We start from the raw sequence: 57,671 nt of genomic DNA, 5'->3' as shown, positions 1-57,671 counted from the left end.
ACCTCAAGCGCATTCTCGCCTTCGGCACGGTCAGCCAGCTCGGCTTCTTCGCGATCGTCGTCGGCTACGGCACGCAGGCGGCGGCGCTCGCCGGTCTCGCCCTGGTCATCGGGCACGCGCTGTTCAAGTCGGCGCTCTTCCTGATCGTCGGCGTCATCGACCGTCAGCTGTCCACCCGAGACATCAACGAGCTCTCCGGCGTCGGTCGGCAGGCGCCCGTCATGGCGACCGCGGCATTCATCTCCGTGGCATCGATGGCGGGCATAGCGCCGACCATCGGCTTCGTCGCCAAGGAATCCACGCTCACCGCCCTCCTCGACGACGCACAAGGCGGATCCCCGTGGGGACTCGTCGCCCTCATCGGTATCGTCCTCGGATCCATGCTGACTGCGGCATATGGGGTGCGTTTCCTCTGGGGCGCGTTCTGGAAGAAGCGCGATGAGCAGGGGCAGCAACTCCCCGACACAGCCTGGCCCGATCCGCCGGTCGGCTTCCTGTCGGCCCCGATCATCCTCGCCGGCGTCACGCTCGCCGCGGGTATCGGCGCACCCGCTCTCGACACGGCTCTGCAGGGGTACGCCCTCACCGCGACCCCGGGGCTCGACCATGCGGGCGAGGCCGTCGAGGGCCCCGGCCATCTCGCGCTGTGGCACGGCTTCGAGCCCGCACTGGGCATCTCGATCCTGTCGATCCTGCTCGGCATCGGGCTGTTCCTGGTCACCCGCAGGACCGGATGGGATCGCAAGCCGCGTATCCTGCGATTCACCGCGGCCGACATCTACTACTTCGTCATGCGCGGCGTCGACCGGCTCTCGGTGCTCAGCACCACGCTCACCCAGCGGGGCTCGCTGCCGGTGTACGTCGGCACCATCTTCGTGGTGTTCGTCGCCGCCGAGGTCACGGCCCTCATCGCGAGCGACATCGATCGGTACAACCTGTCCCTCTGGCACACCCCGGCGCAGATCGTGGTCGCGCCGATCATGGCGATCGCCGGCATCTTCGCCGTCCGTGCGCAGAAGCGCTACACCGGCGTGGTGCTCGTCTCGGTCACCGGACTCGGCATGGTCGTGCTGTTCGCGACGAGCGGTGCACCCGACCTCGCGCTGACGCAGATCCTGGTCGAGACGGTCACGATGGTCACGTTCGCGCTGGTGCTCCGTCGCCTCCCCGCGCGGATGGGCGAGCACAACGCCTCGGTCGGACGCATCCCCCGCGCGCTGCTGGCGATCGGCGTGGGCGTCACGATGGCCTTCGTCGCCGTCGTCGCCACCCAGTCGCGCATCGCCGACCCGATCTCGGAGGCGTTCCCGAAGCTCGCCTACGAGATCGGACACGGCAAGAACGTCGTCAATGTGGCGCTGGTCGACCTGCGCGGCTGGGACACCATGGGCGAGCTCTCGGTGCTCGTGCTCGCCGCGACAGGTGTGGCCTCCCTGGTGTTCGTCACGCACCGCGCCGACCTGCTCGCCGCCACCAAGAATCTCCCCCGGGCGACGCGGAAGGCCGCACGCAGCCGCCCGCTCGTCGAGACCACCGAGGGCATCCGATTCCAGACCTCCGAGAACGAGAGCAGCCCGCGGGCGTGGCTCGTCGGCGGTCAGAAGATGAAGCCCGAGAACAGGTCGATCCTGCTCGAGGTGATCGTCCGCATCCTGTTCCACACCATCATCGTGGTGTCGATCTTCCTGCTGTTCTCCGGCCACAATCTGCCGGGCGGCGGCTTCGCCGGCGGTCTCGTCGCGGGCATGGCACTCGTGATGCGCTACATCGCCGGCGGACGCTGGGAGCTGGGCGCCGCGGCCCCCACGGATGCGGGACGACTGCTCGGCACCGGCCTGATCCTCGCCGTCGGCACGGCGGTCGTTCCCCTGTTCTTCGGTCTCGCGCCCCTGACCAGCACCTTCTGGGAGTGGGAGATCCCCGGCATCGGACACATGGAGTTCGTCACCTCGACCATCTTCGACATCGGCGTGTACCTCGTCGTGATCGGGCTCGTCCTCGACGTGCTGCGCAGCCTGGGCGCCGAGGTCGACCGTCAGGCGGCGCTGCGCACCACACCGGGTCCTGAAGGATTCCTCTCCCGTGGCGGGAGGAGCAGCTGATGGACGTCTCCCTCACCCTGATCGTCATCATGGCCATCCTCTTCGCGTGCGGCGTGTACGCGATGCTGGAGCGCAGCCTGACCCGTGTGCTGATCGGCTTCCTGCTGCTCGGCAACGCCACGAACCTGCTGCTCCTGATCGTGATGGGCGTTCCCGGCAACGCGCCGTTCTTCGGGACGGAAGGGGAGATGAGCGACCCGCTCCCGCAGGCGCTCACCCTCACCGCCATCGTCATCACGTTCGCGGTCTCGGCTTTCCTGCTCGCCCTGATCTACCGCTCCTGGCAACTGGGTCAGGCCGACACGGTCGAGGACGACGAGGCCGACATCGCGCTCCGCGAGCGCACAGATGCCGACGAAGACCTCATGGACGACGAGTCCGAGACCGACGACGACGAGGCGACCACCGACTTCGTCGGCGTGCAGACCGCGCCGATCACGGTGCTGCACATGCGCGATCATCCCTCGATCCACGACGATGCTCCGTTCGACGCCCCGACCGGGTGGGGGAGCGAGCCCTCCGAACCGTCAGAACCCTCCGACGAGGGCCGTGAACCGCGCCCCGACCAACCCCATGACCGCGACGAGAACGAGGAGGGCAAGCCATGACCGCCCTCGTCCCGCTCCTCGTCGCACTGCCTCTGCTGGGCGCCGCGGTCACCCTCGTCTTCGGTCGCAATGCGCGCCTGCAGGTCGTCGTCACGGTCGCCACTCTCGCCGCCGTCTCGGTCATCGCCGCCGTGCTCCTGGTCGTGGTCGATTCCGGTGCTCCGCTGGCGGTGTCGGTCGGCGGCTGGCCCGTGCCGTTCGGCATCGTGCTCTACGTCGACAGGCTCGCCGCCCTCCTCGTGCTCATCTCCAGCATCGTGCTGCTCGCGGTCCTGCTCTTCTCGATCGGCCAGGGTGCCGCAGACGGCACCGACGAGACGCCGATCTCGATCTTCAACCCGTCGTACCTGATCCTCGCGGCCGGCATCTTCAACGCCTTCATCGCGGGCGACCTGTTCAACCTCTACGTCGGCTTCGAGATCCTGCTCGTCGCGTCGTACGTGTTGATCACCCTCGGCAGCACCGAGTCCCGCATCCGTACCGGCGCGGTCTACATCGTGGTCTCGCTGGTCTCGTCGATCCTGTTCCTCGCGTCGATCGCGATGATCTACGGCGCACTCGGCACGGTCAACATGGCCCAGATCGCCGAGCGCATGTCGGAGCTCCCGCAGGAGACGCAGCTGGTGCTGCACCTGATGCTCGTGGTCGCCTTCGGCATCAAGGCCGCCATCTTCCCGGTGTCGTTCTGGCTGCCGGACTCGTACCCGACCGCACCGGCCCCGGTCACCGCCGTGTTCGCCGGCCTGCTGACGAAGGTCGGCGTGTACGCGCTGATCCGCACCGAGACCCAGCTCTTCGCCTCGAACAGCATCGACACGCTGCTCTTGATCATCGCGCTCGCGACCATGATCGTCGGAGTGCTCGGTGCCGTCGCACAGGCCGAGCTCAAGCGAATCCTGTCGTTCACACTGGTCAGCCACGTCGGCTACATGATCTTCGGCCTCGCGATAGCGACCCCCGCCGCGATCGGCGCCACGGTGTACTACATCGTGCACCACATCGTCGTGCAGACCACCCTGTTCCTCGCCGTCGGGCTCGTGGAACGTCGAGCCGGAAGCACCTCGATCCTGCGGGTCAAGGGGCTGCTGAAGGTCGCCCCCCTGATCGCCGTCCTCTACTTCGTCCCCGCGATCAACCTCGGCGGACTGCCGCCCTTCTCCGGCTTCATCGGCAAGTTCGCCCTCTTCGAGGCGGCGGCTTCGGTCGGTACACCGATCATGATCGTGCTGATCTTCGGCGGCATCGTCACGTCGCTGCTGACCCTCTACGCCCTGATGCGCGCCTGGAACCTCGCCTTCTGGCGCGAAGAGGAGGACTCCACCGAGACCGAGGGACGCATCTCGTACCTCGGCAACGCGCCGGCGGCCGATGAGCAGCAGGAGCGCCGTCGCATCCCGAAGATCATGACCGTGGCGACCGGCGGCATGGTCGCGGTCACGCTCGCGTTGACGATCTTCGCTGGTCCTCTCTACGCCCTCTGCGACCGCATCGGCGCCGCACTGCTGCAGCCGGTGAGCCTCGTGCAACTGGAAGAGGAGGTGGGCTGATGGCGCGCGACACCCGACGTCACCTCTGGCGCGACATTCGCGTGCAGCTGCCCTTCCTCGCCTGGCTCGTGGTGCTCTGGATGCTGCTGTGGGCGCAGTTCACGGTGCTGTCGTTCCTCACCGGACTCGTCGTCGCGATCTTCGTCACCCGCGTGTTCCGCCTGCCGACCGTCGCGCTCTCCGGCCGCGTCAACCTCTGGTACGCCGCACTGTTCGTGGTGCAATTCCTGTTCGCGGTGCTGAGCGGTGCTCTCTCGGTCACGGTGCAGGTGTTCGACTTCCGTCGCCAGCCCGGCACGGCCATCATCGCGGTGCCGCTGCGGTACGCCGACGACCTGGTGATGACGCACGTCGCCGTCGTGTCGTCGCTGATCCCCGGGTCTCTCGTCGTGGAGACCGACCGCGACCGGCGGATCCTGTACCTGCACGTGATCGGGGTCCGAAATCTCGACGACGTGGAGAAGCAGCGCGCCGGCGTGCTCCGGTGGGAGCGACGCGTGGTGCGTGCGCTCGGCGACCCCGATCAGTATCGTGCCCTCAAGGCCGACGAGCGCGCGGGCCTCGGAACGATGAAGGGCGGTGCCCGATGAACATCCTCCTGCTGCTGATCATGGTGGTGTTCGGCATCGCCGCTGTGCTCGCGCTGATCCGCATCGTGCGCGGACCGTCGATCCTCGACCGCGCCGTCGCCTCCGACGTGCTGCTCACCGAGGTGATGTGCGTGATCGGCGCCGAGATGGCGATCAACGGTCACACTCGAAACATCCCCGTGCTCTTGATCATCGCGGCGATCGGAGTGTTCGGATCGATCGCCGTCGCCCGGTTCGTCGCGAGAAGGGACAACACGACACCATGAACGTGTTCGGTCTCATGATCCCGGATGCCGTCATCGACGTGGCGGTCCTGGTGCTCATCCTGCTCGGAGCGCTGCTGTGCCTGTCGGCGGCGGTCGGACTGCTGCACTTCCGCGATGTGCCGTCGCGTCTGCACGCGGCGACCAAGCCTCAGGTGCTCGGACTGCTGCTCATCTGCATCGCGATCGCGCTGTCGCAGCGGTCGGTCGGCGGCATCCTGATCGGGTTCGTGCTGGTCGCCCCGGTCGTGCTCATGCAGTTCGCCACCGCTCCGCTCTCGGCGCACATGGTCGGACGGCAGGCGTATCGCAACGGCACCATCGAGCAGCGCGGCCTCGTCGTCGACGAGCTCTCCGAGTCGAAGCAGACCCCGCCCGCTGCGGGCTGACATCGAGGCTGATCCTGCCCGGCTGCGCCGGGCGCTCCATGCCGGCACGCCGCGTCGCGCGGGCCGCTCATGAGGAGGGCCCGGGGCGTCAGAGGCGAGCAGTGAACTCGTGGATCAGGCGCGCCGCGGGTTCGGAGTCGCTGATCAGCGTGCCGTGACCGTGGTCGGGGATGACTTCGAGGTCGGCGCCGGGGATGGCGTCGATGATCTCGCGGCACCAGCTCATCGGCGCCAGCGGATCGCTTTCCCCGCGCAGCACGAGCACGGGGCACTGGATGCGCACGAAGGCGTCTTCGGGCTCGTGCACGATGGTCGCACGCATCTTCCGGAACAGGTGGGGGCCGCCGCGGAGGTACTCCCGGGCACCGCGCCAGATGACCAGGGGGCGTTCGCCGATGAGGTCTGTGAGCAGATACCGCGCCTGCGCGCCGATGTTGCGCGCGGCCTTGTTCACGGTGGGGCCGGCGAGCACCACTCCCTCGACGAGGGACGGATGCCGCGCGGCGAGCTCGGCGGCGATCTGACTGCCCATCGAGTGCCCGATCACGACGACGGGGCCCGAGTCGACGTGCTGCAGGTAGGCCGCGACGAGGTCGGCATGCCGTTCCATGGTGAGTGTGCGGGTGGGCTCGGGCGCCTCGCCGAATCCGGGCAGATCGAGGGCGATGACCCTTCCCTCGAGACGTTGCACGATATCGAGATAGACGCTCCGCCCCATGCCGATGCCGTGCAGGAGCAGATACGTGTGCGGGCCCTCACCGAACGTCTCGGCGATGAGGGTCGCACCTGCGTGCTCGAACTCCAGAAGCGTGACGGGGGTGCCCTTGGGGGCGAGATAGGCGGATGGCACCCGTCAACGCTAGCCGAGCATCCTGGGGCGCTGCTTCAGATGCCCCGAGAGCCGTCGTTCAGCCGGCCGGCGTGAGCACCAGGGTGTTGACCGCCGCTGCCTTCACGGCCTTCGCCGAGTACGTCCACGGCTTCTGGATGCCCGCTGCCCAGTCCGCCGTCTGATCCGTGTAGTGCTCGCTGTACGCGTGACCCGAGGCGCCGGTGAGATGATTCCAGGTCGAGGCGTCGAAGTCGGAGAGGTCGACGACCATGCGCATCGACGGCACGGTCGTGGTGGCGTACGAGACCCCGAGCTCCCATCCGGTCGCGTTCACCACCGAGGCCCCTCCGCTGACCGGGAAAGGTCCACGGTTGAAGAGTGCTTCGATCGGCGCGATGCCCGAGGAGCCGAGTGTCTCACTGGTGAGGGTGATCGCGTGCAGGTCGCCCCAGTTCCAGCGTGAGACGGTCGTGCCCTGCAGAGCCGCGAGCTCGTCGTAGGCCTCTTCCGCCGACAGCGCCAGCATCTGCTCCATCCCGTCGACGTCGATCTGCGCGTTGACCCAGAGCGGGTCGGAAGGATCGGCCAGCATGTCGGAGACGACGGTGAAGAGCCGAGCTTGGCCGTCGATGGGGAGCGGCTGAGCGCGCTCGGCGAAGATGTTCTGCACCAGGTTCGACCACAGAACGTTCGCGTACGCCGCAGCCGCCGACGATGCGGAGTTCTGCCCGTCCCACCCCTGCAGCAGTTCGACGGCCGCGGTCGGGCCTGCACCGGACACGTCGACGTCGGCCATGGCGGTCGCCAGCTGGGTGCCGATCCACATCTCGTTGTCCATCTGGATCTCGCGCATGTCGTCGGCGGTCAGGGGTGCGACGGCCGCGCGTCGCTCGATGAGGTGTGCGATCCGGGCGGCGCGGTAGCCGTAGTCCCAGTCGCGGGAGAGGAAGTAGGCGTAGTCGTCGGTGACGATCGCGTTGTTCGCGGTCACGATGTATCCCGAGGTGGGGTTGTACGAGACCGGCAGCTCCTCGAACGGGATGAACCCCGTCCAGTCGTAGCTGCTGTCCCACCCGGGCTGCGGCATCCATCCGTCGCCCGCGCCGCGGATCGGAAGGCGGCCCGGGGTCTGGTAGCCGATGTTGCCCTCGGTGTCGGCGTAGATGAGGTTCTGTGCCGGCACGTCGAAGAGCGAGGCCGCGTAGCGGAAGTCGTCGAAGTCCTGCGCGGTGGAGAGCGCGAAGATGGCCGTCGCCGCCGTGCCGGGATCGAGCGCGGTCCACCGCAGACTCACGGCGTACTCGGCATCGTCGGAACCGGGGGGTGCGGACGCCGGGGCGGTGGCTTCGGCGCCGAGGGCGGGTTCCGGAGCCCCCGCGATCGCCGTGAAGTCGTCCGTGAGTCCGGAGATGAGGGGCCCGTGGACGGTCGAGCGGATGGTCAGCTCGATGTCGTCGCCGCCCGCGACCTTGATCGTCTCGGTGCTCTCCTCGAGAGGCACCAGTGCTCCGTCGCGCCAGTACTGGTCGCCCTCGACGCGCTCGATGTAGAGGTCGGTGACATCGGTGGTGAGGTTCGTGAACCCCCAGGCGACCTTCTGGTTGTGGCCGATGACGATGCCGGGAAGGCCGGAGAACGAGAAGCCTCCCACGTCGAACGGGCACTCCTCGCTCACCGTCGAGCACTTCAACTGCACCTGGTACCAGACCGAGGGCAGCGAGGCCCCGAGGTGCGGATCGTTCGCGAGCAGGGGCATCCCGGTTTCGGTGAGGTCTCCGGAGACGACCCAGGAGTTCGAGCCGATGCCCTCGCCGACATCGCCGACCAGCACACTCGCCGCTTCGATCACGCTCGAGGTCTCCTCCCACTCGACGGTCGTCGATGCCTGCTGCGCCTCGCCGTCGGTCTCGGAGGTGGTGTAGGCCGCAGGCTCCGCATCGGTGCCGAGTGCGGGAACGGTCGAGATCTTGGGCACGATCACGGGGTTCTCGTCGAACGGGTAGTCGGGGTAGAGCTTCGCCAGCAGGTCACCGGTGGCCGCGTCCTCTGCCCCGTCCGCGCCTGTGCTCAGCTCTGCGGCCAGCAGCGAGCGCTCGGTCTCGTCCTCGATGTTGCCGCGCAGGTCCCAGGCCATGGCCTTGAGCCAGGCGACGGAATCCGCGGGTTCCCACGGCTCGGGAGCGTAGTCGGGGTTCTGCAGTCCGATCACGGCGTACTCGAGCGACAGTTCGGCGCCGGAGCGCGAAGCCAGGTAGGCGTTCACGCCATCCGCATAGGCCTCGTAGTAGCCGCGCGTGGTGTCGTCCATCGCCTCGACCTCGGCCTCCGCGACCGTGCGCCATCCGAGCGTGCGGAGGAAGGCGTCGGTGCCGGCCTGCGACTCCCCGAACATCTCGGCGACGCGGCCGGCGGTCACATGGCGGCGGAAGTCCATCTCGAAGAACCGGTCCTGCGCGTGCACGAAGCCCTGCGCGTAGAACAGGTCGTCGGTCGAGTCGGCGGTGATCGTCGGGATACCGCGGTCGTCTCGCTGCACGGTCACTGCTGCCGCGAGCCCGTCGAGCTCGATCGATCCCTCGGTCTGCGGGAAGGAACGCTGGATGGTCCAGGTCACGAAGAACGCCGCAGCCACGGCGATCACCACGACGGCGGCCACGACGAGGAACGCGATGCGCCCGATGCGAACGCCCAGCGGGAGGCGGGAAGGGGCAGCGGACTCCTGCGAATCGGTCATCATCGTCGAGAACACTTTCGGGTAGAAAGGTGGAACTCAGTTCCACCGAGCCCCAGCGCGCGTTTCAGGGCCGCGCCTTCGCATCATATCCGCACCGGCGCTCGCCACGAGGCGTTCCGCGACGAGCACCGGGTCGATCATCCGATCAGGCTCGGCTGCAGATCGCGCAGGGTGCGCCGATGTGTCATCCGCGTCACCCCGATCATCGCGAACAGCAGCGCGCCGACGAGCCACACGCCGAGCACGGCCAGATCCCCGCCGGCACGCGCGAAGTCGCCGCCGTACATCAGCTGTCGCATCGCATCGACGACGTAACCCAGCGGCAGCACGTGATGCAGGGCGGCGAGGGGAGCGGGCAGCGTCTGCCACGGGAACGTGCCGCCCGCGGTGACCAGTTGCAGCACCATCAGAACCAGGCCGAGGAACTGCCCGACCGATCCGAGCCAGACGTTCAGGGCGAGGATGATCGCCGCGAAGGTCGCCGACGCGAAGACCATGATGCCGAGCGTGCCGAGCGGATGGTCGAAGGTGAAGCCGAGCGTGATGGCGAGGATGCCCATCAACCCGAGCATCTGCACGGCACCGAGCATCGCCGGGGTCAGCCAGCCGGCCAGCGTGATGCGGATGGGGGAGTGCAGTGCGGTGATGGCGCGCCGGGAGATGGGCTTCACGATCAGGAAGAGGGCGTAGATGCCGATCCAGGCGGAGAGCGCGGCGAAGAAGGGGGCGAGTCCGGCACCGTAGTCCTCGGCGGAGGCGACCTTGTCGCTCGACACCTTGACCGGGTCGGCGATCGTGTCGGCCTGAAGCGAGCGCAGGTCGGGGGTGGAGGCGGGAATCGCGTCGACGCCCTGGGACAGTCCGTCGCGCAGCTCGGCCGTGCCGGAGGCGAGCGTGGCGAGTCCGTCGCGCAACTGAGAGGCACCGTCGTTCGCGGCGGAGGCACCCGTGGCGACCGCGCCGGCACCGGTGGCGAGTTCCGAGGCGCCCGAGGCGAGGGAGGCGGCACCGGCGGCGAGCTGGTCGACCTTGCCGACCGCGGCCTGCACCTGAGTGTTCCCCTCCTGCAGGCGAGCGCCGAGCGGATCGAGCGTGGCGAGCACCTGGTCGATCTCGTCGGGCGTGAGGCCCTGCTGCGTCAGGGCGTTCGCGATGTCGGTGCGCACCTGCGGCAGGGCGTTCGCGGCCTGCTGCACCGCGGATCCTGCACGGTCGGCGACGTCGGCGAGCTGACGGTTGCCCGCGCTCACCTGCTGCGCGCCGTTCGCGAGGCTCTGCGCCCCCGTGGCCAGTTGTGCCGTTCCGTCGGCGAGCTTCGCGGTGCCTTCGGCGAGCGTGGAGCTGCCGGAAGCGGCGGTGCCGGCGCCGTCGGTGAGCTGCGTGGCGCCGTCCGTCGCCGTGATCAGCTTGTCGCGCACGTCGCTGAGGCCGGTGAGCAGGCGCTCTGCGGCCTGGCTGCCGACCATCTGGGCGACCGAGCTGCGGATCTTCTCCACGGCCTGCGTGCCCATCGATGAAGCGAGGTAGTTGTTCGCGTCGTTGGTCTCGAGGTCGATGCGCGCCTGGTGCGGGTCGCTTCCCGCGGCTGAGGTGAGGGCGGAGGAGAAGTCGGCCGGGATCGTCACGGTGAAGTCCACAGTGCCGTGTTTCAGGGCTTCGGAGGCTTCGTCGGCCGACATCAGCTGCCAGTCGAAGGCGTTGCCCTTGATGAGGTTCTCGGCCACGTCCTCGCCGTAGTTCACGGTCTCACCGGTCGCGGGTTCGGTGCCGGTGGTGGGCGCGGGGGCGCCTTCGTCGTCGACCACGAGCGCGACAGGGACCTCGGGGAACTTCGCGTACGGATCCTGGTTCGCCCAGAGGTAGAGACCGCCGTAGAGGATCGGGACGCAGATCAACGCGACCAGGGCGATGATGCCCATCCGGCTCGCGGTGAGTCGCCGCAGCTCGGCGGCGATCATGGCGGGAACCTTCATAGCGCATCTCCGTTCTCACTCGTGGCGGGTGTCTCGTCGGCGGCGGGAGACGCGGGCTCGTCGATCGCGAGCGGTTCGACAGGCCCGGAGGCGTTGATCGCGTCGAACTCCTGCATCCGCTCCAGGGCGATGGCTGCCGAGCCTCCGATGATCACGAGCATCGCGTAGCCGCGGTCCGCGAATTCGCTCGCGATGCGCCACCAGCCGTCGGGGCTTCCTCCGTGGCGGTCGGGCGACACGAGCACGATGCCCTCGACCCCGGATCGGAGCACCGCGAGTTCACACAGGATGCGCACGCGTGCGGCGGGATCGATGGAGCCGAACGGCACGCCGGCCAGCTCGGTGTAGCCGAGCCGCGCGAGCCAGCGTCGTGCGTGCAGCGGAGTGGCGCCGAGTCCGGCGAACATGAGCTCTTCCTCCACGACGCCGACGAGGGCGACGTCGGGGTGCGGGTCGCTGACGGCGGGGGCGTCGACCAGAGCCACGCGACGACGCAATGCCTTCGGATCGTCGGCGGCGTCGATGCTCACGCGGCCGGTGTCGGGGCGCATGCGACCGCTCGCGATGAGTCCGAGCACCGTCGGTCGCTGCTCCGTCTCGGCCAGGGCGAAGCGCACCGAGCCGGTGTGGAACTCGAGCGAGATCGCCGGGAGTGCTTGGCCGTTGCGGCCTTTGCTCACGTCGTGCAGAGAGATCTTCATGCCCGGTCCTCCGGGGTGTTCGGGGGTTCCGTCGGGGCTGCCGCGGATGCGGCGAGGTCGGGGTGCGATGCGAGCAGCTCGTCCGCTTCGCGCCAGGAGAGTCCGGCGATGCTCAGCACCGTCCGCACGGCGAGGTCAGCGGCCCCCGTGCTGGCCGCATCCGTGCGGGAGATGACCGTGCGCGCCATCTCTTCGATGAGGCGCGCAAGGGTGGGGGCGGCGAGGTCGGTGCGGAAGCTGCCGTCGTCCTGTCCCCGGCGCACGAGCGCTGCCACAGTGCGGCGCAGGGGAGCGAGCGCGGTGGCGGTGTGTTCGACGTGCGTCTCATCGAGAGCGAGGGCGGCGGCCACCTGCACGTGCGCGGCTTCGTGCCAGAGGTGGGCGGCGAGACGGGCGAGGGCGAGGCGGGCGTCGGTGTCGTCGATCGAGGCGGCGATGGCGTTGAACCGCTGCGCGCCGCTGGAGATGAGTTCGCGGATGAGGGCGTCGCGATCGTCGAAGTGTCCGTACAGGGTGCGTCGCGAGAGCCCGGCGCTGCGCGCGATGACGTCGACGGAGGCGTGCGGGTGCAGCGCCAGGGTCGCGCGGGCGGCGGAGAGGATGCCGGCGCGATTCTCGACGGCGTCGCGACGAGGTGCACGGGTGGTCATGAGTTCACGATAGGGATCATGCACATGAATGTGCAAGGTATGGCGTGCGGATTCGTGGAGAGCGCCCAGGCAGGCGTACAGCGCTGATCGAGGACTGCTGTGTTATGTTACGCGTTGCGCGCTGGTGCGCGCGGGGGATCGCACCGGTTCCGGACACGGGGGTTGTTCGGTCCGCGCGTGCCGACCGTTTCGAGTGGTGGGGGACCCGCTGTGGTCGAGGGAGAGTGTGATTTGGCAGGCATCGATGTGGCGCTCGAGCGCCGGACGATGAGTGAGGACGTCTATCGGCGGTTGCGAGATGCGATCGTGGACGGTGAGTTGCGACCGGGGGAACGCCTTCGCGACACCGAGCTGGCGGAAGATCTGGGCACCTCCAAGACGCCCGTGCGTCATGCGCTGGCGCGACTGGCCGAGCAGGGGCTCGTCGAGATGCAGCGAAATCGCTTCACGCGTGTGGCGCCGCTCGACCTGGACCGGATCCGCGACGCGATCGCGCTGTTCGGTGACATCTGGATCGGATCGGTGCGGCATGCGATGCCGCTCGTCCGACAGGATGACGTCAGCTACCTCGTCGACCTGACGGAGGACATGTCCGACGCGGCGGTCGAGCGCGACGTCCTGGCCTACGGCGTGGCTCTGCGTGCCATCGCCATCGGCTTCGCTCGTCTCGAGGGCAATGCCACGCGGGCGTCCGTGATCGAGCTGCTCGGGCCGCAGATCCGGCGCTTCACGCAGCATGCCGCCGGCTGGTTCGATTGGGCCGCGAGCGAGCGGTCCACCCTCGAGATCAGGGACGCCATCGTCTGCCGAGATGCGACGCAGGTGCGCGCGGCCCTCGTGACCCTGTTCGACGAGGTGCTTCCCGGCATCATCGACCGGACGGAGCTCGGAGACCGCTGAGGCGGGACGCCGCTGAGGCGGGACGGGGGTCTGAATGCACGATGCGCCGACACCCGAGGGTGCCGGCGCATCGGTGTCGCTCGATGTGTCAGTCCGTGCCGGAGTCGAAGGCCGCGCCTTCGGACGCCGAGTCGACGGCGTCGGCCAGCGTCTCGTCGGCTTCGGAGATCGACCCGTGGACGGACTCGGTGATCTCGCTCGACTCGCCGGCGGTGACACGGCCGACGAGCTCGCCGGTCGCACCGCCCACGAGACCGAGACCCGCGTACTGCTCGAGGCGCGCACGGGAGTCGGCGATGTCGAGGTTGCGCATGGTGAGCTGGCCGATGCGGTCGACCGGGCCGAAGGCCGCATCGCCGACGCGCTCCATCGACAGCTTCTCGGGGCCGTAGGAGAGGTTCGGCGAGACGGTGTCGAGGATCGTCCAGTCGTCGCCGCGGCGCAGGCGGATCGTGACCGTGCCCGAGATGGTGAGCCCGACCCAGCGCTGGATCGACTCGCGCAGCATGAGCGACTGCGGCTCGAGCCAGCGGCCCTCGTACATCAGACGGCCGAGGCGGCGACCCTGCTCGTGGTAGGTCGCGAGGGTGTCTTCGTTCAGGATGCCGTTGACCAGGCGCTCGTAGGCGATGAACAACAGCGACATGGCCGGAGCTTCGTAGATGCCGCGCGACTTCGCCTCGATGATGCGGTTCTCGATCTGGTCGCTCATGCCGAGGCCGTGGCGACCGCCGATCGTGTTCGCCTCCATGACGAGGGCGACCGGGTCGGAGTACTCGACACCGTTGATGGCGACGGGGCGGCCGGCCTCGAACGTGACGGTGACGTCTTCGGTGTCGATCGCGACGGACGGGTCCCAGAACTTCACGCCCATGATCGGGTCGACGGTCTCGAGCGAGACGTCGAGGTGCTCGAGCGTCTTGGCCTCGTGCGTCGCGCCCCAGATGTTGGCGTCGGTCGAATAGGCCTTCTCGGCGGAGTCGCGGTAGGGGAAGTCGCGGGCGACGAGCCAGTCGCTCATCTCCTTGCGGCCGCCCAGCTCGGTGACGAAGTCGGCGTCGAGCCACGGCTTGTAGATGCGCAGGCGCGGGTTGGCGAGCAGGCCGTAGCGGTAGAACCGCTCGATGTCGTTGCCCTTGTAGGTGGAGCCGTCGCCCCAGATGTCGACGCCGTCCTCCTTCATGGCGCGCACCAGCATGGTGCCGGTGACCGCGCGACCGAGGGGCGTCGTGTTGAAGTAGGTCTTGCCGCCGGAGCGGATGTGGAAGGCGCCGCAGGAGAGGGCGACGAAGCCCTCTTCGACCAGGGCGGTCTTGCAGTCGATCAGGCGCGAGGCCTCGGCGCCGTACTCCAGCGCGCGGCCCGGGATCGAGGCGATGTCGTCTTCGTCGTACTGACCGAGGTCGCCGGTGTACGTGAAGGGAACCGCGCCCTTCTCGCGCATCCACGCGACGGCGACGGAGGTGTCGAGTCCTCCGGAGAAGGCGATGCCGACGCGCTCGCCGACGGGCAGGGACTGGAGGACCTTGGACATGCTTCCCAGTCTATCGGCGGGCGGCGTGTCGCCCCGTGCTGCGTCAGATCACGCGCACATCGACGCCTAGCGCCGCATACGTTCCTATCGCGCGGCGATCGCATGTGACGAGCGTCACCCCGGCGGCCCTGGCGCACAACGCGACCAGGCCGTCGTAGACCGCTCCGCCGGCGATTCCAGCATCGGCGAGAACGTCGACGGCGGTGCGCGCGTCCTCTTCCGAGAGTGAGATCGATCGGGGGAATGCAGCCCGGATCGCGTTCGCCGCTGCCAGAGGGGTCAGGCGATTGGGGCCCGGCAGGCGCGTCAGCACGGAGTATGTCTCTGCTGAGGCGTGGCCGGCAAGGCCGAGGATTGCACCGGCGCAGGCGCTCTGGACCGCGATGTGCGCGGTGTTGTCTTCCACGAGGAGCGCGAGCGCCGCGCTCGTATCGAGGAGCAGGTCAGCGCTGGTCGGCAAGGCGCAACTCGCGGATGTCGTCGGGTGTGATCGCCATGCCGGACGACGCGACGACGAGACGCCCGTCCTTCTCGATGAGGTTGTCTGGGGCATCGATCTCGATGCGGATGCCGTTGCCGTCGAGGATGAGATCGATAGGACCAGGGATCAATCCGACGCGCTCGCGGAGCGCAGCGGGGATGACGATCCGTCCTGCCTTGTCCATGGTTGCCTTCATGCCATGAGAATACCATTCGAATGGCACAGAACGGGGGCGAGGTGGGTGCTTCATATCGGTGTCCTCGTTCAGGATCCGCCGCTACATTGTGGCCATGCAGAGAGCAAGGTCGCGTAGGTGGTGGTTGATTGCGGGAGGTGCGCTTCTCGCCGCGATACTGGTCTTTCTTCTCGTCCTGGCGGTCCAAGCCTTCCGCGGGTCGACGCTCGCGCGGCAGGACATGGCGGCGCACCTGTCGTTCCCCGCGACGTATCACGGCTTCGAAGAGGCCTCGGAACTCGCAGGTTTCACACTCAAGGAAGACGGATCAGCGGAGGTCTCGGCGCTGATGCTCGGCACCGAGGAACGGGAACTCGACGACGGGCGGGTGTGCCTCGATGGCGACGTGACCCCGGTCGTCGGGAAGGCCAGCTGGCGGACGGACGATGCGGGGTGGGTCGTCATCGAGGCGGGTGAACGGCAGACGCGCCTGAGCCAGGACGATCCGATGCTCATGGGCTGGGGTTGGGGCAAGGTTTATGTCCTGACGCCCTGCACCGAGGAGTACACGGCGACGTTCGTCACCCCGAACGCCGACTACTCCGACTGAACGACATCTTCATGGCGTGCCAGGCGCAGTGGGGAGAAGAGCACGATCAGTGCAGCCACGACGAACACCACCACGCCGACCGAACGCGAAGGCGGTCACGGCGCCCGTGAACGCGCCGAGCGTCGACGATGACCAGAAGAGTGCGAAAGCAGGGATGCGCAGAACCTCGACCGGCCTGTCGCTCATCGCCGCCTCGCTGGGTCGCCCGCCGCTCCCGCTGTGGTCATCCTATTAGCGCCCCTTTCTGGAGACGGGTGGGTCGACCCGGATGGCGGGCTCGGAGGTGGGAGAGTAGGCCCCACGGAGGTCGGACATGGGTGGAGCAGTCCTGTGGGGTCTGGTCGCGGCTGCGCCGCTGTTCATCGGCGCGGTGCTTGCGCTGCTACGGAAGTGGCCGCCGCGCTGGCTCGGCATCGTGCTGGGATTCGGTGCCGGCGCGCTGATGGCTTCGATCGCGTTCGAGCTCTGGGAGGAGGGGCTCGACCTCGCCGGTCCCGTTCCCCTCATTGGCGGCGTCGCGGGGGGAGCGATCAGCTACTACATCGCCGACCGCATCCTCGATGCGCGTGCTGCGAAGACCAAGGAACAGGCGGGTGGAGGTCAGCTCGCCGTGGGCGCTCTGCTCGACGGCATCCCCGAGCAGCTGGTGCTCGGCATCGGGCTCGCATCCGGTGAGCCGGTGAGCATCGCGCTCGTGGTCGCCATCCTGGTCTCGAACCTGCCGGAGTCGATCGGCTCGGCGGCCGACCTGCTCGAAGGTGGCATGGCGAAGTCGCGGGTGCTGTGGCTCTGGGCGGGCGTGACCTTGATCTGCGCGGTCGCGACCATCGCGGGCTTCGGTCTCGCGAGCATCACCGGCGATGAGTTCCGCTCGGCGGCGAGCGGCTTCGCGGCGGGTGCGCTGCTCGTGATGCTGGTCGACTCGATGATCCCCGAGGCGCAGTCCAAGGCCAAGGAGTCGACGGGGCTCGCGACCGTGCTGGGCTTCGCGCTCGCCGCGGGTCTGGCCCTCGCATCCTGAGGCTCAGCCCCTCGAGACCGAGCCCAGAGCACCCAGGACCAGAGAGGCCGCGCATCATCGTGCTTCTCTTCTCCCGTCGCTTGATCTCGCGCCGGAGCGAGCCAGTCATACATCCCTTCCGGCACGCACTGAGCGTTGTGGGCATCCTAGCCGCGGCCCCCGCACGGCGACGCGACGAACGCGTCCGCTACGAGATGATGGGCATGTGACCACGCTCACCTCGCAGTACGGCCTTCGCTGGTTCAGCGCGCTCGCGGTCTCCATCTCCTTGGCGCTCATGCTCACGGCTTGCACGAACTCCGACTTCAGTCTCAGCGAACAAGATGCGTACGGAACCTGGCGCGCGGGAAGCGACCTGCCTGCAACGCTCGAGCTCGCTGACGACGGCACTTTCCGGGCGACGGCGTGGCCGCTGGATGTGGGCTGCGGAGGCCACGCGCCACGCACGGCGATGGAACTGAAGGGCGCGGAGACCGTCGACTTCTCCGGCACGTGGGCGGAGGGCGCCGGCGGCTCTCAGAACCAAATCACGCTGAAGCCGGCCGCTGAGTCACCATGCGGTACGGGGTGGATCGACGCCGACTTCCGGAGCGAGGACGGCGTGCTCTACGCGTGCACGTTGCTCGACGAGCAGATCGACCTGGCGACCGCAGCGAACTGGTTGATCCTCTATCGGGGTGAGCCCGAAGAGACACCGGACTCCAGCCGCTGCTTCAACTACAACTAGTCGCACGGTCCTGCTCGATTGATTGGCACGGCATCCCCGCATACCCCGCCACCCGGCGGATAGTCGGCACAGGATCGGCCTCGGCTGGCGGGTTACTCTCGGTTGCGGCGTGCGGGAGGCTGGCGGAACACCGCCGCGATGGTGGCCGAGGACAAAGGAGTTCCGATGACTGACACGACCCTGGCGCGACCGCCGTTCGATCCCGAGCTCGAGGCTGCTCTCGCCCTCGTCGGCGACCAGCTGCCGTCGACCCTGACGCCCGAGATGATCCCGCTGATGCGCCAGTCGCCGGTGAGCGGCGACCAGGAGATCTTCACCGTGCTCGACGACCGCGGCTTCACGCGCCGTGACGTCACGATCGCCGGATACGACGGAGGCGAGATCGTCCTGTCCGTGATCGAGAAGGAGGGCCGGACCGGCACCGGTCCGGGCTTCTTCCACACCCACGGTGGCGGCATGATCATCGGCAACCGCTGGCTCGGTGTGGTCGGCTTCCTCGACTGGGCGGAGCGCTACGACGGCGTGATCGTCACGGTCGAGTATCGGCTCGCCCCCGAGTTCCCCGACCCGTATCCGGTGGAGGATTGCTACGCGGGTCTGCTGTGGACCGCCGAGCATGCCGAAGAGCTCGGGATCGACCTGTCGCGCCTGCTGATCGGCGGCGGCAGCGCCGGGGGAGGCCTGGCTGCGGGCACCGCGCTGCTCGCCCGTGACCGGAAGGGCCCCGAGCTGATCGGCCAGCTGCTCATCTACCCGATGCTCGACGACCGAGACGAATCGGTGTCCACCCGGCAGATCGACGGGATCGGGGTCTGGGATCGCGGGTCGAACGTGACCGGATGGACGGCGTTGCTCGGCGACCGCAAGGGTACCGACGACGTCTCGATCTATGCCGCTCCCGCGCGGGCGACCGATCTGAGCGGACTGCCCCCGGCGTTCATCGATTGCGGCAGCGCAGAGGTGTTCCGCGACGAGGATGTCGCCTATGCCACGAAGCTCTGGGAAGCCGGGGTCCAGGCCGAGCTGCACGTGTGGGCCGGCGGCTTCCACGGCTTCGACATGTTCGCCCCGCACGCCGCCGTCGCTCAGGCCATGCTCGCCGCGCGGGACAACTGGGTGCACCGCCTGCTCTCCTGAGTCCGGATTCCACCCTCCGGGGCCGCGCGCCGACCCCGTAGGGTGGAATCCCCGCGCGATGGAGCCGACATGCAAGATCTGCTGGGGCGTCTCACCGCCCTCGACCCGGATGCCAGCGAGACGCTCAAAGTCGTCAGCTACTTCGATGCCCTCGTCGCCCGCTCCGTGGGTGTGGAGAGCATGCTGCGGGGTGCGGCGGTGCTGAGCGGTGCGACCGTCGGCCAGCGCGACGGCCGGCACATCGTGCGCGTGCGGGCAGATGGGGTGCGCATCGATCCCGTCGAGCCGTCCCCGTCCTGGCCCGTCCGGGAGAGCGGGCCGGATGCCGTCGCCTGGATCGAGCGGGAGGGCGATGCGCATTCGAACGACGCGATGATCCTGGAGCGGCTCAGCCTCGGCCTCGGCATCATCCGGGCGCGACGCGCGGTCGGCCCCGAGAGCGCGGTCGAACTCGCCATCAGTTCCTACGCCGGTGCCGAGGAGCGGGCGGCTGCGCTGCCGCGGCTCCGGCTCTCCGCGAGCATGCTGCGACTGGTCGCGTCACCCCCGGAGCCCGCACCGTTGCCGACGCACCCCTCGGCTGTGGTCGCCACCCGGCACGGACTCACGCGCGCGACGATCATCGACGCGCAGACGGACGTGCGGGAAGTCTGGCCCGATACCGCTGCTCTGCGGTTGGGCGTCGGTCTCGCCGGACCGGGAGACCAGCTTCCCCAGTCGTGGGCATCGGCTCTCGTCGCCGTGCGTCTGACGAGTCCGGGCGAGCCGGTGGTCGATGCGGCCGACCTCGGAGCGCTGCTCCTCGTCGCCGACGCCGCCGAGTCGAGCCCGTTGCACCCGGATGCCGCCGCGCTCGCGGCCCTCGACGCCCGTAGTCGGGAGCTTCTCGACGCGGTCGCCGAAGAGCAGAGCGTGCGCGCCGCCGCCACGCGTCTCGGCCGCCATCATTCCAGCGTGCAGGAGCGTCTGACGGTGCTGGTGGAGACTCTGGGCTACGACCCGCGCACCTCCCGCGGCCACGCCCGCTACGTGCTGGCCCGGATGCTGCTGACGCTCGGCCCCTGACGCGCGGCCCACGGCACCGGCACCGCTCCGGCGCCGTCTCACTCGAAGCCGGGGTACTCCTGCAGCTTCGTCTGGAACTCTTCGCGATCGGCCTCGCTCAGCACTCCGCTGGCGATCACGGTCAGCTGCAGGCCTTCGAGGGGTTCGCCGGTGCGGGCGTTCTGCGCCTCGCGGGCGGCCAGGAATCCGCCGTCCCGATCGTTCGAGAGGTCGTTGATGGTGGCGTAGAAACGCAGCGGATCGGGGAAGTTCTCGGTGTAGTACTCCCACGTCGTCTGCGTGCGCGGGTCGTCGCTGCCGTAGAGCTTCGCGATCATCGCGGGGTCGATTCCCGAGACCGAGGGATCGTTGAAGGAGTAGAGGTCCCACAGTCCGTGCTCGACGACGACCTCGTTGATGACACGCATCACGTCGAGCTTGCGCTCGTCATCCTGGATCGGTTCGTTCGTCGCCCACGCCGCGGAGGTGAATTCGACGAGCATCGACTCGCCGCCGTAGCCGTTGCGTTCCGGACGCAGGTCGTCATCGCCCACCTGCACCCAGGTGTAGCCGAACTCGTCGGTGAGTCGCGTGCGGATGTCGGCGAACATGGTCTCGGCCTGCGCACGCACCTCTTCGAGCGACTGCTGCGAGAGGGTCTGCTGGGGGTCGGTGCCCTTGATCGCGGGATAGGCCTCCGCGTGCTTCTGCGCGGCCGTCTTCGTGCCCTCGTAGTTGCCGGAGGCTGAGGTCTGCAGGGCACTCATGCCGCCCACGGTGGCGACGTTGAACAGGATCGCCACGACGAGCGCGATCGCCCCCAGCTTCCGTCCGCGTGCCGAGAACAGGGCGGCCGCGATGACCGCGACCACGACGAGCTGCAGGGCGAGCATCGTGACGCCGTAGAGCAGGTCGGTGCCGCCGGCGATCAGCGTCCCGAGCAGGATCAGCGCGAAGAGGATGGAGGTGGTGAGGGCGATCCAACCGAGGGCGTTCGACGGCTTCCTCGGCTCTTCCGCCGGGGCGATCGTCGCGACGTTCGGGCGCGGTGCGGATCCGAACGCATCGCGCCGCGCTCCTCGGTAGCCGCCGGGTGGGGGCACGGGTGGAGCGCCCTCGGTGCCCGCGATGTAGCGCGCGCGCTGCCTCTCGTGATCGCTCACCACGGCTTGTCCGTCTCCGAACCGCCCTGGTCGTCGCCCTGTTGCTGATCGCGTTCCTGCGTCCCCTGCTCGAGCTTGTCCTGCAGGCCCTTCAGCTTGTCCTCCGACGGCTGCTCCTTCTCCCCCGTTTGCGGCTGGGGTGACGGCTGCTGCTCCTCCTGCTGCTTCTGCTTGAGACGATCGGCGGTGCCGTCGAGAGAATCGGCCATGTCGCGCTGCGGGTCGGACGACTGCTGCCGGGCCTCTTCGCTGCGGCACTCCTCCGGCGTCTCGACCGTGATCGTGAGCGCCTCGCCGTAGAGCGCAGCAGCGCCCGCGCCGTCGCCGTCCGCGCGTGCGGCGTCACCCATGCGCTCGACCACCAGGGCGAGATTGATCCGTACCCCGCACACCTCCAGTCCGGTGGCGAGGTCGAGTGCCCTTTCGAGCTCGGCCCGCGCCTCCGGCAGCTGCTCCGCCGCACCGAGCGCGGTGCCGATGTTGAACGGCGCCTTGTACGGCTCGAACCAGTTCAGGAGGTCTTGTCCGCGTGCGGATGCCTCCGACCCGGCGAAGTCGTCCACCACGTAGGCGGTGATGGCCTGATGTGCGAAGGCGTACATGCTCAGCAGCTTGCCCACGAACAGGAGCGCGGCGAGGGTGAGCGGAATCGTCCCGATCGCGACCCAGCGGCGGACGCTGCGACGACGGCGGTTGGACCGGAGGAGGGCGGCGGCGCTGTCGGCCGTGCTGGCGGTGGTGGTCGAGGACCCGAGCTCGGTCGCCGCGGGTGCCGACGGATGTGTCACGTCCAACCCCCTTACCGATCGACCACTGCTCAGCGCGGGGAATTCTGGTCCCCGAAGCGGCAGGACGAAGCGCTGAACATCCTATCCGGGGATCCTCCGGATACGATTCAGCCGACCTCGAGTGCCGAGGTCGGCTGAATCATGGTGAGGGACGATGCCCGTTCCCGGGCGCTACTCGGCTGCGGTGACGCGGAACGTGTCGAAGGCCACGCCGAGTGCCGCGGTCGAGCTGCCGGAGCGGTTGCCGCTCAGGCCCACCCCGCCCGCGGGCTGCAGGGGCGTCGCATCCGACGCCTTGAGCTGCCAATCGGCCGGTTCCGTCGCCCCGGTCGCCCAGATCTTCGCGTTGATGGACGCCTGCGCGGTGCCCGTCACCGTGACCTTGAGGGTGTACGAGGTGTTCGCCGCGAAGGCGAGACCCGAGACGGCCCGGGTGGCCAGGACGGTTCCGTCACGGTGGGCGACGAGCCAGATGGTTCCGTCGGGACGGAGCCATGCGCGGACGAGATAGCGTCCGGCGGCGGAGTCGCGTGCGATGACTCCGATGTACGCACCACCGGTGGTGGCCCCCTGATCGACGCGGAAGGTCGTCTCCAGAGCCGGGCTCGGGACCGACGTCGCGTTCAGCGTGGCGTGTCGGGTGTCGCCCGCGGCCAGGTTCAACCGTCCGAAGCCGTCGGCGACCGTGGCCGCCGCCTGCGAACCGCCCGCGATCGTCCAGGCGCCGCCCGCGACCGCGTTCCCCCAGCCGCGGCTGGATGCCTGCTCGAAGTCGTCACCCGCGAGCGGCGCGGGTTCCGCCACGACGGATTCGCGGGTCGTGGTCGCCGAGCCGCCCACGTTGTCGGTCACGGTGAGGGTGACCGTACGTGTCCCCGCCGTCGAGTAGGCGTGGCTGGCGACCGCACCCGCACTGGTCGTGCCATCGCCCCAGTTCCAGCTGTAGCTGCTGATGGTGCCGTCGGTGTCGGTCGATGCCGCTGCGTCAGCCGAGGCGGTGAGACCCGATGAGGAGAGGGTGAAAGACGCGGTGGGCAGCGCATTGGCTCCCTGCACGACCACCGGCTTCTTGACCGACCCCACGAGCCCTTGGCTGTCGGTGATCGTGAGCTTGACCTGGTACGTGCCGGGCGCCGCATACGTGTGCGAGGGCGTCTTGCCCGTACCCGTCGTCCCGTCGCCGAAGTCCCAGCGGTACGCCGCGACAGTAGCGGATCCCGGCGGGACCGACGTGCTCGCGTCGAATGCCACAGCGAGCCCGACCGGGGTCGCCGTGTACGCCGCGACGGGCGCCGTGGAGCCCTTGGCGACCCAGAAGTGCGTCTTCACCTGCCCGGCGCTCAGCCCGTACGGGTAGATGGCGAACTGGTTGACGTTGCCGGTGAGGGACACCGACGTCGGGATGTTCGGCCAGTTGACCAGCTTGCCGCTGCCGATCTTCCAGAAGCCCTCGTAGGCCTGACCCTTGGTCACACCGGTGATCTGATCGTTGAGTTGGCCGTCGACGAAGAGCTTCATCCCCTCGGGGCTGACGGACGCCACGACCTGGTGCCACTGGTTGTCGTTGTACGCAGCCTTGGTCGTGATGACTCTCGTGCCGTCGCTGTACACCCCGAAGTTCAGGCGTCCGTCGTTCGACATATAGACGTTGCGGTCGTAGTTCTTCGAGAAGCCCGCTGCTGAGCTCTCGAAATCGAACAGCAGTCCGCCGCTTGTCGTCGACGTCTGGAACCACATCTCGGCGGAGTACGCGGAAGGTGCGGGCATCTTCGTGGTGGTGTCGACGCGTCCGGTCTCGGTGCCGTCGAGGGCCGTCGCGCCCGTGCCCTTCGACGTTCCCGACGGCAAGAGCTTCGCCCCTGCACGGAAGATCGGGCTGTTCGCGCCGGCAACGTCTTGGCCGATGGTTCCCAGCGGGTAGTAGAGCTGGGGTTCATCGGCGAGCACCGCGTTGGAATACGGTGGCGTCGGGTCGGCCACCGTCACGGTCGCCGTCTTGCTCGAGACGGTGTTGCCGTTGCCGTCTGTGGCGGTGAAGGTGTACTGCTGCTGCGAGCCGGCCGGAGCCGTCGTGTCCTCGAAGCTGACGGCGGGCAGGTTCCACCAGGTGGAGTCCACCTTCGTGGTGAGCAGAGGAGTGGTCGAACCGGCGCGGCGCAGCTCATAGGTGAGCGTGAGGTCGTCACGGTCCCAGTTGGCCGGGATCGACACCTTCACCCGGCCGGGGGTGAGAGACGTCGCGGTCGGCTGCCACTTGTCTCCGGAGAGGCGGGGGCCGTCTTTGGGACCGGCGGGAGGAGCGGTCGAGAATCGCACGAGTCCCTCGAACTGGCCGTTGTTGACGGAGCGGAACTCGCCTCCGATGGAGATCATGTTGCCCGTGCCGGTGATCGACAACCCGGCCTGACCGAGTCCGGTGGTGACACCGACCGCCCAGTCGGGAGACCACGCATACGGCGAAGGCGCGGGAGTTCCGCCCCAGTCCTTTCGGCCCGGTGCCGCCGGCTGAGGTGCGAGGGTCCCCCGGGCATCGGCCGTGTATGCCTCGGAATAACGGTGCACGCGCGGGGCCTGTTCCGGGTGGAGACCCAACGTCTCGCAGGTATGGGTGTGGCTCGTGGTGTAGACGACCTTGCCGGTCGAGTAGACACCGTAGTGGTCGCCGATGCAGTCCGCGATCCAGCGGACCTTGCCGGTGCCGGCCTCGGCCGCGAAGGTGCCTTCGAGGTTGCCGGTGGCAGCGTCGGCATAGCCCCAACCGGTGCCGTAGACGCCGGTGGCATCGGTGGTGAGGCTGAAGGTTCCGGCTTTACCGGCGTAGATGCCGCTACCGGCGCCGTTCTTCACCGTCTTGGCCAGCTCCCACGCGGTGTTCAGCGTGCCGGTGGTCTTGTCGACGGCTCCGCTGCCACGCATCTCGGTGTTGCCGTTGATCTGCGAGAACCGTCCGCCGATGATGGTGTCCTTGCCGGCGGGGTCCATCACCATCGCATCCACCTGCAGGTCGGTCTGCGGAGCCCAGGGCAGGAGCGCGCCGTTCGCGGTGTTGAACGCGGCGAGGTTCTTCCGTGCGGTGCCGTTGGCCTGGCCGAACAGGCCGCCGGCGTAGACCGCGGTTCCGGATGTCGTGAGAGCGTAGACGCCCGATCCGCCGATCGACGGGACGAACCCGGCGACCAGCTCGCCGGTCTTCGCGTCGATCGCGGCGATGTTCCAACGGTCCTTCCCGTTGACATTGTTGAACGAACCGCCGATGTAGATGCGGCTGCCGTCGGGAGATGCGGCGACGGCCTTGATGACGCCGTTGACCTTCGGTGCGAACGGCAGCAGTGCCCCGGTGTTGATGTCGTAGGCGAGAACGTTCGACCGCGCGGTGAGGGCAGTGCCCGGAGCGGCTTTGGGCTCGCGGGCGTTGTCGAACTTGCCCACGGCGTAGACGGTGGAGCCGATGGTGGTCTGTGCCCAGACGTAGCCGTTGTCGATCTGCACCGTTGGAATCGGGTCGGATGTGGCGACGTCACCGTCGCGTTGCAGCAGTGGCGGCAACGTCGGCGCGGCGTCGGCCGCCACGGCGGCTCCACCCCCGAACGACACCAGCCCCGCCACGACCAAGATGCCGACGACGACACCAGCGGCCGCGGAGCGGGCGCGCTCAAGAACGTGATTGTTCCCCATGATTTTGTTTTCCCCAGTGATCTGATGCCGACGCGAGCGCCGACACGACATCGCAGTCACGCGCCGCGGAGGCTTCCCCAAGCCATGTGTTCCGCGATCGTCATGCATCTGCGAACCCCTGCCGGGACCAAGACAGTCCTCGACCGGTAAAACATTAGCAGCTGATATCGACGAAGCCTGAGTGTTAGATCTGGGTGCGTGAGCGGACGCGCTGTCGTGGCGCGCGCAGCTGCCGAAGTCGCGCGATCAGCAGGGCGGCACGGGTGAGCTCGACGCCGAGGATGGCCAGGGCGACGAGCGCTGCGATCCAGTAGAGCTCGATGACGTTGCCGACCTCGCCCGAATCGGCGTAGTCGGTGGTGGTCGACGGGGCCTCGGGAAGGGAGGGGGCAGCATCCGCCGTCCGAGTCGCGTACGTGACCCCGAGCTGGTCGGCGATCGTCTCGAGGTTCGACTCGTCGATCACCGAGAGAGCGTCGGCGCCCTGGTACTGGATGTAGCCGCCGCCCTGATCCGAGACGCCGCCCGTGGTGATGCGCATCGGCCCGCCCTCGGCGGTGCCGTAGCCGAACACGGCTCCCGAATCGGTGTACTTCTCGCTCGCGCTGAACGACTCCGGCGCGGTGTCGACCGTCTGCTCCCCGTCGCCGAAATAGAACACCATGCGCGAGCGGTCGGGAGACGATTCGGCTGCCGAGGCGAGGGTTTCCGACAGCAGGGGGGCGGCGATGCCGATCGAGCTGCCGCGTGACTGGCTGGTGACCTCGGGGCGCAGCACCCCGAGGGAACCCAGGAGTGCCGTGGTGTCCGTGGTCAGCGGCATCCTCAGCTCGGCCGCGGCATCCGAGGTGATGAGGGCGAAGCGCGCTCCCGGATACTCCTCCACCAGAGCGCGCACGTCTGCACGGATGCCGTCGAGCCGCGGTTCGCCGTCGTCCCAGTCCTCAGCCACGATGCTCGCCGTCGTGTCGACCACGAGCACGATGTCGGTATCCGTCGCGAGGGTCTGGGTCGCTCCCCCGGGGATGCCCGGACGCATGAGCATCGCGAAGCAGGCGAGCACCAGAAGCAGCCGCATGGCCCACAGGGCACGATGCCCGGCCAGCGCGCGACGATCGGTGATCGGCACCCCGGCGGACTCCGGCGGACGCACCAGCACCCAGACGGCGGCGACGGCGACGGGGGCGCATAGAAGAACGACGAGCAGCGGGTTGAGCACGGGTTGGAGGATCACAGTCGCACCCTCCACAGCACCACGACGAAGCCGAGCAGGCAGATCGAGAGCAGCACGATCCACAGGTTCGGGGTGTCGGTCCAGACCACCTGCGCCTCCCCGCGCAACTCGGTCGCCTCCTGTTCCTGCACCTGGGTGACGATGTCGGAGACGGTGGTCGTGTCGCGCAGGCCGAATGCGGCGCCGCCCGTCGCCTCGGCCGCAGCGCTCAGCTCGGCGCTGACATCGGCATCCTTGCCCTGGACCGGGTTCAGCGCGAAGACTCGCACGTCCTTCGAGGCGGCGTAGGCGGCGGCCTCGTCGAGCGTGACGATCGAGGCGCCGTTGACCTCGTTGTCGGTGGCGAAGATGACGGAGCGTGAGCGCTCGGCGTCCGGGTTGTCGAAACCCATCGTGCAGGCGGCGAGACCGTCGCCGATCAGGGAGGCGCCGTCGCCGTTGAGGGTGCCGACCCAGTGCTCCGGGACCTGATCGACGTAGTCGAAGCTCTGCGTCATGCTCTCGATGTGCTCGCGCACGAAGTCGTAGTCGTCGGTCAGGGGGAAGATCTGCACGGGCGAGCTGTTGAAGATCGTCAGTCCGATGCGTTCGCCCTCGAAGCTGTCCAGAAGCTCGTCGAAGACGTTCAGCACCTCCACGTCGACCTCGGTCATGGAACCGGAGACGTCGAGGCACAGCATGATGTCTCGGCTGGTGTTGACGGGCTGGATCGTCTGCGCCGACATCGGCCGCGCAGCCACCACGCCCGCGACGATGGCGGCGGTCGCGCCGAGGGCGAGGATGCCGGACAGCGCGAGTGCTCTCCGCGTCAGTGCGCGGCGGAAGGAGAGCAGCGCGCGCACGCGCTCGGCACGGGCGACGCGCGCGGCGTCGGTGCCTCGGCTCGGGCCGCCCCGCCGGAGGCCGACGACGAGACCGATCGTGATCGCGAGCACCACGACCGCGACCGCGGCCGCGAGCATCCAGACGTTCGCTAGTGCCACGTGCGCACCACCGTCCTGGCGGCTTCGGCGCCGGCCACAGGGTCGATCACCGGTCCCTGGCGGAAGATGCTCGGGTAGTAGTGCCTGCCGAGCGCATCGATGAGGGCGGGATGCACACCGCGGGCCACGAGATCGTCGAGTGCGAGCACCGGCGCCTCCAGGCCGCTGTACTCGTTCACGAAGGTGCGCACGGTGCGGCTCAGCTCGAGATTCGCCTGCCGGGCGGACATGCGGCGTTCGACGTACTCGGTCTCGATCTGCTGGATGCGCGCCAGGTACTCGGTGCGCAGCTGCGAGAGCACGTCGATGACCAGCGGTGCCTGCCCGGCGTTCGGGTCGGCGACCGCCAGGGTGCGCCGCGGTCGGGTGAGGACGATCAGCAACCACGCCCCCAGCACCAGCAGAGCCAGGATGCCGATTGCGAGCAGCATCCATCCCCAGCCGTACTGCGCCGGCGGATAGAGGTCGTCAGAGCCGGGCATTCGACCTCCGATTCAGCAGCGTCAGCAGCTGAGCGACGGCATCGTCCTGCCCGTCCAGCGTGGAGTGGCTGATCTCCATCCGGGTGAGGAGCTCGGCGAGGTGTGCGGCGTCGGCCTCGCGTTGCGCGGTCAGCTCCTGCACGATCTCGCGGTCGCCCTGCACGAATCCCGGCACCTGCCAGCGACTGTCGACGTCACTGCGGATGTGTCCGGTGGCGTGGTCCAGCACGGGCTCGGCGTCGCGCAGCGTGAGCCAGAGCACGTCGTGCTGCACGCGCAGTCGCCGCAGCATCCGTTCGGTCTCGCCGGTGACGGGGGCCTCGTCGGTGATCACGACCACGATCATGCGACGCGCGATCGTGCGGGTGACGAACGACAGCAGGCCATCACGGTCGCTCGGTGCGTCGCTCTGGTCGACGGCCCGATCGATCGTGCGCAGCGCGTGCTCGAGCGCCCCTTCGCTGCGGCCCGGCGCGAGGCGGCGCACCTTGGCGGCATCGCCGTACACCGTGGTGAAGTCGTCGCCGTGGCGCAGCGTCAGCACACCGAGCACTCCGGTCGCCAGGATCGCCAGGTGCTTCTTCGACTGCTCGTCTGCGGCGAGTGCTGACATCGAGCGCCCGGTGTCGACCACGAACAGCACGGTGTGCATGCGGGTCGCGCGCGAGCGCTTCACCAGGGGCGTTCCCAGCCGGGCGGTCGCCCGCCAGTCGATGTCGCGCACCTGATCGCCGTACTCGTACTTGCGCAGGTCTTCGAAGTCGAGGCTCCGCCCGCGCAGCAGCGACGCGTAGGCGCCGTCGAGCGCGTGCAACGACTTGCGCGTCGAGTGGATGAAGAGCTTGCTCTTCACCTGCGTGATCAGGCTGGCCATGGAGATGTCAGGGTGTGGGGACCGACGCGAAGATCTGGTCGATGATCTCCTCGCTGCGGATTCCTTCGGCGTCGGCCTCGAACGTCAGCAGCACCCGGTGGCGCAGCACGAGGTGCCGGAGCTCGCGGATGTCTTCGGGCAGCACATGCGTGCGTCCCTTGAGCAGAGCCAGCGCTCTAGAAGCCTGGAGGAACGCGATGCTCGCACGCGGACTCGCGCCGTACTTGATGAAGCGGGCGCGTTCTTCGCCGATGTACGGCGCCGGGTTGCGGGTGACGTAGGCGATCGACACGATGTAGTTGCGGATCGCGGGGTCGACGTAGATGCGGCTCGCGACGTCCTGCAGCAGGTGCACGTCGTCGAGGCTGACGGCGCTGGCGACGTGCCGGTCGGGGTCGAGCACACCCGAATCGATGCGGCTGAGCACCTCGAGCTCTTCGGCCGGGCTCGGGTATTCGACGATCTCTTTGAGCAGGAAGCGGTCCATCTGCGCCTCGGGCAGCTCGTACGTGCCCTCCTGCTCGATGGGGTTCTGCGTCGCGATCACGAGGAACGGCTTCGGCAGGTGGTGGATCTCGCCGCCGATCGTGGTCTGATGCTCCTGCATGGCCTCGAGCATGGCGCTCTGTGTCTTGGCGCTGGAGCGGTTGATCTCGTCGAGCAGCACGAAGTTCGCGTGCACCGGGCCGAGCACCGTACGGAACGATCCCGTCGCCGCGTCGTAGATCTGGTTGCCCGTGATGTCGCTCGGCAGCAGGTCGGGCGTGCACTGGATGCGCTTGAACTGCGCCTTCACGGTGTCGGCGAGAGTGCTGGCCGCAGTGGTCTTCGCCAGTCCCGGCACGCTCTCGAGCAGAATGTGGCCGCCGGCGATGAGCGAGATGAGCAGGCTCGTGCGCAGCCGGTCCTGACCGACCATCTTGGCGGAGTAGGAGGCGGAGATGACCCGCAGCACCTCGGACGCTCTGGCCATCTCGGCGTCGGTGGGTGCACCGTTCGCCGTGGCGGGTGGGGCTGTGGGGGCGGGGGCCTGCGCGGGAGCGGGCGGAGGCGGAGGTGCCACCGGCTGCGGGGATGCGGCGTTCAGGTCGTGCATGCTCTCTCCTCCTGGGGAGCGCGGCGCTTCTCCCCCCAGCCAGGGTAGTCGCCGCACCGAGGAGGAGAGCTGAGCGCCGTCACTGGCCGAACATGGACGAGGTCGCCGCGATCCATCCGAAGGTGAGGGCGAGGATCGTCACGATGATCCAGATGCTCATGGCGATCGCGTTGAGGGCGATCCCCCATCCCGCCTGTGTGCGTGCGCGCGGCTCGCCTCGCAGCGAGACGATCCCGAGGATGAGTCCGATGGCGGGCGCGAAGAACGTCCAGCCGGCGAACACGGAGCAGATCCCGAGAACGAGACTGGCGGTGCCTTTCGCGGTCGACGTCGCAGCGACGGACGGGGCGGTGGTGGCAGGAGTGGTGGCGGGGGCGGGTGCAGAAGCAGTTGTTGACATGACATCCACGCTATGACGGGGTCTGTCGGCGGTCATCGGACTGGAGTACCCACGTCGTACGTCCAGCGGATGATTGCGCCGGTTCTCAGGTGCGGGCGTCGGAGCGTGTTTCGGCAGCGTGGGCCGCTACGCCGACCGCCGGTCGAGGAACAGCAACTCGAGCGGTGAGGCCAGCAGCGCATCCACTCCCTGCGCGAATGCCTGGAAGTGAGGTGTGGCGAAGTGGGTGTCGAGCGCAGCCTGGTCGTCGAACGCCTCGCGCATGTAGAACGTTCCTGGCTCGCTGCGCGATTCGAACAGCACGTAATCCTGGTTGCCGGGCTCCGCGCGGGTCGGCTCGATCAGGCGCTGCAGCGCGGCGAGCAGTGCGTCTCGGCGACCGGGGAGGGCGCGCAGGATGGCGAGGCTGTACAGCGGGTCGGGCAGGGGTGAAGACATGATGTGGTCTTTCTTTCGTGGGATCGAGCACGGCATGCTGCCGCGAGATCATTACTACTCGAAGGGGAGCAGTTACCCGCAAGGACCGCTGGTAACTTTCGGATACCATGAACGGATGACTTCCCTCAGCACCTGCGCCGCCGGCAGGCCCCATGATGTCTACGACGCCCAGTGCCCGTGCCGGGGCATCCTCGATCTGCTCGCCGACAAATGGAGCGCGCTCATCCTCGGCGCACTCGAGGGCGGCCCGATGCGGTTCGGTGAGCTCAAGCGCAAGCTCGAGGGCATCAGCCCGAAGGTGCTCACGTCGTGCCTTCGGCGACTCGAAGACCGCGACCTCGTCGCCCGCGAGATCTTCGCCGAGGTGCCGGCTCGCGTCGAGTACTCGCTCACCGCCCTCGGCGCCGACGCGGCGAAGCCCCTGCAGAGCCTCCGTGATTGGGTCGAGTCGAACATCCAGCGCTTCCCCGATCTCTGAGATTCCGAGAGTGGGGTGGTTACCCGGAGGTGATTTGCACCCCTTGCGGGAAACCAGGTGCTCGTCGATACCGTCCTCGCATGACAGATCAGACACAGGCAACGAACGACCCGTACTACGCGCTTCCCGAGGTGCCGAGCTTCGAGCTCCGCAGCTCCACCGTCGCTGACGGAACGCCCTTCGCCGAGGCGCAGTACTCCGGAGTCTTCGGCGTCCCGGGCGGACGCGACATCTCTCCCGAACTCACCTGGTCGGGGTTTCCCGACGACACCCGGAGCTTCATCGTCACGGTCTTCGATCCGGACGCTCCCACCGGATCGGGATTCTGGCATTGGGCCGTCGGCAACATCCCCGCGACCACGACCCACCTCGTCGAGGACGCTGGCTCCGAGAGCCGAGAGCTGCTTCCCGCCGGTGCCGTGGCTTTCCCGAACGACGCCGGGCTCGCGCGCTACATCGGCGCCGCTCCGCCTGCCGGATCGGGCGTGCACCGGTACCACATCACCGTGACCGCGCTGGATGTGGCGCGGCTCGATCTGGACTCCGGTGCATCCCCGGCGCTCCTCGGCTTCACGGCGGGCCCGCACACGATCGCGCGAGCCACGCTCGTCGCGTACGCCGGGGAGTAGACCTCGGGCTGAGCACCCCCGTCCCGGGCGGGATTCTCCCTGTCGGGCGGAGCACCCCCGTCCCGGGCGGGATTCTCCCTGTCGGGCGGAGCTTTCGTCTCGAGATCTCCGCCCGACGGCGAGAACTCCGCCCGTCGCGGGGCGTCCATTCGTGAGCAGGAGTGGGCGGAAGCAGCTGCGGGGTCAGGCTGGGTGTCAGGCTGCGGCGATGGTGGCGTCGGCGGTCGAATCCGAGACGACCGCCCGGCGACGGCCCACCCACACGACGAGGGCGGCGGCGCCGATGATGATCGCGGCGATCAGCAGCACGTAGAGGGCGACGCCTCCATACCCGCCGGGCTGGGCAGGGTTGAGGAACGGGTACGGATACCACGACGGCTCACCCGATGCCGGCGCGATCACGAGGTTCGCCCGGATCAGCGTGTAGATCACCCAGACGATCGGGAAGATGGCGGCGATGCCCACGGCGCTCCAGCCGAGAGCCCGCCGTCTCGGGGCGAACAGCACATCGGCCAGCATGATGATCGGCACCACCACGTGGAGCACCTCGTTCGACCAGCCGACCGTCGAGCCCTGGGGCAGCTCGATGCCGCGAAGCAGCAGGTTGTAGACCACGCCGGTGACGATCATGTAGGTGCTGGCGCACATCAGCAGGATCGCGAGCCACCGCGGTTCCGCCGTCGTGTCGCGATGGGCGAGCGCCCAGAACCCGCCACACGCCAACGCGACCACGGCGAGGACGTTCGACTCGATCGTGAAGAAGCTGAAGAAGTTCGAGATGACGGTCGGCAGATGTGCGCCCCACTCGGTCGTGGCCGCAGCGGCGATCTCGAGGGTGCGGATGAGCTGCGCGATGATCGCTGCCGCGGAGAGCACGGCTGCGGCGATGCGCACGTAGGGCCACCAGGTCGTCATGTTCGCCTCCGGTCGCAACTGTAGTGGCAGATTTCCGTAGACCGCGGCACCGATATATCGATATCGTCGAGGGGCTCGCCGCCTCCCGGCTCGCTGAGCTGGGGATCGCGCGCGGGGTGATCACCGGGCGCTGAACGGCGTCAGGTGCGGCGACGCCACCGCAGACGGGTGATGAGCACGCCGAGCAGGCACAGCGCCCCGCCGAGGAACATCAATGGCGTCGGCACCTCGCCGAGGATCGCCCACGACATCAGGATCGCGATCGCCGGCACCACGTAGGTGGTCGCCGAGGTCTGCCCCGCGGTGCTGCGCTGCAGCACGTAGGCCCAGGTCGTGAAGGCGATCGCCGTGGGGAAGATGCCGAGGTAGACGACCCAGAGCGTCGCATCCAGCGGTGCCGTTTGGAGCGAGCCGATGAGGTTGCCGATCCAGGGCAGCAGCGCGATGGTGCCGACACCCGCACCGAGCCAGGTGAGCGTGGTCGGGTCGACGCCCGAGGTGAGCAGCCGCTTCTGCACGAGCGTGCACCCGGCGTACATGACCGCGGCGAGGAGGGCGAGCAGCAGCCCGGTGATGTCGGGGCCGGCACTGGTGGACGAGTTCATGCCGATCAGGACGACGCCGAGGAAGGCGATGGGTGCCCCGATGACGAGCGGTTTCGGGAACCCCTCGCGCAGGAAGAGCCCGCTGAAGACGACGACCATGAGCGGTGCGAGGTTCACGACCATCGCCGCGGTGCCGGCGTCGAGCGTGAGCTCGGCGCTGTTGAGGGCGAGGTTGTAGACGCAGAACCAGCCGACGCCCCACACCGCGATCATCAGCCAGTGCCGACGCTCCGGCATGCGGATGCCGTGGCGCGCGGCGATGATCGTCAGCACGACGGTGCCGACGGCCATCCGCAGCAGGGCCAGTGCGCCGGGGTCGTAGTGCGGGCCTGCACCGCGGATGCCGATGAAGGCCGAAGCCCAGAGCACCACGGTGACGAGCGCCGCGACGAGCACGAGCGCGCCCTGCTTCTTCGGTGCATCGGTGCTGTTGGTCGCGCTGGTGCGCGTGTGGATTCCGGGGTCCCCGGATGCGGCTTCTGCCATCCTTCGATCCTGGCAGGGGCGTCCGACATCGGTCGAGCCGTCGAAGCGACATCCGCCGATGCATTTCGGACGATCCGAGACGATGGCCCGTGAGCGGAGATTCACGAGATCTTCCCGACCGGTTCACGTATCTCTCCCGAGTGGAGAAAAAGTTCCGTTCGATCACCTTCCTCATCCGTGGATATTGTGGCGTCGTATGAACGCGGAAACCCGCACTTCACAGGGAAAGCCCAGCGTCAAGTAGGCCATTCGGGGGACAGACAAGACTCACAGCTGACGGATAGAGTCCCGAGCGAGTACCGCCGCAAGCCCACGGTCGAAGCGTGACGGTCCTGTTTCGAGGTCGTGGTTTGCGTGCATCCTGACGTGCGTGTACGCGCATATGCGCATGCGCCGCGACTCGTTCTGGGGCGCCATCGCAGCGTCGTGATCTTCACGCGGTCCGATCCCTCTCGTGTCCTCCTGGAGAAGAGTCCTGCGATGAAGACCAGACCTCACCGTCGGCGCCTGCGTTTCGCACCGGCGCGGCGGCTCCCGTTCGCGTTCGCCGCCATGCTGATGACGACCGTCGTCGCGGTCGGTCTCTTCCAGCCGCTCGAAGCGTCAGCGGCGACCGCCGCATCGGCCGCGCGGACGCAGGTGTCCGCGCCGGCGGGTCTCTTCACCCCGTCGACGGATGCCGCCGGTGTGGTCACGCAGTTCACCGATGGGGGTCCGGCTGTCCAGGAGGCGGCGAGGCAGGCGCTGCTCAAGGGTGGGCAGAGCATCGAGAGCTTCATCACCACGGGGCAGCACGAGGCGATCGCACAGGACTACCGCCTCATCGCGCTGCGACTGAGCCTCGCGGGCGGGCGCGCCGTCCGTCAGCAGGCGGAGGCGGTGCTGACGGCGAACAATCCGGACCAGCTTCGTGCCTTCGTCACAGAAGGGTGGAAGGACGCCTGGGAGGTCGACGACCGCTCGGCGGCGTATGTGCTTGCGGACACCGGAACGCCGACGGTCCAGCGCGAGGCGAACAAGGCTCTGGACTCGGATGACTCGAGCGCGGTGTCGCAGTTCCTGCTGATCGGTCAGTACGACGCGAAGATCATCGACGACCGCGCGGCGGCCTACGTGCTCGCCTCCACGGGATCGCCGAGTGTGATCGCCGCCGCGGAGGCAGCGCTCGATGCGACGCTCCCGGACGGGTCCGAAGACGCACAGGCCGTGGCGGATTTCCTGCGTTACGGGCAGTTCGTCGCCGGGGCGCGCGACGCCGAGGCGGCGACCATCGCCCAGCTGACGAACCAGGTGATCGCGGCGAACATGGTCGCTCAGGAAGAGCGTCGCAACGCCGACAACGCCTCCGCGCAGGCGGTCCTCGCGGCCAAGCTCGCGAAGGAGGCCACGCAGCGCGCCGCCCAGCAGGCCGCCGCCGCGCAGGGCAACGCCGAACAGGCCAGCGCCGCCGCGAGCAGGGCAGCCGGTCTCGCCCGTCAAGCCGCCGACGCGGCAGATCTCGCCGTGCAGGCGGCTGCGGCAGCGCACCAGGCGATGAACGCGTCGATGAGCGCGGCGGGAACAGCCGCATCCGCGGCTGCGCGCGCCAACCGGGCGGCGGCGAACGCTGATGGTGCGGCGGCGAATGCGGCGGGCCAGGAGGGCATGGCGGCTGCGGCACGGGCAGAGGCGGAGAAGGCGCGCGACGCCGCAGACAAGGCGGCGAAGGCCAAGCGTGCAGCGGCCGAGGCGGAGACGGCGACGAATGCGGCGAACCGCGCTGCGCAGGCTGCGGGTGCCGCGGCCGGCTACTCGGGCGAGGCGGCCGGATATGCGATGGAAGCCTCTCAGGCGTCGGGAGTGTCATCGGCCGCTGCCGCGCAGGCGCGGGCTGCTGCGGCCAAGGCGAACGCGGCCAAGAACCGCGCGGCATCCGCCACGGCGCGGACGGACCGCCTTGCCGCCGAGACCTCGGCTGTCGCTCAGCAGGCCCGTGATGCGGCCGGGCGTGCGGCCGACAACGCCAACGCCGCGGCGATCGAGGCAGACACGGCCGCGGCCCAGGCCGGTGTTGCGCAGGGGGCTGCTGCTCGGGCGACCGCTTCTTCGGCGAAGGCGGCGGCCGCTGCTGAGGCCGCGACGAAGGACGTCGAGCTGGCGAAGACCATCTTTGACTTGGCGCGAAAGGCCGACAAGGAGCGTCTTGCCGCCGAGGAGGAGTTCGGGCTGGCGCAGGCGGAGATCGCCGCAGCAGAGGAAGCCGAGGAGAAGGAGCTCAAGGACGAGGCCAAGAAGGAAGGTGCAGCCGCCGTTGCGGAGAGCAGCGCGTTCCTGAAGAAGATCACCGCTCCGGATGCGAACCTGCAGGAGCTGCTGCCGGAAGCGCGCTCGGCCATGCTCGCCCTGATCACGTCGGGAACCCCGTGGATTGCCGCTGCGGCCGAGCAGGCTGTCGTCGGCAATGACGAGGCTGTCGTCGAGTTCTTCAAGAACGGGTACGGCGTCGCGCTCGAGCAGGATCAGTGGGACGAGGCGAAGGCCCTGCTGTATGACGGCGACAACACGATGCTGCAGGACGAGGCCTATGACGTCCTCGAGAACGGCGAGGAGTACGTCGCGGCGTTCCTCAACGAGCGGCTTCCTGAGATCCGCGACCTCGAGAACCGCCAGATCGCATTCGTGCTCGCCACCGAGGGGGGACCGGCCATGCAGCGCGCGGCGAACCTCGCGCTCGATGCCGACGACCCCGCGGTCCTCGCCAAGTTCATCGCGGAAGGACAGTACGACGCGCTCGAGGTCGACCAGCGGGCGGCAGCCTTCGCGCTCAGCACGTCGGGCGGCCCCGAGGTGCAGGCGGCCGCGAACATCGCGCTCGAAGGTTCCCAGACGGCGCTGAAGAGGTTCCTCGAGCAGGGCCAGTACGAGGCCGCCAAGCGCGACAACGACACGGCAGCTCACGTGGCGCAGATGCAGAGCATGTTGCACCTGGCCGACCAGCAGGCTGCGGCCGCGCGGGAGGCGGCCGCGCTTGCGGAGAAGGCGGCGGCGACCGCGCGGCAGGCGGCGGCCGAGGCACAGGCGAGCGCCGACCTGGCTCGGAAGTACGCGCAGGAGGCGCAGGGCTGGGCGGCCCAGGCGGCTACCTCGGCCAACCAGGCGACCGCTTCGGAGAACGAAGCGCGACAGTCGTCGCAGCGAGCGCATCAGGCGCTGACAGCCGCTACTGCGGACGCGAAGAAGGCCAACGGGTTCGCTGCGCAGGCGACGTCGTCGGCGCAGTCGGCTAGTGCCGCAGCAGCACGGGCCAACGATGCGGCGAGCCGTGCGGCCACCTCGGCGATTAATGCGGGGCTCGACTCGGCCGCTGCCGCCAAAGCGGCAACAGAAGCGAGGGATATCGCGGCAGCCAAACAACGCGACGGCGACTGGTCCGATGGATTCCCGCCGCCGCCAGGTCAAGGCGCTGGATTGACGCAGGCGCAGATCGATGCGGCCTATGCCGAGGGTGGCGACGCGGCGGTTCAGCGGTTGCGCGAGGCATACGCGTTGAGCCAGCCAGATGCGCTGATCAACCTGATTCTGCAAGAAGGCGGCCAGCTCCTTCTCGATCTCATCGGCGTGACTGACATCATGAATTGTGTCACCAAAGGTGACATTGGTGCCTGTCTTATGTCGATCGTTGGTTTCGTGCCCGTCGGGAAATTGGCGAAGCTGCTCGAAGCCATCCCGCTCATTGCCAAGATCGCGACGAAGCTTCTGACATTTTCCGATAAAGTCTCGGATTCGCTCGCCCTTCTCACCCGCAATAAGAACAAGGTAAACGAACTTGCTGCCCTGACTTGTAAGCGCAGCGGAGGCAACTTCGCGCCTTCAGCGGCCCAACGAAGCACAGGCATTCGCCCAGCATCCTCCGACTTGTGCGACGTTAGCAATTTGGGAGACGACTTTGTTCGCGCGCTCGATGACATCGAGAGTGGAGCGCCTCGACACAACGTTAAGAATCCCGGAAAGTACGAAAATGATGGCCGGGGTGGAACCACGCTTCTTGACGCCACTGACGCGAACGGCAATCCGATCACGTATACCGAGAACTATGTGAATCCGAGGCCCCCCGGGCAGAAAATGGATGACAAACGCATCGTCGTAGGATCTGACGGAAGAGTCTGGGCGACTGCAGACCACTATCGAACATGGGTGCAAATACGATGACAACCACGACTTCAATGGGGTTTCTGTGGTCCCCTTCGGGCCCATGGATATATCTTGGCCACGGAGAGCCTGACCGTCGCGAGTGGATTCCATCGTATTTCTATACGACTCCTCAACTGGACGATGTTTGTGTGAGGCAGTTGCGGGGCTGGAAGATGCGATCCTACGAAGGGCTGATGAACGAGTTCAGTGCTGCACTCCAGTTCTTCGATGACTTCGGTGAAAACTGGTCAGCGCTAAAGGACTGTCTCGTTTCGTTGGACGAGTGGCTCCCCGCTAGTGCGTACGTGATCGTCATCGAGCGCGCAGAGGAGCTTCTTATCGAAGACCCCATCGAACTTGAGGCATTTTTGCGCACGATCACCGCGGCCGGCGAGTCGTGGTCAATTGCCGTGAGCAGCCCTGAACAGTACAAAAGACCGCCGATACCGTTTCATGTGCTTCTAAATGTTAGTGATGGGCACCACGAGGGCATTGCCCGCGTTGCGCGTACGGTCGACGCGGCCAGAACTCCTATCCCCGTGCGTACGGATTACTAACGTTCGTCGTCGTGCTTTATGCAGGCGGCGTCTTTTGAAAGGCATTACATGTTCTCGTTGAAGTCTCGCCGTCGTGCGCGCATCAGCGCGGTTGGCATCGCGTCCGCGTTGGTGTCGGCGTTGCTCGTCTCGGTTCCGGTGTCGTCGGCGGTCGCTGATGACGCTCCGGGGTTCCTGGTGGAGTCGGGGGCGTATCCGGATGGGTCGTCGGTGGGTGCGGCGAACGGCATCGTTCTGAAGGACGGGAACGGTGGGTTGCGTGTCGTGACCTGTCCGGTCCCGATTCCGGTCGGTGCCGGGCTGGTCGAGGTCGAGTTCGAGAAGTCGGGTAAGCGCGCGAAGGTGTGCTTCGAGACGGTGTTCCGTCCGGCGGTGCTGAATCTGGAGATCGCGGCGTCGTTCGGTGTGAAGGCCGGCAAGCAGCCGATGGATGTGACGTATTCGGTGGCGGGTGGTCCGGAGGAGGATATCTCGGTGCCGGCGGGCGGACGTCGCAGTGTTGATACGGGCTTGACGGGTCAGTCGACGATCGTGGTGATCGAGGTGAAGGCCGACCCGGCCGTGGATGTCCCGGCGACGACGACCACGCATCCGCGGACGGCTGTCACGAAGATCCGCACGGGTCTGGGCTCGTGCACGGGAACGCTGGTGGACCGGTCGTGGGTGCTGACCGCGGCGAGTTGTTTCGCGGCCGACCCGGCAACGCTTGTCGCGGGTGCTCCGGCGGCTCCGGCGAGGGTGTTGTTCGGTCCGGATGTCGCGAACGACAAGACGATGAGCGGTGCTGGGGATCTGGGTGTGAAGATCACCCACGTCGAGCCGGCCGGCAACGGTCAGGACGCGGTGCTGGCGAAGCTGGAGACGGCGGTGGATGACATCACTCCGATGCCGGTCGCCACGACCGCTCCGGTCGCGGGCCAAGACGTGGCGTTCACGGGCTTCGGCCGCACGAACAACGTGTGGGTCCCTCTCGCGTCTCGCACGAACACCTACCCGGTCACGGCGGTCAACGCCGCGACCGTGACTGGTTCGGCATCCGGTGCTTCCCTCTGCCTCGGCGACGGCGGCGCCCCCGGCGTCCGCAACGTCGATGGAACCGACACGCTCGTCGCTGTCGCCTCCCAGTCGACGCAGACCGGTTGCTACGGCTCCGGCCTCCCCGCAGGCACCGCTTCGACCATCGCGACACGCGGCGACATCATCGCCGGATGGGTGGCCGCCACGGTCCAGAAGGGGCTCGACACGACACCGGTCGCCGCTGCGGATCAGACCCTTGCGCAGCAGATCGTGGCCACCGGCCGCGTGAGCGGAACCGAGGCGCTCGCCCAGATCCAGGCGTATGCCGACGGCTTCAAGCGCGGCCACCTGATCGGCGGACAGGTTCGTGACTGCACGATCGACCCCGTGATCCTCTCCGCTTTGAAGAAGGTCGTCGTCGATCAGAACTTCTCGATCACGATCTCTTCTCTCAACGAGTACTGCACCACGGCGACCCCGTCGGCCACGAGCTACCACGCGAAGAACAGTGGCGGTCATGCTGTCGACATCAGCGTCGTGAACGGCGTCGCCGCGACCGGCAACACGGCGCAGGACCAGGCTCTGACGACCGCCATGTTCACCGCGCTGCCGGCACCGGCGGGCATCGGTCAGGTCACGTGCCGCCCGGCGCTCACGGTTCCGAACGGCTGGGCGCAGACCGAAGAGGACTGCACGCACAACCACTTCGAGTACCACGGCGTGCCGCTCACACCGGCCAAGCCCTCGTTCGATCTGAACAGCGATGGCAAGGCCGACGTGATCGGCATCACCTCTTCTAATGCGCTCTACATCTACCACGGCAACGGCAGCGGTGGATGGACGACCCAGACTTCCGTCAGCGCAGGGTGGGCTTCGGCCAAGACCCTCATCCACGGCGACTACAACGGGGACGGCAAGGGCGACATGATGGTCGTCAACACCGACGGCACGCTCTGGTACTACCAGGGTGATGGTGCGCTGGGCTTCCCGACGAAGGCGCTGGCTGCCCGCGGATGGGATGCGAAGGGCCTGATCACGGGTGGCATCGACTTCAATGGAGACAAGAAGGCCGACCTCGTCGCCCGTGAGTCCGACGGCCACCTCTACGCCTACCCCGGCAACGGGAACGGAACCTTCGGCGCCAAGATGAAGATCGGCCATGACTGGGGTGGGATCTCTCGGGTCCTCGCCGGCGACTGGACCGGTGACGGCAAGGGCGACATCCTCGCCACGACGACGACCGGGGACCTTCGCATCTACCCTGGCAACAACGTGACGCTCACCGGTGGTCCGCAGGTCGGCAATGGCTGGAACAACATCACGGCCATCACCGGCGGCGTCGACTACGGCCTGGACGGCAAGGCCGACCTGTTCGGTCGGACCGGCGATGGCGGACTGTACGTATACCCCGGCCTCGGCATCTCCGGTTTCGGCGCCTCCACACGCGTCGGCAACGGGTGGACCTCGCTCCGCCTGTTCAGCTGAGCCCAGTCTCGCGCACTCACATTCCTTGAAAGGCATTGCATGTTCTCGTTGAGATCTCCCCGTCGTGGTCGTGTTGCGGCTGTGGGGGTGGCGGCGTTGGTGTCGGCGTTGCTCGTCTCGGTTCCCATGACCTCGGCAGTCGCCGATGATGCTCCGGGGTATCTCGTGGAGGCGGGGCTGTATCCGGATGGGGCCGCGGTCGGTCCGGCCGCCGGGATCGTTCTGAAGGACGGGAACGGTGGTCTGCGTGTCGTCACGTGCGCGGCGGGGACTGGGCAGGTCGAGGTGGAGTTCGAGAGGTCGGGCAAGCGGGCGAAGGTGTGCTTCGAGGCGGTTTTCCGTCCGGCGGTGTTGAATCTGGAGATCGCGGCGTCGTTCGGTGTGAAGGCCGGTGCGCAGCCGATGGATGTGACCTATTCGGTCGCGGGTGGTCCGGAGAAGGAGATCCCAGTGCCGGCGGGCGGGCGTCGCACGGTTGACGAGCTGCAGACGGGTCAGTCGACGATCGTGGTGATCGAGGTGAAGGCCGACCCCGCGGTTGACGTGCCAGCGACGACGGCCACGCATCCGCGGACCGCTGTCACGAAGGTCCGCACGGGTCTGGGTTCGTGCACGGGAACGTTGGTGGATCGGTCGTGGGTGCTGACGGCGGCGAGCTGTTTCGCAGCTGATCCGGCGACGCTGGTCCCGGGTGCCCCGGCGGCTCCGGCGCGGGTGCTGTTCGGCCCCGATGTCGCGAATGACAAGACGATGAGTGGCACCGGGGATCTGGGTGTGAAGGTCGCCCACATCGAGCCCGCCGGCAACGGTCAGGATGCTGTTCTGGCGAAGCTCGAGACCGCAGTGGACGACATCGCCCCCATGCCGATCGCGACATCGGCACCTGCCGCGGGTCAAGACCTCGCCTTCACCGGCTTCGGCCGCACGAACAACGTCTGGGTCCCCCTCGCCTCGCACACGAACACCTACCCTGTGACGGCCGTCAACACGGCCGCGCTGACGGCTGCAGCGGCCGGTGCTTCTCTCTGCCTCGGTGACGGCGGCGCCCCCGGCGTCCGCGACATCAACGGCACGAAGACACTCGTCGCTGTCGCATCCCAGGCATCACAGGCCGGCTGCTACGGCTCCGGCATCCCCGCCGGCACCGCAACCGTCACCGCAACCCGCGGCGACACCCTCTCCGGCTGGGTCGCCGCCACCATCCGCAACGGCCTCGACACGGTGGTCGTGCCGGCGGCGACCAAGGTCCTCGCTCAGCAGCTCGTCGACAGCGGCCGCATCACCGCGGAGCCGAAGATCATGACGCAGCTTCAGGCGTACGCGGCGGGCAAGGTGAGGGGAAACATCGTCGACAACCAGGTTCGCGACTGCACGATCGACCCGGTCCTCCTCGAAGCGTTGAAGAAGGTCGTCGTCGACCAGGGCTTCTCGATCACGATCTCTTCGCTGAACGAGTACTGCGTCACTCCGGGGGCTGCGAAAGCGGACTATCACTCGCGGAACGGCGGCGGATACGCCGTCGACATCAGCGTGGTGAACGGCGTGGCTTCGACAGGCAACACGGCACAGGATCAGGCGCTGCGAGCGGCGATGCTCGCGGCATTGCCTGCACCCAGCGGGATCGGACAGCTCAGCTGCCGCCCGAGGACCACGACACCTGCGGGATGGTCGCAGTTCGACGCCGCCTGCACGCACAACCACTTCGAGTACCGGGGGTCCGTCGCGGCTGCAGCGCCGGTGATCAAGCCCTCGTTCGACGTGAACAGCGATGGCAAGCCCGACGTTCTGTCGGTCTCGGCGTCGAATCACCAGCTCTACCTCTACCTGGGTAGCGGGACGGGTGGCTGGACCCAGCAGTCGACAGGCAGCGCCGGTTGGGAAGCGGTCACCGCGATCGTCCACGGGGACTACAACGCGGACGGCAACGGCGATATCGTCGCGACCTGGAATGACGGCAGCATCTGGTTCTACGAGGGTGATGGGGCGAACGGCTTCGTCGGCAGATCACTCATCGGCTCGGGTTGGCCCGGAACGGCGCTGCTCACCGGAGGCGTCGACTTCAACGGCGACGGACGCGCCGACCTCATCGGCCGCGGCACCAACGGGAACATCTACCTGTATGCGGGAAACGGCGCGGGAAGCTTTGCAGCCGGGGTGCATTTCAACGCCGGCTGGGGGCATATGACTTCTCTGCTCGCCGGCGACTTCAACGGCGATGGCAAGGGCGACCTCGTCGCTCGCGACTCCAACGGCCTGCTGTGGCGATTCCTCGGCGACGGCGTAAATCTCACGACGCCGACGCAGGTCGGCAACGGCTGGAACATCATGACCGTGATCACCGGCGGGCTCGACTACACCGGTGACGGCATCGCCGACATCCTGGCCCGCCAGACCACGGGTGCGTTCTGGATCTACCCGGGCACAGCCACAGGATTCACGGGCCCGACCAACCTCAACAGCGGGTGGAACGCTCTCCGTCTGCTCAGTTGAACGGCTGCTCTTTTTGCAGACAGACATCACTCACGCGTCCTGAACCCCAGGCTTCTTGAAAGGCATTGCATGTTCTCGTTGAGATCTCCCCGTCGGGGCCGCATCACGGCTGTGGGGGTGGCGGCGGCGTTGGTGTCGGCGTTGCTCGTCTCGGTCCCCGTGAGTTCTGCGGTGGCGGATGACGCTCCCGGGTATCTCGTGGAGTCCGGAGCGTATCCGGACGGGGGTTCGGTGGGTTCGGCCGCGGGCATCGTTCTGAAGGATGGCAACGGTGGTCTGCGTGTCGTCACGTGCGCGGCCGGGACCGGGCAGGTCGAGGTCGAGTATCAGATGGCCGGCAAGAAGGCGAAGGTGTGCTTCGAGGCCGTGTTCCGTCCGGCGGTGTTGAATCTGGAGATCGCGGCATCGTTCGGGGTCAAGGCCGGCGCGCAGCCGATGGATGTCACGTACTCGGTCGCGGGTGGTCCGGAGACGGAGATCCCGGTGCCGGCCAACGGACGTCGCACGGTCGACCAGAATCAGACGGGTCAGTCGACGGTCGTGGTGATCGAGGTGAACGCGGTGTCTACCGACGTCCCTGCGACCACCACCACGCACCCGCGGACGGCGATCACGAAGATCCGCACGGGTCTGGGATCCTGCACGGGCACGTTGGTGGACCGCTCGTGGGTGCTGACTGCGGCGAGCTGCTTCGCGGCCGACCCGACGACCCTCGCTGCGGGTGCCCCTGCCGCTCCGGCGCGGGCGTTGTTCGGCCCGGATGTCGCGAACGACAAGACGATGAGCGGCACCGGCGATCTGGGCGTGAAGATCACTCACCTGGAGCCCGCGGGCAACGGTCAGGACGTGGTTCTGGCGAAGCTGGAGGCACCTGTCGATGACATCACCCCGATGCCGGTCGCGACGGCCGCTCCGGTCGCAGGCCAGGACATCGCGTTCACGGGCTTCGGGCGCACCGCATCCGTCTGGGTCCCGCTCACCTCTCGGACGAACACCTACCCGGTCACGTCCCTCAACACGGCCACAGTGACCACCGCAGCCTCCGGTGCTTCGCTCTGTCTCGGTGACGGCGGCGCCCCCGGCATCCGCGACATCAACGGCACGAAGACACTCGTCGCTGTCGCGTCGCAGGCATCACAGGCTGGCTGCCACGGCTCCGGCATCCCCGCAGGCACCGCATCGATCACGGCGACCCGCGGCGATGTCATCGCACCCTGGGTCACCGCGACCATCGAGAACGGCCGGAAGCTCGCCGGAATCAGCGCCGGTCAGGTGCTGGAGATCGAGAGCATCGCTCAGGCGGGCGCGTGCATGTCGACCAAGAACGCAGCGTCGAACTCTTCAGCGGGGCCTGTGGTGATTCCGTCGAGCTGCACGCTCATCGGCCAGATGCGTCGGTGGGAGCTCGTAGAGGTCACTCCGACCGTCTTCGCCCTGCGCAACTACGTCGACCGCGCGATGTGTGCCGCGAGTTCGGATGCCGCAGGCAGCGCCCTCGTGCAGGCCGCCTGCGCGCCCGCCGATCCGAAGCAGCAGTGGACGTTCCGCGAGCAGGCCGCCGGCACGGTGAGTGTCGTGAACATCGCGTCCGGCAAGGTTCTCGCAGCGCCCTCGACGACGGCCATCACGCTGAAGACGGATTCCGGCGCGAACGTCGATCGATGGAAGTACACGAACGTCGCGAAGATGCGTTACGACGCTGCCACCGTGGGAAGCTACGTATCGTTGCGCACGGCCGTCGGAGGCAAGTCCCTCACCGCGACCACCACCGCCCAGGCGAACGTCAAGGATGTCGTCGCGACGTCACCTCTCGCGTTGCGCCAGGAATCGACGTTCCGGGTCGTGAAGGGTCTGATCGATCCGCAGTGCGTCAGCTTCGAGTCGATCGCCTCGCCGGGCAAGTTCCTGAACATCTCCACGACGGCAGACGGAAACATCGTGCTGGTCGCGCCTTCTCCCACCAGTTCGCGCAACGCGACCTGGTGTGCGCAGGATGCGGCGCACGGAGTCGGCTTCTCGTTCCCCGCGGCTCGCGATTCCTGGCGGATGCTGCGTTCACACAAGAACGGTCTCGTCTACGGCGGCGCCAGCTTCAATGCGGGCGTGCCCAACGGCGATGATCAGGCCGGCTACGTTCCCGATACCGCATGGGTCATCGGCGAGCCCTGGGCCGCGCCCACGTTCGCAGGAGGTCAGGTCTTCGAGATCGAGAGCATCGGCCAACCAGGCACATGCTTCTCGACGAAGAGCGCGGCGTCGAGTCCGAACGCCGGGGCTGTCCTGGCTCCTGTGGGCTGCACCCTGAACCCCCAGATGCGCCGCTGGGAACTGATCGAGATCACACCGACCGTGTTCGGCCTGCGCAACTACGCACATCACCCCATGTGCGCCGCGAGTTCGGATGCTGCGGGCAGCGGGGTCGTGCAGGCTGCGTGCGCTACGACTGACACTCGTCAGCAGTGGACATTCGCCGACCAGCCCTCGGGCGGAGTGAGCATCGTCAACGTCGCCTCCGGCAAGGTGCTCACAGCGCCGACATCGACGACTCTCACCTTGCGGGCCGCCACGGGCGCGAGCGTCGAACGATGGACGTACAAGAACGTCACCAAGATGCGTTCCGACGTCGCGACGATCGGCAGTTACGTTTCGCTGCGCACCGTCGTCGGTGGGAAGTCCTTGACGGCCGTGCCTGCCGCGGCGCAAGCATCCGTCGGCAACGTCACTGCCTCCTCACCGCTCGCTCAGCGTCAAGCAGCGACGTTCCGGGTAGTGCAGGGGCTGGTGGATCCACAGTGCTACAGCTTCGAGTCGGTCGCATCTCCCGGGAAGTACTTGAACATCTCCACGACGACGGATGGCTACATCGTCTTGGCCACGCCTTCTGCGACCAGCAGCCGTAACGCGACCTGGTGCGCAGAGGACGCGGAATTCGGCGTGGGACTCTCTTTCCCGGCCGCCCGTGATCCGTGGCGCAAGCTTCGCATGCACCAGAACGGTCTCGTCTATGGTGGTGCGACGTTCAGTGCGGGAGTGCCGAACGGCGACGACGCCGCCAACTACATCCCTGACACCGCATGGGTCTTCGGCGAGCCTTGGGTGACCGCACCGTAGGAGGCTCCTCGGACGGCGTGCCTCTGCTCTCTTCGTAGGCCCTGTCGCTCTCCGCGGGGGGAGTGACAGGGCCTGCGATCGGAGCGTGTGGAGCGCTTCCGGCAGGACGAGACAGACGAATCGAAAGGCGGGATAGGTGTCATACGACCTCGAGGTGTACGGGAAGGTCTCGTTGACGGCGAGGGACCTGGCGAAAGTGGTTTCGTCACTGCGCGGGCTGAAGGCTAAGGTCGATCGGCGATCGCAGACGATCTCGTCGATCGTCGACAAGCGCACCCGCGAGATGGCGTTCGAGCTCGACGGCCCCGATCGTGTGGAGCCGGAGGATATCCCGGCGGAGTGGACCGAGGTCGCGGATGCGACGGTGCTCTACAGCATCCACGTGTCGTACGACGTCACGTCGGGAGCGGGGTTCTCGTTCAGCGTCGACGAGACGAAGCTGGCGACGGCGTCGGCCTTCGCCGCACGGTTGGCGGAGCGCGTCGACGGCACGGTGATCGACCCGCAGACCTACGAGCCGCAGCCGGAACCGCAGCCGGAACCGCAGCCGCAGCGCCCCCGCTTCCTGCATCTGCGCTGGTACCGACTGCTCGATGACACACACGATAAGGATCTCGCCGCGATCTACCTCCGCACGGCGCGCGAGTTCTTCAGACCAGGGGTGCCGTCGCGATTCGGCACGCACGAACCGTTTCAGGGGAGGTTCCCCCGCGACGACGATGCGACGTTTGACGGGATGTACCGCGCAAACTGCTACCTCGGCGATCTCATCCTCGCGGGCAAGCCGATCGAGCACGGGACCATCGACGGCTGGACGAACGACCTGGAGCGCCGAACTCAATCGATCCGACTGAAGTTCGAGCTCGATCGGCTCGAGAAGCTCAAAGCTCTTGACGCCATCGAGCCGTTCTTCGTCGCACTCGCCGAACGGACCGGGGCCTTCTTCGCGTTCGCCGAGGTCAATACGAATCGGTACGGAACCGCCCACCCGCTCATGGACGTCAAACTCAAAGACCCGTGGAGCGGATTGCCGGCCGCGCCGCAATGGATGACCTGGTTCGAGCCGGAATACGCCGAGATGGTCGCTCCGCATCTCGATCCCATCCGCACGAAGGCCAACGGCCAGGGGACTCTGCACCGCTGGACGGAGCACCCGGCCGAGGCGGAGGAGCTCCTTCGGTTGAGCGGCGATCCGTGGATCCCCGCCGGCTTCCGAGGGGTGCTCGATCCCGCAGGCGACGGGCGGTGCGCCGAGGCGGCCGCGGTCATGCCGGCGTCTCTGAGGTATCCCGCCCCCGAATCACCGCAAGCCCTGCGCATCGAGGCGCACTACGCGCGGGTGCGAGAGATCGAGGCCAACGCACGGAACCGAGCCGCCGAGGGGCGGCGATGACGCTCGAAGGGGGAGAGGTCGGCCCGACGTCGACCGCGAGGGGCTTCCTCTGGGCGACGGAAGGTCCGTGGGTGTACGTCGGACACGGCGAGCAGGGGCGCGAGAAGTGGATTCCATCGTCGTTCTACATGACGGCCGAGCTGGATGACGCGTGTGTGCGGACGCTCCGCGGGTGGAAGATGCGTTCTTACGAAGGACTGATGAACGAGTTCGGAGCCGCGCTCCAGTTCTTCGACGGATTCGGGGAGAACTGGTCGGCGCTGAGCGACTGCCTCCGATCTCTGGACGAGTGGCTGCCGGCCAAGGCCTACGTGCTCGTCGTCGAGCGCGCGGAAGAGGTTCTCGTCGACGATCCCCTTGATGTCGAAGCGTTCTTGCGCACGCTCCATTCGGCCGGAGAATCCTGGTCTGCAGCCGTGGACAGCCCCGAGATCTATGCGCGTCCGCCCATCCCGTTCCACGTGCTGCTGAACGTCAGCGATGCGCACCCGGAGGGCATCGACCGATTCGTCCGCACTGCCGCCGAGGCGCGAACCGATATAGCCTTGCGTGGCTCCTCGATGAATGGAGATCATCGTGTCTTTTGACCTCGAGGTGTATGGCGAGCACTCGCTCTCATCGGATCAGATCGCGGAGGTCGTCTTGTCGGTGGGGGGCCTCGTCGCTGAGCAGGACGCAACAGGGGCGAGCATCACGGCCGTCCGCCACGCCGACTCGGAGCGCCACTGCCTCACACTCGACGGCCCGTTTGGCATCGACGATGGAGACATTCCGGAGCGTTGGCAAACTGCCCTCTCCGGGGCGACCGTGCTCTATCAGATCCATGCGGACGTCGGAGAAGATGACGTTCGGTGCGCACTCGCGTTCTCGAGGATGCTCGCTTCACGAGTCGCCGGGCGGGTGCTCGACCCGCAGAACGATGAAGCGCCGGGACCTCGGTCCGCTCCGCCTGCGAAGTCGGCGGACGGGCAGTTCCTACACCTTCACTGGTTCCGCCCGGGCGGCATCGGCGAGGATGTCGCCGCCTTGTATCTGGAGGTCGCACGGGAACTGATGCCGCTCGCGGTCCCCGCGCGATTCGGACCGCATGAGCCCTTCCAAGGGAAGTTGCCTCGTGACGACGATGCCGCTTTCGATCGCATGTACCGGACGGCCTGCGCGATCGACAGCATGTACTTCGTCGGCACGGCGCCCTCGCTGGGAGGATACATCGACAGTTGGGGCTCGCCGAATCCGAAATGGCCCGTCGACCTGATGGTCACCTTCGACTTCAGCGGGCTCGAGAGGGCGGGCGCCGTGAGCGAGATCACCGACTTCTTTGTCGAGGTCGCACGCCGCATCGGAAGCTTCTCCGCCTACGTGGAGCTGAACGATGCGGCGTATGCGACGGCCGCGCCCCTGCGATCCCTCGGCGCGTGGGCCGGACTCCCCGACGAGCCGCAGTGGCTGACGTGGTACTCCCAGGAGTATGCCGCTCTGGTGCACCCCTATCTCACAGGTGGTGTGTCCCGCTCCTTCCCGGAGGGGCTCCTCCACCAATGGTCCGAGGCTCCGATGACCGCGGGGCAGATCCGGCCGCTGCTCACCAGGGCTCCGTGGGTTCCCGACGAGCTTCTACCGCTGCGCTCCCCCAGTTCCCGGCGGAGGCTGCTCCGCGTGGCCGACGAGATGCCCGAGTCCCTCCGCGGTGAGTGAGGCCCGAAGCGACATCCGGCGTTGCATTTCGGGCGATCCGAAATCGATCCGAGGGGCGGTGATTCAGGTGCGGCGTTCCGGCCTGAGGATGAGTGCGACTACTTTTCTCAACGACATCGACTGATGGGGCGAAACATGCAGTTCCTGACACTTCCCGAACTTCGAATCGACGAAGTTTCCCCAGATGCCGTTGGGGCATTCGTCGTTACCTCAAATGAGATTGCTGTCCTCGCGAACGCCATCGCGCAATCGCGCCTGGCCATCGACGATTGGGAGTTCTCATCGCTGGTCGGAATGAAGCCGAGCGAGGCTGACCAGATGCGACAGGCTCTCGTTCATGTGTTGCGCACACACGAGCCGCCACAAACATAGCGACCAACCTCAACAGCGGGTGGAACGCCTCCGGCTGTTGAGCGCTCGTGTGGAGTGGGACGTCGCTACAGGTCACCCTGGTGACTTCCGTCAGCACGGCCGCGACGCGAGCGCAATCGGGGCACCCGTGCCCACCCGGGAGATAGGCTCCTGTGCCATGACGGAGCACAAGAACCAGCGGCAGCATCAGCCCGAACTTCACGGAGGGGTGCTGAGCGGCGGTGGCAGCCCGGCGCTGTGGGGCGCGCTGATCGGACTCATCGTGTTCGTCTTCGTCGGTGTCCCGATCAGCGCGGCGGTGCGCTTCGCGACCCATCCGATGTCCCAGCAGCTGTTCGGAGGCCGACTGTCGGAGGCGACCGTCGGCGGCTATACGGCGTTCTGGTGGATCGTCGCGATCATGCTCCTCGCCCTTCCCTTCCTCGTGGGGTGGGGTGTCGCGAAGCTCTCGGCGCGAACCCTCACGATCATCGGCGCGATCGCCGTCGCGTTCTTCGTGGTCATTCTGATCCTCGGCCAGCTGTACGTGTTCTGACCGCCCCCGACGCTCCCCCGAAAGGCGCACCGAAGCCCTCCCGATAGGATGGGACCGCCCGAAGAGGGCCAGCTCATCGGCCGGTGCAAACCCGGCGAAAGCCAGGGGGTTACCCATGCCAGGAATCGTTATCGTCGGCGTGCAGTGGGGCGACGAAGGAAAGGGCAAGGCCACCGATCTTCTCGGTGAGCGCACCGACTGGGTGGTGAAGTTCAACGGCGGCAACAACGCCGGGCACACCGTCGTCGTCGGCGATGAGAAGTACGCGCTGCACCTGCTGCCCTCCGGCATCCTGTCTCCGGGCGTGACGCCCGTGATCGGCAACGGCGTCGTGGTCGACCTCGAGGTGCTGTTCTTCGAGCTCGAGGCGCTCGCCGCCCGCGGCATCGATGTCTCGCGACTCAAGGTCAGCGCCAACGCGCACATCATCACGCAGTACCACCGCACGCTCGACAAGGTCACCGAGCGCTTCCTCGGCAAGCGCATGATCGGCACGACCGGTCGCGGCATCGGCCCGGCGTACGCCGACAAGATCAATCGCGTGGGCATCCGTGTGCAGGACCTGTTCGACGAGAACATCCTGCGCCAGAAGGTCGAGGGCGCCCTCGACCAGAAGAACCATCTGCTGGTGAAGATCTTCAACCGCCGCGCGATCACCGCCGACGAGGTCGTCGAAGACCTGCTGTCGTACGCCGAGCGGCTGCGGCCCATGGTGGCCGACACCGGCTACCTGATCGCCCAGGCCCTGGACCGCGGCGAGGTCGTCGTGTTCGAGGGCGGCCAGGCCACGATGCTCGACATCGACCACGGCACCTACCCGTTCGTGACCTCGTCTTCGGCGACTGCAGGAGGCGCGGCGACGGGTGCGGGCGTCGGCCCCGGTGCGCTCGACCGCATCGTCGGCATCGTCAAGGCGTACACGACTCGCGTCGGCTCGGGTCCGTTCCCGACCGAGCTCTTCGACGAGCAGGGCGAGTGGCTGCGCAAGCAGGGCTTCGAGTTCGGCACCACCACCGGCCGTCCGCGCCGGGTGGGCTGGTACGACGCTCCCATCACTCGCTACGCGACGCGCATCAACGGCATCACCGACCTGGTGCTCACCAAGCTCGACATCCTCACGGGTCTCGAGCAGATCCCGGTGTGCGTCGCCTACGACGTCGATGGCGAACGCTTCGACGAGGTGCCGGTCAACCAGACCGACTTCCACCACGCGAAGCCGATCCTGGAGTACTTCCCCGGCTGGAACGAGGACATCTCGGTCGCGCGCACCTTCGAGGACCTGCCGCAGAACGCGCAGGACTATGTGCTGGCGCTCGAGAAGATGAGCAACACGCGCATCTCGGTGATCGGCGTCGGCCCGGAGCGCGACCAGGTCATCGTCCGCCACGGTCTGCTCGACTGACCCGCGCCCGTGACGCGCTTCTGGCTGGGCGGCTACGGTGCCGCGATGGACGGCTCGGCCGACGGCATCGGCCTGCTCGCGGGGGATGAGGGCCGCGAGGCCTCGACTCTCGCCTACCGCGGTGCCGTGGTCGAGACGCCGTCGCCGTCGTGGCTGGCGCAGCATCCGACCCTCGATGTCGTCTACGCGGCACTCGAGGGCGACTCCGCGGTGCAGGCCTTCTCGCGCGCCGGGGAAGCCGCCCTTGCGCCGCTGGGTGCGCCCGCGCCGGTCGGCCAGTACGTCTGCCACGTCGCGGTGGCGCCGAACGGTTCGGCCCTGATCGCCAGCTGCTACGGCGACGGTCGCGTGGTGCGGTTCGACCTGGATGCGGAAGGCCGTATCGTGCCTCCGAAGCCGGATGCCGCGGCGGCGCTCCGCGCAGCACTGTTCGGTGACGCCGACCCGGGTGCTCCCGCTGCGACTCCGCCCGGCGACGGCGTCGCCGCGATCGACCCGTACGGGGTGGGCGGCGACCGCGTCTCCCACGCGCACGCTGCCGTCTTCCTGCCCGACGGACGCGTCGCCACGACCGACCTCGGCTTCGACCTCGTGCGGTTCTGGCGGCAGAGCGGCAGTGGGCTCGTGCTCGACCACGAGGTCGTGCTCCCGCTCGGCACCGGACCACGGCACATGGTCCTGCACCCCAGCGGACACCTCCATGTGGTCACCGAGTACTCCTGTGAGGTCTTCACCCTCGCGCGCGCGGCAGACGGCACCTGGAGTGTCGTGTCGGTGACCCTGACGAGCCCGACCGCCGAGGTGGGGATGGACTTCCCGGCAGAACTCGCACGTACGCGCGACGGACAGTTCCTCTACACGGCTCTGCGCGGCAGCAACACCATCGCCGCGCTGCGGGTGCGGGGTGGCGGCGAGTCTCTGGAATCCGTGGCGCTCGCCGATTCCGGTGTCGACTGGCCGCGGCATCATCTGGTCCACGAGGGCAAGATGCTCGTCGCCGGTCAGCGCTCCGACACGATCACGCTGATCGACCTCGACGAGCGCACGGGCGCGCCCCTCGGTATCCGTCACGAGGCGCAGGTTCCGACCCCGACGCACTTCCTGCCGGTGCGCTGACCTCGCCGCGATTCAGTCGCTCGCGGTGAGCAGCAGCGCCGCGTTGTGGCCGCCGAAGCCGAACGAGGTCGACAGCACGGTGCGGACCGGATGCGGTCGTTCCCTGTCGCGTACGAAGTCCCAGTCGTCGGCACACGGATGCGACAGATTCATCGTCGGGGGCAGCAGCTGATCGCGGAGCGTCATCGCGATGATGACGGCCTCGACGACGCCGGCCGCACCGAGCAGATGTCCGGTCGTCGACTTGGTCGCGGTGAGGGGAACGGACGATGCTCTCCGGCCGAGCGCCTGCGTGAGCGCGACCAGCTCGGCCTCATCGCCCAGTATCGTGCCCGTGCCGTGCGTGTTCACGTGGTCGACCTCTGCAGCGTCCGTGTCGGCGTCGGTGAGGCAGGCGGCGATCGCTCTCGTCGCCCCCGCGGCGGCAGGGTCGGGCGCGGTGGCGTGATGTGCGTCGCTGGTCGCGCCGAATCCGGCGATCGTCGCGAGCGTTCGAGCGCCGCGCTCCCGTGCGGCATCGGCGGATTCCAGCAGTACGGCGGCCGCGCCTTGCGCCATGACGAAGCCTGTGCGGGCGCGGTCGAAGGGGCGTGAGGCCGACGAGGGGTCGTCGCCGAAGCCCGTCGCGACCGAGCGGAGGTTCGCGTGGGCAGCGAGATGCAGCGGGCCGAGGCAATCCTCCATCCCGACGACCAGCACCCTGTCGGCATACCCGTGACGGATTCGGCGCAGACCTTCCCCGATCGCGACCGCTCCACTCGCGCAGGCCGCGGCGACCGCGTGGGTCTGACCGAGGAATCCGTATCGTCTGCTGAGCACGCCGGCGATCGCATCCGCCGTTCCGTACACCGTGAGCCCCGGCGGCACCCGACGCGCCCCGTGGTCCCGCAGCGCGCCCGCGGCTCGCACGGTCGCATCTACCGGCCCGGAACCGGTCGCGACGATCACCTGCCCGGCATCCGCCAGCCACGGCTGCCCGTGGACGCCCGCGTCGGCGAGTGCTTCATCGGCGGCGGTGATCGCCCACTGCTGCATCGGTGTGAGGTGCCGGGCGAGCGATGCCGCCAGATCGACCGGGGTGGTGAAGCCGCGCACCACTCCGCCGACCTGCACAGGGCCTGAGCCGGAGATCTCCGGAGGGAGGCGGGTGATGCCGCTTCGTCCCGCGCGCACAGACGCCCACGACGCCGATACCGTCAGTCCGCTCGGTGTGACCGCGCCGACACCGGTGATGACCACGGATCGCCTGCCGTTCATGCTCGCTCCTTTCCGAGCGCGACGAGATCCGCGACGGCGGCGCGACGGATCTTCCCGCCGGAGGTGCGCGGAAGCTCCGGCAGCGCGTACCAGCGGCGCGGAACGGATGCCGGGGCGAGATGCTGTTTCGCCCACCTGCGCAGCTCCGCGGCGGGTGGGCCGACGCCTTCGGTGACCAGCGCGATACGCGTGCCGAGACGCTCATCGCTCTCGGTGATCGCGCAACAGGCGCTGAGGCCCGGCATCCCTTCGAACGCGCGGGCGACCTCGTCGAGCGCGACGGTGTGTCCGCCTGTCGTGACGACGTCGCCTCTTCGGCCGACGAACGTGAAGTCCCGATCGCGCAGTCGCCCTTGATCGTGCACGCTCGCCCAGCCGTCAGCGTCCGTCAACGATGTCGTGCTCGTCTTCGGCAGGTAGTCGGTCGAGCAGGAGGGTGAGCGCACCCAGAGACTGCCGAGCTCGCCGGGAGCCAGGTCGTCGCCGTCATCGCCACGGACGCAGGCCTCGACCTGCGGGTAGAGCCGGATGGCTTCGTCGCCGGCGCGATCGTCGCCGATGAAGCCGAGTTCGCCGGTGCCGAAGTAGCCGATGCTCCGGGCATGGGGGAGCGCCTCGGCGACGTCGGCTCGCGTCGATGCGGAGAGTGCCGCCCCTCCCGTGACGATGAGCTCGATGCCGTCGTACCGTCCTGGATGTCGGAGGGCGGCGTCGACGAGTGTCGTCACCGCCGCGGGGATCGTGACGAGGCGCGTGATGCGCTCGTCGTGCACGCGGGAGGTGAGCCACAGCTCGTCCAGGCTGTCGGCGACGTGCAGCTGACCACCCGTGGCGATTACCTCGAACAGCGTGTACAGGGTCAGGCTGTACGACATCGGCCCGGGTGCGAAGGTCGCGACGCCGTCGTGCGCGCCCAAGTGCTCGCGGGACACCTCGATGTTCGCCGCATACTGCGCTCGCGTCTTGAGGAACGCCTTCGGCGCGCCCGTCGTACCGGATGACGTCAGCAGTAGGAACGGGGTGTCGATCGGAGGGCCGTCGGTCGGAGCGTCGTCGGTCGGTGCCTCGGGCGCGGATGATCCGTCGTCCAGCAGGTCGGCGAGGTCGAAGACCAGACCGGGCCACCCGCTCGCGCGCAGAGCGTGCCGGAGGTGAGGAACATTCGTAATGATGGCGGCAGTCCCGGATGTGACGATCGACTGCATCTGCAGAGCGACGGGCCACTGCGCGTCGACGACGGTGAGGATGCGGTCGCCCGCCTCCACCGCGACGACGGCGCGCGCCGTGTCGAATGCGGCGGACAGGCAGATACCCACGATCGGCGGGTGGGTCGAGTGGCCGTCCGCTCTGGACGTCGAGGGGATGCTCGCGAGCATGCCACGGAGGGCAGCGGAGATTCGGCGCGACTCGGTGTGGAGCTCGCCGTACGTCAGGTGGGCATCGCGGCCGACGATCGCCGGGCGGTCGGGGTCGTCGGCGGCGATGCGGCGCAGCGTCGGGGTGAGAGACGTGAGGACTCCTGGGCGGGTTTGCGTGCGGAGGGCGGGCGTCCCTATTCTAATGAACACCGTTCAGGTGAACGGCGTTCAGGAGGATTCATGACCAAGCCCCGCGCCACCGATACAAGCGCCTCGCTCGGCCGCATCGCGGTCTTCGCCGCACTGATCGTCGTGCTCGGCACGGTGATCGTGCCCCTTCCGAGCGGCGTGCCGATCACGGCGCAGACCCTGGGGGTCATGCTCGCCGGACTCGTGCTGGGGCCGCGTCTCGCGCCACTCGCCGTGGTCCTGGTGCTCGCGCTCGCCGCGGTCGGACTTCCGGTTCTCGCGGGTGGTCGTGGAGGCCTCGGCGTGTTCGTCGGACCGAGTGCCGGGTACCTCATCGGCTGGATCGCCGGGGTCGTCGTGATCGGCCTGCTCATGCGCACGGGTCGCTTCACCTGGTGGCGCTCCGCGATCGCCGCTTTCGTGGGAGGGGTGCTCGTCGTCTACGCATTCGGCATCCCTGTGCAGGCGCTCGTGACGGCGGTGCCGCTCGGGCCCACGGCGCTGTCGAGCCTCGCGTTCCTGCCCGGAGACCTGATCAAGGTGGTGGCCGCGACGCTGGTCGTGGTCGCACTCCGACGGGCCTACCCGCGTGCGTTCGCCGACGGCCGGCGGGTGCGGACGGTTTCTGCGGTCTAGGAATCCGCGCAAGCTCGAGTGACGAACGGTGGATACACCACCGTCACGGGCGGAGTGTCGGTCGCGGGTTCGCCGAATGACTCGACGATCACGACGGTCACCGACCTGCTCGGTCGGACCGTGAGCTACACGGATGTGTGGGGCACGGTCACCACGCCCACATACGACCCGGCTTCCGGGCGTGTGACGCAGATCTCCACGACTCCTGCCGGTGGTGCGGCGTCGGTGACCGCGTACACGTACGACGCCGACGGCAAGGTGAAGACGGTCACGGTCGATGGGCAGCAGCTCGCGTCGGTGACGTATGACGCCCTGCAGCGACTGAAGCAGGTCGCGTACCCGGATGGGTCGGCGCTGAACAGTGTGGGTCGGGATGCGGCTGAGCGGGTGGTCGGTCAGGAGTGGCTGGTCGTGTCGGATGCTGTGGTGCGGTCGCAGTCGGGTCGTGTGGTCAAGCAGCAGTCGTCGATGGGGTCGACGTCGTATTCGTCGACGTACGGGTATGACACGGCTGGGCGTTTGGTGTCGGCGAGCATCCCCGGGCATGAGTTCACGTATGGGTTCGGGTCGTCGGGTGGGTGTGGTCCGAATGCGGCGGCGGGGATGTCGGGGAATCGGACGGGT

General features: G+C 67.9%; 50 protein-coding genes (1 of these 50 running past the window's edge). 28 read left to right on the top strand and 22 right to left on the bottom strand.

Features of this window, described 5'->3' with window-relative positions:
• The 6 genes in view from DW307_RS06440 to mnhG are tightly spaced (each overlapping or abutting the next) and all read left to right on the top strand, a layout consistent with a single transcriptional unit that may run on beyond the window.
• Positions 1-2,102: the 3' portion of a Na+/H+ antiporter subunit A gene (locus DW307_RS06440; RefSeq protein ID WP_136024331.1), read on the top strand. 868 nt of this gene lie to the left of the window's left edge; the window shows 2,102 of its 2,970 coding nt (coding positions 869-2,970); its start codon lies off the left edge, out of view; the stop codon is at positions 2,100-2,102.
• Positions 2,102-2,710, top strand: coding sequence for a Na(+)/H(+) antiporter subunit C (locus tag DW307_RS06435; protein WP_021200074.1), 609 nt, complete (start codon positions 2,102-2,104; stop codon positions 2,708-2,710). Before DW307_RS06440 ends, DW307_RS06435 begins: the two co-directional genes overlap by 1 nt.
• A complete protein-coding gene (locus DW307_RS06430) occupies positions 2,707-4,257 on the top strand; it encodes a Na+/H+ antiporter subunit D (RefSeq protein WP_021200075.1) in 1,551 nt (516 codons plus the stop codon). Before DW307_RS06435 ends, DW307_RS06430 begins: the two co-directional genes overlap by 4 nt.
• Positions 4,257-4,847 (top strand): Na+/H+ antiporter subunit E, encoded by a 591-nt coding sequence (locus DW307_RS06425; protein ID WP_136024330.1) that lies wholly within the window; start codon positions 4,257-4,259, stop codon positions 4,845-4,847. The genes DW307_RS06430 and DW307_RS06425 overlap by 1 nt, the downstream gene beginning before the upstream one ends.
• Positions 4,844-5,113 carry a monovalent cation/H+ antiporter complex subunit F gene (locus DW307_RS06420; RefSeq protein ID WP_021200077.1) on the top strand — a complete coding sequence of 90 codons (270 nt, stop codon included), beginning with the start codon at positions 4,844-4,846 and terminating at the stop codon, positions 5,111-5,113. Before DW307_RS06425 ends, DW307_RS06420 begins: the two co-directional genes overlap by 4 nt.
• Positions 5,110-5,499, top strand: a complete 390-nt coding sequence (gene mnhG, locus DW307_RS06415) for a monovalent cation/H(+) antiporter subunit G (RefSeq protein ID WP_021200078.1) — start codon at positions 5,110-5,112, stop codon at positions 5,497-5,499. Before DW307_RS06420 ends, mnhG begins: the two co-directional genes overlap by 4 nt.
• A gap of 88 nt (positions 5,500-5,587) precedes the next feature.
• On the opposite strand, the gene DW307_RS06410 is transcribed toward mnhG, so the two are convergent.
• From DW307_RS06410 to DW307_RS06390, 5 genes are all read right to left on the bottom strand, one after another.
• The gene (locus DW307_RS06410; protein WP_021200079.1) at positions 5,588-6,349 is read right to left on the bottom strand and encodes an alpha/beta fold hydrolase; all 762 of its coding nucleotides are present in this window, start codon (positions 6,347-6,349) and stop codon (positions 5,588-5,590) included.
• A 58-nt stretch (positions 6,350-6,407) separates the two neighbouring features.
• On the bottom strand, positions 6,408-9,065 hold the full coding sequence (locus DW307_RS06405) for a penicillin acylase family protein (RefSeq protein ID WP_136024329.1): 2,658 nt from the start codon (positions 9,063-9,065) through the stop codon (positions 6,408-6,410).
• 137 nt (positions 9,066-9,202) lie between these two features.
• Positions 9,203-11,038 carry a YhgE/Pip family protein gene (locus DW307_RS06400; protein ID WP_136024328.1) on the bottom strand — a complete coding sequence of 612 codons (1,836 nt, stop codon included), beginning with the start codon at positions 11,036-11,038 and terminating at the stop codon, positions 9,203-9,205.
• On the bottom strand, positions 11,035-11,739 hold the full coding sequence (locus DW307_RS06395) for a hypothetical protein (RefSeq protein ID WP_205810409.1): 705 nt from the start codon (positions 11,737-11,739) through the stop codon (positions 11,035-11,037). Before DW307_RS06395 ends, DW307_RS06400 begins: the two co-directional genes overlap by 4 nt.
• The gene (locus tag DW307_RS06390; protein WP_136024327.1) at positions 11,736-12,389 is read right to left on the bottom strand and encodes a TetR/AcrR family transcriptional regulator; all 654 of its coding nucleotides are present in this window, start codon (positions 12,387-12,389) and stop codon (positions 11,736-11,738) included. The genes DW307_RS06395 and DW307_RS06390 overlap by 4 nt, the downstream gene beginning before the upstream one ends.
• A gap of 267 nt (positions 12,390-12,656) precedes the next feature.
• Between DW307_RS06390 and DW307_RS06385 the strand changes: the two genes are divergently transcribed.
• A complete protein-coding gene (locus tag DW307_RS06385; RefSeq protein WP_136024326.1) occupies positions 12,657-13,289 on the top strand; it encodes a GntR family transcriptional regulator in 633 nt (210 codons plus the stop codon).
• 88 nt (positions 13,290-13,377) lie between these two features.
• Here the strand turns inward: DW307_RS06385 and argG are convergent, their stop codons facing one another.
• Genes argG through DW307_RS06370 form a run of 3 tightly spaced genes read right to left on the bottom strand, consistent with a single transcriptional unit; the run spans position 13,378 to position 15,500 of the window.
• Positions 13,378-14,823, bottom strand: coding sequence for an argininosuccinate synthase (gene argG, locus DW307_RS06380; protein WP_029268247.1), 1,446 nt, complete (start codon positions 14,821-14,823; stop codon positions 13,378-13,380).
• Positions 14,824-14,866: 43 nt separating this feature from the next.
• A complete protein-coding gene (locus DW307_RS06375) occupies positions 14,867-15,283 on the bottom strand; it encodes a PIN domain-containing protein (RefSeq protein ID WP_029260825.1) in 417 nt (138 codons plus the stop codon).
• Positions 15,267-15,500, bottom strand: coding sequence for an AbrB/MazE/SpoVT family DNA-binding domain-containing protein (locus DW307_RS06370; RefSeq protein WP_029260826.1), 234 nt, complete (start codon positions 15,498-15,500; stop codon positions 15,267-15,269). The genes DW307_RS06375 and DW307_RS06370 overlap by 17 nt, the downstream gene beginning before the upstream one ends.
• 94 nt (positions 15,501-15,594) lie before the next feature.
• On the opposite strand from DW307_RS06370, the gene DW307_RS06365 reads away from it, so the two are divergent.
• From DW307_RS06365 to DW307_RS06345, 5 genes are all read left to right on the top strand, one after another.
• Entirely contained in the window at positions 15,595-16,089 is a 495-nt protein-coding gene (locus DW307_RS06365) for a hypothetical protein (protein ID WP_136024325.1), read from the top strand.
• A 313-nt stretch (positions 16,090-16,402) separates the two neighbouring features.
• Entirely contained in the window at positions 16,403-17,110 is a 708-nt protein-coding gene (locus DW307_RS06360) for a ZIP family metal transporter (protein ID WP_136024324.1), read from the top strand.
• A 205-nt stretch (positions 17,111-17,315) separates the two neighbouring features.
• Positions 17,316-17,837 carry a hypothetical protein gene (locus DW307_RS06355; RefSeq protein WP_136024323.1) on the top strand — a complete coding sequence of 174 codons (522 nt, stop codon included), beginning with the start codon at positions 17,316-17,318 and terminating at the stop codon, positions 17,835-17,837.
• 165 nt (positions 17,838-18,002) lie between these two features.
• Positions 18,003-18,974 carry an alpha/beta hydrolase gene (locus DW307_RS06350; protein ID WP_029268239.1) on the top strand — a complete coding sequence of 324 codons (972 nt, stop codon included), beginning with the start codon at positions 18,003-18,005 and terminating at the stop codon, positions 18,972-18,974.
• A gap of 69 nt (positions 18,975-19,043) precedes the next feature.
• Positions 19,044-20,039, top strand: coding sequence for a hypothetical protein (locus tag DW307_RS06345; protein ID WP_029268238.1), 996 nt, complete (start codon positions 19,044-19,046; stop codon positions 20,037-20,039).
• 38 nt (positions 20,040-20,077) lie between these two features.
• On the opposite strand, the gene DW307_RS06340 is transcribed toward DW307_RS06345, so the two are convergent.
• From DW307_RS06340 to DW307_RS06295, 10 genes are all read right to left on the bottom strand, one after another.
• Positions 20,078-21,181, bottom strand: coding sequence for a hypothetical protein (locus tag DW307_RS06340; RefSeq protein WP_240750535.1), 1,104 nt, complete (start codon positions 21,179-21,181; stop codon positions 20,078-20,080).
• Complete coding sequence (locus tag DW307_RS06335; RefSeq protein ID WP_136024321.1) at positions 21,178-21,969, bottom strand: hypothetical protein; 792 nt, start codon at positions 21,967-21,969, stop codon at positions 21,178-21,180. Before DW307_RS06335 ends, DW307_RS06340 begins: the two co-directional genes overlap by 4 nt.
• A 171-nt stretch (positions 21,970-22,140) precedes the next feature.
• On the bottom strand, positions 22,141-25,644 hold the full coding sequence (locus DW307_RS06330) for a PKD domain-containing protein (RefSeq protein ID WP_136024320.1): 3,504 nt from the start codon (positions 25,642-25,644) through the stop codon (positions 22,141-22,143).
• 184 nt (positions 25,645-25,828) lie between these two features.
• Positions 25,829-26,878, bottom strand: a complete 1,050-nt coding sequence (locus DW307_RS06325) for a VWA domain-containing protein (RefSeq protein ID WP_136024319.1) — start codon at positions 26,876-26,878, stop codon at positions 25,829-25,831.
• Positions 26,875-27,861: a VWA domain-containing protein gene (locus DW307_RS06320; RefSeq protein ID WP_240750533.1), complete on the bottom strand. Its 987-nt coding sequence runs from the start codon at positions 27,859-27,861 to the stop codon at positions 26,875-26,877. The genes DW307_RS06325 and DW307_RS06320 overlap by 4 nt, the downstream gene beginning before the upstream one ends.
• On the bottom strand, positions 27,852-28,343 hold the full coding sequence (locus DW307_RS06315; protein ID WP_021200099.1) for a hypothetical protein: 492 nt from the start codon (positions 28,341-28,343) through the stop codon (positions 27,852-27,854). Before DW307_RS06315 ends, DW307_RS06320 begins: the two co-directional genes overlap by 10 nt.
• Complete coding sequence (locus tag DW307_RS06310) at positions 28,330-29,217, bottom strand: DUF58 domain-containing protein (protein WP_021200100.1); 888 nt, start codon at positions 29,215-29,217, stop codon at positions 28,330-28,332. The genes DW307_RS06315 and DW307_RS06310 overlap by 14 nt, the downstream gene beginning before the upstream one ends.
• 7 nt (positions 29,218-29,224) lie before the next feature.
• A complete protein-coding gene (locus DW307_RS06305) occupies positions 29,225-30,190 on the bottom strand; it encodes an AAA family ATPase (RefSeq protein WP_046398963.1) in 966 nt (321 codons plus the stop codon).
• A gap of 202 nt (positions 30,191-30,392) precedes the next feature.
• The gene (locus DW307_RS06300; RefSeq protein ID WP_240750531.1) at positions 30,393-30,713 is read right to left on the bottom strand and encodes a hypothetical protein; all 321 of its coding nucleotides are present in this window, start codon (positions 30,711-30,713) and stop codon (positions 30,393-30,395) included.
• 126 nt (positions 30,714-30,839) lie between these two features.
• Complete coding sequence (locus tag DW307_RS06295) at positions 30,840-31,151, bottom strand: putative quinol monooxygenase (RefSeq protein ID WP_021200103.1); 312 nt, start codon at positions 31,149-31,151, stop codon at positions 30,840-30,842.
• A 115-nt stretch (positions 31,152-31,266) separates the two neighbouring features.
• Here DW307_RS06295 and DW307_RS06290 point away from each other — a divergent pair, with 115 nt between their 5' ends.
• Positions 31,267-31,629, top strand: a complete 363-nt coding sequence (locus DW307_RS06290; RefSeq protein WP_021200104.1) for a winged helix-turn-helix transcriptional regulator — start codon at positions 31,267-31,269, stop codon at positions 31,627-31,629.
• Between the two features lie 80 nt (positions 31,630-31,709).
• Positions 31,710-32,258, top strand: coding sequence for a YbhB/YbcL family Raf kinase inhibitor-like protein (locus tag DW307_RS06285; protein ID WP_136024318.1), 549 nt, complete (start codon positions 31,710-31,712; stop codon positions 32,256-32,258).
• Positions 32,259-32,453: 195 nt separating this feature from the next.
• On the opposite strand, the gene DW307_RS06280 is transcribed toward DW307_RS06285, so the two are convergent.
• Positions 32,454-33,173: a Pr6Pr family membrane protein gene (locus DW307_RS06280; RefSeq protein WP_029260839.1), complete on the bottom strand. Its 720-nt coding sequence runs from the start codon at positions 33,171-33,173 to the stop codon at positions 32,454-32,456.
• A 140-nt stretch (positions 33,174-33,313) separates the two neighbouring features.
• A complete protein-coding gene (locus DW307_RS06275) occupies positions 33,314-34,264 on the bottom strand; it encodes a DMT family transporter (RefSeq protein ID WP_136024317.1) in 951 nt (316 codons plus the stop codon).
• 552 nt (positions 34,265-34,816) lie between these two features.
• Between DW307_RS06275 and DW307_RS06270 the strand changes: the two genes are divergently transcribed.
• The 12 genes from DW307_RS06270 to DW307_RS06220 all read left to right on the top strand — a co-directional run bounded on the left by DW307_RS06270 (position 34,817) and on the right by DW307_RS06220 (position 53,607).
• Positions 34,817-38,452 (top strand): ALF repeat-containing protein, encoded by a 3,636-nt coding sequence (locus tag DW307_RS06270; RefSeq protein ID WP_168440996.1) that lies wholly within the window; start codon positions 34,817-34,819, stop codon positions 38,450-38,452.
• Positions 38,434-38,991: a barstar family protein gene (locus tag DW307_RS06265; protein WP_136024315.1), complete on the top strand. Its 558-nt coding sequence runs from the start codon at positions 38,434-38,436 to the stop codon at positions 38,989-38,991. The genes DW307_RS06270 and DW307_RS06265 overlap by 19 nt, the downstream gene beginning before the upstream one ends.
• 48 nt (positions 38,992-39,039) lie before the next feature.
• Entirely contained in the window at positions 39,040-41,493 is a 2,454-nt protein-coding gene (locus DW307_RS06260) for an FG-GAP-like repeat-containing protein (RefSeq protein WP_168440994.1), read from the top strand.
• Between the two features lie 126 nt (positions 41,494-41,619).
• Positions 41,620-43,983: an FG-GAP-like repeat-containing protein gene (locus tag DW307_RS06255; RefSeq protein WP_168436335.1), complete on the top strand. Its 2,364-nt coding sequence runs from the start codon at positions 41,620-41,622 to the stop codon at positions 43,981-43,983.
• Positions 43,984-44,052: 69 nt separating this feature from the next.
• Positions 44,053-47,094: an AbfB domain-containing protein gene (locus tag DW307_RS06250; protein ID WP_136024313.1), complete on the top strand. Its 3,042-nt coding sequence runs from the start codon at positions 44,053-44,055 to the stop codon at positions 47,092-47,094.
• A gap of 136 nt (positions 47,095-47,230) precedes the next feature.
• Entirely contained in the window at positions 47,231-48,487 is a 1,257-nt protein-coding gene (locus DW307_RS18055) for a hypothetical protein (RefSeq protein WP_168440993.1), read from the top strand.
• Positions 48,484-49,074 carry a barstar family protein gene (locus tag DW307_RS18050; RefSeq protein ID WP_051671254.1) on the top strand — a complete coding sequence of 197 codons (591 nt, stop codon included), beginning with the start codon at positions 48,484-48,486 and terminating at the stop codon, positions 49,072-49,074. The genes DW307_RS18055 and DW307_RS18050 overlap by 4 nt, the downstream gene beginning before the upstream one ends.
• Positions 49,075-49,360: 286 nt before the next feature.
• Positions 49,361-50,182, top strand: coding sequence for a hypothetical protein (locus tag DW307_RS06240; protein ID WP_136024312.1), 822 nt, complete (start codon positions 49,361-49,363; stop codon positions 50,180-50,182).
• Positions 50,183-50,317: 135 nt separating this feature from the next.
• Positions 50,318-50,554, top strand: coding sequence for a hypothetical protein (locus DW307_RS06235; RefSeq protein WP_136024311.1), 237 nt, complete (start codon positions 50,318-50,320; stop codon positions 50,552-50,554).
• 157 nt (positions 50,555-50,711) lie between these two features.
• Positions 50,712-51,089, top strand: coding sequence for a hypothetical protein (locus DW307_RS06230; protein ID WP_021200112.1), 378 nt, complete (start codon positions 50,712-50,714; stop codon positions 51,087-51,089).
• A gap of 115 nt (positions 51,090-51,204) precedes the next feature.
• Positions 51,205-52,491 (top strand): adenylosuccinate synthase, encoded by a 1,287-nt coding sequence (locus tag DW307_RS06225; protein WP_029260850.1) that lies wholly within the window; start codon positions 51,205-51,207, stop codon positions 52,489-52,491.
• A 9-nt stretch (positions 52,492-52,500) separates the two neighbouring features.
• Entirely contained in the window at positions 52,501-53,607 is a 1,107-nt protein-coding gene (locus DW307_RS06220; protein WP_136024310.1) for a lactonase family protein, read from the top strand.
• Between the two features lie 12 nt (positions 53,608-53,619).
• Here the strand turns inward: DW307_RS06220 and DW307_RS06215 are convergent, their stop codons facing one another.
• Entirely contained in the window at positions 53,620-54,864 is a 1,245-nt protein-coding gene (locus DW307_RS06215; protein ID WP_136024309.1) for a beta-ketoacyl-[acyl-carrier-protein] synthase family protein, read from the bottom strand.
• Positions 54,861-56,432: a class I adenylate-forming enzyme family protein gene (locus DW307_RS06210; RefSeq protein WP_240750529.1), complete on the bottom strand. Its 1,572-nt coding sequence runs from the start codon at positions 56,430-56,432 to the stop codon at positions 54,861-54,863. Before DW307_RS06210 ends, DW307_RS06215 begins: the two co-directional genes overlap by 4 nt.
• A 30-nt stretch (positions 56,433-56,462) precedes the next feature.
• On the opposite strand from DW307_RS06210, the gene DW307_RS06205 reads away from it, so the two are divergent.
• Positions 56,463-57,047 (top strand): biotin transporter BioY, encoded by a 585-nt coding sequence (locus DW307_RS06205; RefSeq protein ID WP_136024308.1) that lies wholly within the window; start codon positions 56,463-56,465, stop codon positions 57,045-57,047.
• 18 nt (positions 57,048-57,065) lie between these two features.
• The coding region (locus tag DW307_RS06200; RefSeq protein ID WP_205810408.1) for a hypothetical protein at positions 57,066-57,671 on the top strand (606 nt) is incomplete at its 3' end.

It is taken from the genome of Microbacterium sp. K27 (genome assembly GCF_004794435.1).
Classification (GTDB): domain Bacteria; phylum Actinomycetota; class Actinomycetes; order Actinomycetales; family Microbacteriaceae; genus Microbacterium; species Microbacterium maritypicum_A.
The sequence above is the reverse complement of the archived record's forward strand: the minus strand, read 5'-3'. Positions and strand labels throughout refer to the sequence as shown.

Bases quoted from the DNA above. Each gene is read 5' to 3' on its own strand.
- DW307_RS06425 (WP_136024330.1), top strand. From the start codon at position 4,257: ATGGCGCGCGACACCCGACGTCACCTCTGGCGCGACATTCGCGTGCAG.
- DW307_RS06260 (WP_168440994.1), top strand. From the start codon at position 39,040: ATGTTCTCGTTGAAGTCTCGCCGTCGTGCGCGCATCAGCGCGGTTGGC.
- DW307_RS06295 (WP_021200103.1), bottom strand. From the start codon at position 31,151: ATGTCTTCACCCCTGCCCGACCCGCTGTACAGCCTCGCCATCCTGCGC.
- DW307_RS06430 (WP_021200075.1), top strand. From the start codon at position 2,707: ATGACCGCCCTCGTCCCGCTCCTCGTCGCACTGCCTCTGCTGGGCGCC.
- DW307_RS06385 (WP_136024326.1), top strand. From the start codon at position 12,657: ATGAGTGAGGACGTCTATCGGCGGTTGCGAGATGCGATCGTGGACGGT.
- argG (WP_029268247.1), bottom strand. From the start codon at position 14,823: ATGTCCAAGGTCCTCCAGTCCCTGCCCGTCGGCGAGCGCGTCGGCATC.
- DW307_RS06290 (WP_021200104.1), top strand. From the start codon at position 31,267: ATGACTTCCCTCAGCACCTGCGCCGCCGGCAGGCCCCATGATGTCTAC.
- DW307_RS06435 (WP_021200074.1), top strand. From the start codon at position 2,102: ATGGACGTCTCCCTCACCCTGATCGTCATCATGGCCATCCTCTTCGCG.
- DW307_RS06250 (WP_136024313.1), top strand. From the start codon at position 44,053: ATGTTCTCGTTGAGATCTCCCCGTCGGGGCCGCATCACGGCTGTGGGG.
- DW307_RS06370 (WP_029260826.1), bottom strand. From the start codon at position 15,500: ATGAAGGCAACCATGGACAAGGCAGGACGGATCGTCATCCCCGCTGCG.
- DW307_RS06310 (WP_021200100.1), bottom strand. From the start codon at position 29,217: ATGGCCAGCCTGATCACGCAGGTGAAGAGCAAGCTCTTCATCCACTCG.
- DW307_RS06305 (WP_046398963.1), bottom strand. From the start codon at position 30,190: ATGGCCAGAGCGTCCGAGGTGCTGCGGGTCATCTCCGCCTCCTACTCC.
- DW307_RS06330 (WP_136024320.1), bottom strand. From the start codon at position 25,644: ATGGGGAACAATCACGTTCTTGAGCGCGCCCGCTCCGCGGCCGCTGGT.
- mnhG (WP_021200078.1), top strand. From the start codon at position 5,110: ATGAACGTGTTCGGTCTCATGATCCCGGATGCCGTCATCGACGTGGCG.
- DW307_RS06215 (WP_136024309.1), bottom strand. From the start codon at position 54,864: ATGAACGGCAGGCGATCCGTGGTCATCACCGGTGTCGGCGCGGTCACA.
- DW307_RS06240 (WP_136024312.1), top strand. From the start codon at position 49,361: ATGCTCGCTTCACGAGTCGCCGGGCGGGTGCTCGACCCGCAGAACGAT.
- DW307_RS06345 (WP_029268238.1), top strand. From the start codon at position 19,044: ATGCAAGATCTGCTGGGGCGTCTCACCGCCCTCGACCCGGATGCCAGC.
- DW307_RS06300 (WP_240750531.1), bottom strand. From the start codon at position 30,713: ATGTCAACAACTGCTTCTGCACCCGCCCCCGCCACCACTCCTGCCACC.
- DW307_RS06395 (WP_205810409.1), bottom strand. From the start codon at position 11,739: ATGAAGATCTCTCTGCACGACGTGAGCAAAGGCCGCAACGGCCAAGCA.
- DW307_RS06265 (WP_136024315.1), top strand. From the start codon at position 38,434: ATGGGTGCAAATACGATGACAACCACGACTTCAATGGGGTTTCTGTGG.
- DW307_RS06315 (WP_021200099.1), bottom strand. From the start codon at position 28,343: ATGCCCGGCTCTGACGACCTCTATCCGCCGGCGCAGTACGGCTGGGGA.
- DW307_RS06405 (WP_136024329.1), bottom strand. From the start codon at position 9,065: ATGACCGATTCGCAGGAGTCCGCTGCCCCTTCCCGCCTCCCGCTGGGC.
- DW307_RS06235 (WP_136024311.1), top strand. From the start codon at position 50,318: ATGCAGTTCCTGACACTTCCCGAACTTCGAATCGACGAAGTTTCCCCA.
- DW307_RS06365 (WP_136024325.1), top strand. From the start codon at position 15,595: ATGCAGAGAGCAAGGTCGCGTAGGTGGTGGTTGATTGCGGGAGGTGCG.
- DW307_RS06255 (WP_168436335.1), top strand. From the start codon at position 41,620: ATGACCTCGGCAGTCGCCGATGATGCTCCGGGGTATCTCGTGGAGGCG.
- DW307_RS06350 (WP_029268239.1), top strand. From the start codon at position 18,003: ATGACTGACACGACCCTGGCGCGACCGCCGTTCGATCCCGAGCTCGAG.
- DW307_RS06230 (WP_021200112.1), top strand. From the start codon at position 50,712: ATGACGGAGCACAAGAACCAGCGGCAGCATCAGCCCGAACTTCACGGA.
- DW307_RS06390 (WP_136024327.1), bottom strand. From the start codon at position 12,389: ATGACCACCCGTGCACCTCGTCGCGACGCCGTCGAGAATCGCGCCGGC.
- DW307_RS06400 (WP_136024328.1), bottom strand. From the start codon at position 11,038: ATGAAGGTTCCCGCCATGATCGCCGCCGAGCTGCGGCGACTCACCGCG.
- DW307_RS06270 (WP_168440996.1), top strand. From the start codon at position 34,817: ATGCTGATGACGACCGTCGTCGCGGTCGGTCTCTTCCAGCCGCTCGAA.
- DW307_RS06205 (WP_136024308.1), top strand. From the start codon at position 56,463: ATGACCAAGCCCCGCGCCACCGATACAAGCGCCTCGCTCGGCCGCATC.
- DW307_RS06285 (WP_136024318.1), top strand. From the start codon at position 31,710: ATGACAGATCAGACACAGGCAACGAACGACCCGTACTACGCGCTTCCC.
- DW307_RS06360 (WP_136024324.1), top strand. From the start codon at position 16,403: ATGGGTGGAGCAGTCCTGTGGGGTCTGGTCGCGGCTGCGCCGCTGTTC.
- DW307_RS06280 (WP_029260839.1), bottom strand. From the start codon at position 33,173: ATGACGACCTGGTGGCCCTACGTGCGCATCGCCGCAGCCGTGCTCTCC.
- DW307_RS06275 (WP_136024317.1), bottom strand. From the start codon at position 34,264: ATGGCAGAAGCCGCATCCGGGGACCCCGGAATCCACACGCGCACCAGC.
- DW307_RS06225 (WP_029260850.1), top strand. From the start codon at position 51,205: ATGCCAGGAATCGTTATCGTCGGCGTGCAGTGGGGCGACGAAGGAAAG.
- DW307_RS06420 (WP_021200077.1), top strand. From the start codon at position 4,844: ATGAACATCCTCCTGCTGCTGATCATGGTGGTGTTCGGCATCGCCGCT.
- DW307_RS18050 (WP_051671254.1), top strand. From the start codon at position 48,484: ATGACGCTCGAAGGGGGAGAGGTCGGCCCGACGTCGACCGCGAGGGGC.